The organism is Dongia sp., assembly GCF_041918875.1.
GTDB lineage: Bacteria > Pseudomonadota > Alphaproteobacteria > Dongiales > Dongiaceae > Dongia.
Window position 1 is genome coordinate 53,650 of sequence record NZ_JAYRUV010000010.1, and the last position, 55,872, is coordinate 109,521.

The 55,872-nt window shown below is 63.8% G+C and carries 55 protein-coding genes (2 of these 55 cut by a window edge); 13 read left to right on the top strand and 42 right to left on the bottom strand.

The window, feature by feature from the left end:
* From ACE3TY_RS12155 to ACE3TY_RS12165, 3 genes are all read right to left on the bottom strand, one after another.
* On the bottom strand, positions 1–300 hold the 5' portion of the coding sequence (locus tag ACE3TY_RS12155) for an NfeD family protein (protein ID WP_374653306.1). 153 nt of this gene lie to the left of the window's left edge; 300 of the gene's 453 nt are visible here — the first part of the coding sequence; the start codon lies at positions 298–300; the stop codon falls past the left edge of the window.
* Positions 301–316: 16 nt separating this feature from the next.
* Positions 317–1,270 (bottom strand): SPFH domain-containing protein, encoded by a 954-nt coding sequence (locus tag ACE3TY_RS12160; protein WP_374653307.1) that lies wholly within the window; start codon positions 1,268–1,270, stop codon positions 317–319.
* Positions 1,271–1,378: 108 nt separating this feature from the next.
* Complete coding sequence (locus ACE3TY_RS12165) at positions 1,379–2,467, bottom strand: DNA recombination protein RmuC (protein ID WP_374653308.1); 1,089 nt, start codon at positions 2,465–2,467, stop codon at positions 1,379–1,381.
* A 261-nt stretch (positions 2,468–2,728) separates the two neighbouring features.
* On the opposite strand from ACE3TY_RS12165, the gene def reads away from it, so the two are divergent.
* Genes def through truA form a run of 3 tightly spaced genes read left to right on the top strand, consistent with a single transcriptional unit; the run spans position 2,729 to position 4,914 of the window.
* The gene (gene def / locus ACE3TY_RS12170; RefSeq protein WP_374653309.1) at positions 2,729–3,256 is read left to right on the top strand and encodes a peptide deformylase; all 528 of its coding nucleotides are present in this window, start codon (positions 2,729–2,731) and stop codon (positions 3,254–3,256) included.
* Positions 3,257–3,268: 12 nt separating this feature from the next.
* Complete coding sequence (gene fmt / locus ACE3TY_RS12175) at positions 3,269–4,180, top strand: methionyl-tRNA formyltransferase (protein ID WP_374653310.1); 912 nt, start codon at positions 3,269–3,271, stop codon at positions 4,178–4,180.
* Positions 4,177–4,914, top strand: a complete 738-nt coding sequence (gene truA, locus ACE3TY_RS12180) for a tRNA pseudouridine(38-40) synthase TruA (protein ID WP_374653311.1) — start codon at positions 4,177–4,179, stop codon at positions 4,912–4,914. Before fmt ends, truA begins: the two co-directional genes overlap by 4 nt.
* Here truA and ACE3TY_RS12185 read toward each other — a convergent pair.
* Together ACE3TY_RS12185 and betI are read right to left on the bottom strand one after the other, a co-directional pair.
* Positions 4,911–5,201, bottom strand: coding sequence for a HigA family addiction module antitoxin (locus tag ACE3TY_RS12185; protein WP_374653312.1), 291 nt, complete (start codon positions 5,199–5,201; stop codon positions 4,911–4,913). The two genes, truA and ACE3TY_RS12185, sit on opposite strands and share 4 nt — an antisense overlap.
* A 196-nt stretch (positions 5,202–5,397) precedes the next feature.
* The gene (betI, locus tag ACE3TY_RS12190; protein ID WP_374653313.1) at positions 5,398–6,069 is read right to left on the bottom strand and encodes a transcriptional regulator BetI; all 672 of its coding nucleotides are present in this window, start codon (positions 6,067–6,069) and stop codon (positions 5,398–5,400) included.
* Between the two features lie 166 nt (positions 6,070–6,235).
* Here betI and ACE3TY_RS12195 point away from each other — a divergent pair, with 166 nt between their 5' ends.
* Entirely contained in the window at positions 6,236–7,363 is a 1,128-nt protein-coding gene (locus ACE3TY_RS12195; protein WP_374653314.1) for a trimethyllysine dioxygenase, read from the top strand.
* Here ACE3TY_RS12195 and ACE3TY_RS12200 read toward each other — a convergent pair.
* A complete protein-coding gene (locus tag ACE3TY_RS12200; RefSeq protein WP_374653315.1) occupies positions 7,360–7,899 on the bottom strand; it encodes an SH3 domain-containing protein in 540 nt (179 codons plus the stop codon). The genes ACE3TY_RS12195 and ACE3TY_RS12200 overlap by 4 nt on opposite strands.
* Positions 7,900–8,187: 288 nt before the next feature.
* Here ACE3TY_RS12200 and ACE3TY_RS12205 point away from each other — a divergent pair, with 288 nt between their 5' ends.
* Positions 8,188–9,171, top strand: a complete 984-nt coding sequence (locus ACE3TY_RS12205) for a 2-hydroxyacid dehydrogenase (protein ID WP_374653316.1) — start codon at positions 8,188–8,190, stop codon at positions 9,169–9,171.
* A 268-nt stretch (positions 9,172–9,439) separates the two neighbouring features.
* Complete coding sequence (locus ACE3TY_RS12210) at positions 9,440–10,927, top strand: CARDB domain-containing protein (protein ID WP_374653317.1); 1,488 nt, start codon at positions 9,440–9,442, stop codon at positions 10,925–10,927.
* Positions 10,928–10,989: 62 nt separating this feature from the next.
* Here ACE3TY_RS12210 and ACE3TY_RS12215 read toward each other — a convergent pair whose 3' ends face one another.
* The 9 genes from ACE3TY_RS12215 to ubiE form a co-directional block, all read right to left on the bottom strand.
* Entirely contained in the window at positions 10,990–11,751 is a 762-nt protein-coding gene (locus tag ACE3TY_RS12215; protein WP_374653318.1) for a ThiF family adenylyltransferase, read from the bottom strand.
* Between the two features lie 135 nt (positions 11,752–11,886).
* On the bottom strand, positions 11,887–12,843 hold the full coding sequence (gene cysK / locus ACE3TY_RS12220) for a cysteine synthase A (protein WP_374653319.1): 957 nt from the start codon (positions 12,841–12,843) through the stop codon (positions 11,887–11,889).
* A 55-nt stretch (positions 12,844–12,898) separates the two neighbouring features.
* Positions 12,899–13,354: an Rrf2 family transcriptional regulator gene (locus ACE3TY_RS12225; RefSeq protein ID WP_374653320.1), complete on the bottom strand. Its 456-nt coding sequence runs from the start codon at positions 13,352–13,354 to the stop codon at positions 12,899–12,901.
* A 35-nt stretch (positions 13,355–13,389) separates the two neighbouring features.
* Positions 13,390–13,869, bottom strand: coding sequence for a dUTP diphosphatase (gene dut, locus ACE3TY_RS12230; protein ID WP_374653321.1), 480 nt, complete (start codon positions 13,867–13,869; stop codon positions 13,390–13,392).
* The gene (gene coaBC, locus ACE3TY_RS12235) at positions 13,866–15,104 is read right to left on the bottom strand and encodes a bifunctional phosphopantothenoylcysteine decarboxylase/phosphopantothenate--cysteine ligase CoaBC (RefSeq protein ID WP_374653322.1); all 1,239 of its coding nucleotides are present in this window, start codon (positions 15,102–15,104) and stop codon (positions 13,866–13,868) included. Before coaBC ends, dut begins: the two co-directional genes overlap by 4 nt.
* 103 nt (positions 15,105–15,207) lie before the next feature.
* A complete protein-coding gene (locus ACE3TY_RS12240; protein ID WP_374653323.1) occupies positions 15,208–17,478 on the bottom strand; it encodes a cadherin domain-containing protein in 2,271 nt (756 codons plus the stop codon).
* Between the two features lie 172 nt (positions 17,479–17,650).
* Positions 17,651–18,142: a YqaA family protein gene (locus tag ACE3TY_RS12245; RefSeq protein ID WP_374653462.1), complete on the bottom strand. Its 492-nt coding sequence runs from the start codon at positions 18,140–18,142 to the stop codon at positions 17,651–17,653.
* Positions 18,097–19,650 (bottom strand): 2-polyprenylphenol 6-hydroxylase, encoded by a 1,554-nt coding sequence (gene ubiB / locus ACE3TY_RS12250; RefSeq protein ID WP_374653324.1) that lies wholly within the window; start codon positions 19,648–19,650, stop codon positions 18,097–18,099. The genes ACE3TY_RS12245 and ubiB overlap by 46 nt, the downstream gene beginning before the upstream one ends.
* Positions 19,651–20,430 carry a bifunctional demethylmenaquinone methyltransferase/2-methoxy-6-polyprenyl-1,4-benzoquinol methylase UbiE gene (gene ubiE / locus ACE3TY_RS12255; protein WP_374653325.1) on the bottom strand — a complete coding sequence of 260 codons (780 nt, stop codon included), beginning with the start codon at positions 20,428–20,430 and terminating at the stop codon, positions 19,651–19,653.
* A gap of 108 nt (positions 20,431–20,538) precedes the next feature.
* On the opposite strand from ubiE, the gene mutM reads away from it, so the two are divergent.
* A complete protein-coding gene (gene mutM / locus ACE3TY_RS12260) occupies positions 20,539–21,363 on the top strand; it encodes a bifunctional DNA-formamidopyrimidine glycosylase/DNA-(apurinic or apyrimidinic site) lyase (RefSeq protein WP_374653326.1) in 825 nt (274 codons plus the stop codon).
* 198 nt (positions 21,364–21,561) lie between these two features.
* Here the strand turns inward: mutM and ACE3TY_RS12265 are convergent, their stop codons facing one another.
* From ACE3TY_RS12265 to ACE3TY_RS12275, 3 genes are all read right to left on the bottom strand, one after another.
* Positions 21,562–22,548, bottom strand: coding sequence for a pyridoxamine 5'-phosphate oxidase family protein (locus tag ACE3TY_RS12265; RefSeq protein ID WP_374653327.1), 987 nt, complete (start codon positions 22,546–22,548; stop codon positions 21,562–21,564).
* A 61-nt stretch (positions 22,549–22,609) separates the two neighbouring features.
* Positions 22,610–23,221 carry a glutathione S-transferase family protein gene (locus tag ACE3TY_RS12270; RefSeq protein ID WP_374653328.1) on the bottom strand — a complete coding sequence of 204 codons (612 nt, stop codon included), beginning with the start codon at positions 23,219–23,221 and terminating at the stop codon, positions 22,610–22,612.
* Positions 23,222–23,256: 35 nt separating this feature from the next.
* Entirely contained in the window at positions 23,257–23,808 is a 552-nt protein-coding gene (locus tag ACE3TY_RS12275) for a carboxymuconolactone decarboxylase family protein (RefSeq protein WP_374653329.1), read from the bottom strand.
* A gap of 150 nt (positions 23,809–23,958) precedes the next feature.
* Here ACE3TY_RS12275 and ACE3TY_RS12280 point away from each other — a divergent pair, with 150 nt between their 5' ends.
* The 3 genes from ACE3TY_RS12280 (at position 23,959) to ACE3TY_RS12290 (ending at position 26,899) form a co-directional block, all read left to right on the top strand.
* Positions 23,959–24,852, top strand: coding sequence for a LysR family transcriptional regulator (locus ACE3TY_RS12280; protein ID WP_374653330.1), 894 nt, complete (start codon positions 23,959–23,961; stop codon positions 24,850–24,852).
* Between the two features lie 164 nt (positions 24,853–25,016).
* On the top strand, positions 25,017–25,862 hold the full coding sequence (locus tag ACE3TY_RS12285; protein WP_374653331.1) for a UDP-2,3-diacylglucosamine diphosphatase: 846 nt from the start codon (positions 25,017–25,019) through the stop codon (positions 25,860–25,862).
* A complete protein-coding gene (locus ACE3TY_RS12290; protein ID WP_374653332.1) occupies positions 25,859–26,899 on the top strand; it encodes a glycosyltransferase family 4 protein in 1,041 nt (346 codons plus the stop codon). The genes ACE3TY_RS12285 and ACE3TY_RS12290 overlap by 4 nt, the downstream gene beginning before the upstream one ends.
* A gap of 8 nt (positions 26,900–26,907) precedes the next feature.
* Here the strand turns inward: ACE3TY_RS12290 and ACE3TY_RS12295 are convergent, their stop codons facing one another.
* Positions 26,908–28,104, bottom strand: a complete 1,197-nt coding sequence (locus ACE3TY_RS12295; protein ID WP_374653333.1) for an acetate/propionate family kinase — start codon at positions 28,102–28,104, stop codon at positions 26,908–26,910.
* Between the two features lie 134 nt (positions 28,105–28,238).
* Here ACE3TY_RS12295 and ACE3TY_RS12300 point away from each other — a divergent pair, with 134 nt between their 5' ends.
* Positions 28,239–29,471 (top strand): CCA tRNA nucleotidyltransferase, encoded by a 1,233-nt coding sequence (locus ACE3TY_RS12300; protein WP_374653334.1) that lies wholly within the window; start codon positions 28,239–28,241, stop codon positions 29,469–29,471.
* Positions 29,472–29,530: 59 nt separating this feature from the next.
* Here the strand turns inward: ACE3TY_RS12300 and ACE3TY_RS12305 are convergent, their stop codons facing one another.
* From ACE3TY_RS12305 to ACE3TY_RS12330, 6 genes are all read right to left on the bottom strand, one after another.
* Entirely contained in the window at positions 29,531–30,331 is an 801-nt protein-coding gene (locus ACE3TY_RS12305; protein ID WP_374653335.1) for a hypothetical protein, read from the bottom strand.
* A gap of 151 nt (positions 30,332–30,482) precedes the next feature.
* Positions 30,483–31,445, bottom strand: coding sequence for a hypothetical protein (locus ACE3TY_RS12310; protein ID WP_374653336.1), 963 nt, complete (start codon positions 31,443–31,445; stop codon positions 30,483–30,485).
* Between the two features lie 326 nt (positions 31,446–31,771).
* Positions 31,772–32,314, bottom strand: a complete 543-nt coding sequence (locus tag ACE3TY_RS12315; protein ID WP_374653464.1) for a CarD family transcriptional regulator — start codon at positions 32,312–32,314, stop codon at positions 31,772–31,774.
* Positions 32,315–32,902: 588 nt separating this feature from the next.
* A complete protein-coding gene (gene fdxA, locus ACE3TY_RS12320; protein ID WP_374653337.1) occupies positions 32,903–33,238 on the bottom strand; it encodes a ferredoxin FdxA in 336 nt (111 codons plus the stop codon).
* Between the two features lie 108 nt (positions 33,239–33,346).
* Positions 33,347–33,742, bottom strand: coding sequence for an RNA-binding S4 domain-containing protein (locus ACE3TY_RS12325; RefSeq protein WP_374653338.1), 396 nt, complete (start codon positions 33,740–33,742; stop codon positions 33,347–33,349).
* The gene (locus tag ACE3TY_RS12330) at positions 33,739–36,327 is read right to left on the bottom strand and encodes a helicase-related protein (RefSeq protein WP_374653339.1); all 2,589 of its coding nucleotides are present in this window, start codon (positions 36,325–36,327) and stop codon (positions 33,739–33,741) included. Before ACE3TY_RS12330 ends, ACE3TY_RS12325 begins: the two co-directional genes overlap by 4 nt.
* A gap of 95 nt (positions 36,328–36,422) precedes the next feature.
* On the opposite strand from ACE3TY_RS12330, the gene map reads away from it, so the two are divergent.
* The gene (gene map / locus ACE3TY_RS12335; protein ID WP_374653466.1) at positions 36,423–37,238 is read left to right on the top strand and encodes a type I methionyl aminopeptidase; all 816 of its coding nucleotides are present in this window, start codon (positions 36,423–36,425) and stop codon (positions 37,236–37,238) included.
* A 161-nt stretch (positions 37,239–37,399) separates the two neighbouring features.
* Here map and ACE3TY_RS12340 read toward each other — a convergent pair whose 3' ends face one another.
* From ACE3TY_RS12340 to miaB, 9 genes are all read right to left on the bottom strand, one after another.
* Positions 37,400–38,305: a hypothetical protein gene (locus ACE3TY_RS12340; RefSeq protein ID WP_374653340.1), complete on the bottom strand. Its 906-nt coding sequence runs from the start codon at positions 38,303–38,305 to the stop codon at positions 37,400–37,402.
* A gap of 101 nt (positions 38,306–38,406) precedes the next feature.
* Positions 38,407–39,120 carry a tRNA (guanosine(46)-N(7))-methyltransferase TrmB gene (locus ACE3TY_RS12345; protein WP_374653341.1) on the bottom strand — a complete coding sequence of 238 codons (714 nt, stop codon included), beginning with the start codon at positions 39,118–39,120 and terminating at the stop codon, positions 38,407–38,409.
* Positions 39,121–39,143: 23 nt separating this feature from the next.
* Positions 39,144–40,313, bottom strand: a complete 1,170-nt coding sequence (gene metK / locus ACE3TY_RS12350) for a methionine adenosyltransferase (protein WP_374653342.1) — start codon at positions 40,311–40,313, stop codon at positions 39,144–39,146.
* Between the two features lie 222 nt (positions 40,314–40,535).
* Positions 40,536–40,970, bottom strand: coding sequence for a helix-turn-helix domain-containing protein (locus ACE3TY_RS12355; RefSeq protein WP_374653468.1), 435 nt, complete (start codon positions 40,968–40,970; stop codon positions 40,536–40,538).
* 323 nt (positions 40,971–41,293) lie between these two features.
* A complete protein-coding gene (gene lnt / locus ACE3TY_RS12360) occupies positions 41,294–42,841 on the bottom strand; it encodes an apolipoprotein N-acyltransferase (protein WP_374653343.1) in 1,548 nt (515 codons plus the stop codon).
* A gap of 6 nt (positions 42,842–42,847) precedes the next feature.
* Positions 42,848–43,783 (bottom strand): hemolysin family protein, encoded by a 936-nt coding sequence (locus tag ACE3TY_RS12365; protein ID WP_374653344.1) that lies wholly within the window; start codon positions 43,781–43,783, stop codon positions 42,848–42,850.
* Positions 43,784–43,801: 18 nt separating this feature from the next.
* Entirely contained in the window at positions 43,802–44,335 is a 534-nt protein-coding gene (gene ybeY, locus ACE3TY_RS12370; protein ID WP_374653345.1) for an rRNA maturation RNase YbeY, read from the bottom strand.
* The gene (locus ACE3TY_RS12375; RefSeq protein WP_374653346.1) at positions 44,332–45,336 is read right to left on the bottom strand and encodes a PhoH family protein; all 1,005 of its coding nucleotides are present in this window, start codon (positions 45,334–45,336) and stop codon (positions 44,332–44,334) included. The genes ybeY and ACE3TY_RS12375 overlap by 4 nt, the downstream gene beginning before the upstream one ends.
* Entirely contained in the window at positions 45,333–46,796 is a 1,464-nt protein-coding gene (miaB, locus tag ACE3TY_RS12380; protein WP_374653347.1) for a tRNA (N6-isopentenyl adenosine(37)-C2)-methylthiotransferase MiaB, read from the bottom strand. Before miaB ends, ACE3TY_RS12375 begins: the two co-directional genes overlap by 4 nt.
* A gap of 183 nt (positions 46,797–46,979) precedes the next feature.
* On the opposite strand from miaB, the gene ACE3TY_RS12385 reads away from it, so the two are divergent.
* Complete coding sequence (locus ACE3TY_RS12385) at positions 46,980–47,930, top strand: ornithine cyclodeaminase family protein (RefSeq protein WP_374653348.1); 951 nt, start codon at positions 46,980–46,982, stop codon at positions 47,928–47,930.
* A gap of 164 nt (positions 47,931–48,094) precedes the next feature.
* Here the strand turns inward: ACE3TY_RS12385 and ACE3TY_RS12390 are convergent, their stop codons facing one another.
* From ACE3TY_RS12390 to ACE3TY_RS12425, 8 genes are all read right to left on the bottom strand, one after another.
* Positions 48,095–48,562: an N-acetyltransferase family protein gene (locus ACE3TY_RS12390; RefSeq protein WP_374653349.1), complete on the bottom strand. Its 468-nt coding sequence runs from the start codon at positions 48,560–48,562 to the stop codon at positions 48,095–48,097.
* Between the two features lie 126 nt (positions 48,563–48,688).
* A complete protein-coding gene (htpG, locus tag ACE3TY_RS12395; RefSeq protein ID WP_374653350.1) occupies positions 48,689–50,557 on the bottom strand; it encodes a molecular chaperone HtpG in 1,869 nt (622 codons plus the stop codon).
* A 325-nt stretch (positions 50,558–50,882) separates the two neighbouring features.
* A complete protein-coding gene (gene pheT, locus ACE3TY_RS12400; protein ID WP_374653351.1) occupies positions 50,883–53,276 on the bottom strand; it encodes a phenylalanine--tRNA ligase subunit beta in 2,394 nt (797 codons plus the stop codon).
* A complete protein-coding gene (gene pheS / locus ACE3TY_RS12405; RefSeq protein ID WP_374653352.1) occupies positions 53,273–54,379 on the bottom strand; it encodes a phenylalanine--tRNA ligase subunit alpha in 1,107 nt (368 codons plus the stop codon). Before pheS ends, pheT begins: the two co-directional genes overlap by 4 nt.
* A gap of 101 nt (positions 54,380–54,480) precedes the next feature.
* On the bottom strand, positions 54,481–54,888 hold the full coding sequence (locus ACE3TY_RS12410; protein WP_374653353.1) for a hypothetical protein: 408 nt from the start codon (positions 54,886–54,888) through the stop codon (positions 54,481–54,483).
* Between the two features lie 12 nt (positions 54,889–54,900).
* Positions 54,901–55,260: a 50S ribosomal protein L20 gene (gene rplT / locus ACE3TY_RS12415; RefSeq protein WP_374653354.1), complete on the bottom strand. Its 360-nt coding sequence runs from the start codon at positions 55,258–55,260 to the stop codon at positions 54,901–54,903.
* A 26-nt stretch (positions 55,261–55,286) separates the two neighbouring features.
* Positions 55,287–55,490: a 50S ribosomal protein L35 gene (gene rpmI, locus ACE3TY_RS12420; protein WP_320500203.1), complete on the bottom strand. Its 204-nt coding sequence runs from the start codon at positions 55,488–55,490 to the stop codon at positions 55,287–55,289.
* A 155-nt stretch (positions 55,491–55,645) separates the two neighbouring features.
* Positions 55,646–55,872, bottom strand: the final stretch of a protein-coding gene (locus ACE3TY_RS12425; protein WP_374653355.1) for an RluA family pseudouridine synthase. It continues 490 nt past the right edge of the window; 227 of the gene's 717 nt are visible here — the last part of the coding sequence; its start codon lies off the right edge, out of view; the stop codon is at positions 55,646–55,648.

Consider the following 55,872-nt stretch of genomic DNA (forward strand, 5'->3'; position numbering starts at 1 on the left):
GCGCCCGAGCAATTGTTCGCCGCGGCGGTTGAGGGTCTTGTCGTCGCTGGCAATGACCAGTCGGTGGCGGAAACGATACCAGCCCAGCACCGAAACGGCCGACAGCAGGGCGAAGATCAGCACCTGGTTTTCCCAGGTGAGCGCCGGCGCCATCAATGCAACCACCGCCGTGATCAAGGCGGCACCGCCCAGCCAGATAAAGAAGAAGCCGGGCGTCAGGATTTCGATCCCCGCAAGAGCCGCGGCGAGGATCAGCCAATGCCAGAACTCCAGCTGAAAATTGAATTCGATCTCGTTCATGGCTGCCCCTCCCGCCTTACGGGCGCGGCAGGCTGGAGCGGCGCGTATCGTCGCGATCGCCCAGCGCTGATTTGGCCAGTTCCGCGATGCCGCCCAGGGCGCCGATCACGTTGCTGGCTTCGAGCGGCATCAGGATGACCTTCTGGTTGGGGGCGCCGGCAAGCTTCTCCAGGGCCTCGGTATAGCGCAGGCCAAGGAAATAGTTGACCGCCTGCACGCTGCCCTTGGCGATGGATTCCGAGACCACGGCGGTGGCCTTGGCTTCCGCTTCCGCGAGGCGCTCGCGGGCTTCGGCCGAGCGGAAGGCGGCTTCCTTTTCACCCTCGGCCTTGAGGATCGCCGATTGCTTTTCGCCCTCGGCCTTGAGGATTGCCGACTGGCGCAGGCCTTCGGCTTCCAGGATGGCGGCACGCTTGTCGCGTTCCGCCTTCATCTGCCGGCCCATGCTTTCGACCAGGTCCTTGGGTGGTGCGATGTCCTTGATTTCGATGCGCGTCACCTTGATGCCCCAGGGCTGGGTCGCATCGTCGACGACGTGAAGGAGCTGCGCGTTGATCTTGTCGCGCAGGGACAGGAGCTCGTCGAGATCCATGCCGCCCATCACCGTGCGGATGTTGGTCATGGTGAGATTGAGGATCGCGTTTTCGAGGTCGTTGACTTCGTAAGCGGCCTTGGCGGCATCCAGCACCTGGTAGAAGACGACGCCGTCGACGCTGACCATGGCATTGTCCTTGGTGATCACTTCCTGGGTCGGCACGTCGAGAACCGATTCCATCATGTTGATCTTGGCGCCGATGCGGTCGAAGAAGGGGATGATGAAATTGAGCCCGGGCCGCAAGGTCTGCGTATAGCGGCCGAAGCGCTCGACGGTCCATTCGCGGCCCTGCGGCACCGATTTGATGCCCATGAAAACCAGCAGGATGGCAACGGCCAGAAGGACGATGACGAAGATCGCGAACGTACTGAGCATAAGGCTTCCCCCAAAGCGATGACGTGACTGATTGTTACACAACCAGAAAGCTTTGGGAATGTAGGGGCGAATTGTGGCGATTCAAGGATGGCCTTGGCCCGCCTGCGGTCAGTCTTTCGCTCCAGGCGCCGGGGCCGGCGCGGGCAGGGCGACCGTTTCCGGTGCTTCCAGGCCGACGCTTTCGATGTCGTCGGCCTTTTTCAGCGCCTTGTCGGTCGAGATGCGGATCTGGCGCACATCCTCCACCGCCTGGTCGAAGTGCTGCTGCAGCTTGCCCACGCGCGTGTCCAGGCGGTCGAGATCCTTGGCCAGTTCGCTCACCTTGGCCTGGATGACATGGGCCTGCTCGCGCATGCGCACATCCTTCAAGACCGCGCGCATGGTGGTCAGCGTTGCCATCAGCGTGGTGGGCGAGACGATCCAGACGCGCACCCGCCCGGCCTCCTCGACCAGATTGGGGAAATTGGCGTGGATCTCGGCATAGACCGCTTCGGAAGGAACGAACATCAGCGCCGAATCCGCCGTCTCGCCGGGCACGATGTATTTTTCGGCGATCGCCTTCACATGGAGACGGATGGCCGTCGAAAACTCGCGCCGCGCCTGGACGAGTGCCGCATCGTCCGCCGCATCGCGGATGGCGCGGTAGGATTCCAGCGGGAACTTGGAATCGATGCCGATGGCGCCCGGCGGATTGGGGAGTTTCAGCAGGCAATCGACGCGCTTGCCGTCGCCAAGCTGTGCTTGGAACTCGTAATTCACCGGCGCCATCACCGTGCGGACGATGTCGGCCAGCTGCACCTCGCCGAAGGCGCCGCGCGCCTGCTTGTTGGAGAGGATATCCTGCAGGCTGACCATGCGGGTGGAAAGCTCGGCGATGTTCTTCTGCGCCGCGTCGATGACCGCAAGGCGTTCCTTCAATTCGCCCAAGGATTGCCCGGCCTCGGTCGCCGATAGCGCTAGGCGCTCATGCACCCTGTCGGAAAGCTGGTTGAGGCGCTGATCGAGCCGCTGGTCGATGGCCGCCTGGGCCGCCGCCTGGGCGCTCACCAGGGATTGCAGCTGCCCCGCCAGCTGGTCCAGGCGCGGGTCGGGCGCGGGGGCGGCGGCCGGCCGGTGCGCGCGCCAGACGAAGACCAGCACTGCCACCAGCAGCAGGGCAATGAGGGCAAGGAGTGCCAGCATCGGGCTCGAATTCATGGTGAAACCTTAAGTCCTGGCCCCCAATGGGGCGAATCGGGGCAGTCCGGCACCCCACCTCGCTTGACGATAGCCCGCGGAATCCATAGGTAAAGCGCGAAACCGAGAACCGGCGCAGGCCCCCTCACTCCAACCCCTCGCCCCGGAGGGGCGAGGGGCTTCCTCTTGGAGCTCGGTGGATCCCCTCGCCTCGCTTGCGGGGAGAGGGTTAGGGTGAGGGGCCGCCCTCGCTTGAGCTTCTGAACGATCAGTGGAATCACCATGGCCAAACTACCGATCATCGTCGCACCCGACCCGCGCCTGGCCAAGAAATCCGAGGCCGTCGCGGCAGTCGACGATGGGATCCGCCAATTGATGGACGACATGCTGGAGACGATGTATGCGGCCCCCGGCATCGGCCTTGCCGCTCCGCAGGTCGGCGCGCTGAAGCGTGTCATCGTGCTCGATATCGCGGGCGAGAATGAAGCGCCGGCACCCTTGCGCATGGCCAATCCAGAGATTGTCTGGGTCTCCGACGACGATGCCGAGTATAATGAGGGCTGCCTGTCCGTGCCGGACCACTACGCCGATGTGGTGCGGCCGGCCTCCTGTATCGTCAAATATCTCGACGAGAACAACGAGGTGCGCGAGATCACCGCGACGGGCCTGCTGGCCACCTGCGTGCAGCACGAGATCGACCATCTCGACGGTGTGCTGTTCATCGATCATCTCACCTCATTGAAGCGCAACATCATCCTGCGCAAATTGCTCAAAGCCAAGAAAGCGGGCGCCGGCGGCGTTCCGGCCTGACGAGCGCGTCCGATGCGGGTCATCTTCATGGGCACGCCGGATTTCGCGGCAGCGTCGCTGGCGGCGCTGATCGCGGCTGGGCATGAGGTTGCCGCCGTCTACAGCCAGCCGCCGCGACCGGCCGGGCGCGGGCAGGACCTCAGGAAATCACCGGTGCAGATACTGGCCGAACAGCATGGCCTTCCAGTGCGCACGCCGGTCTCGTTGAAATCGGCGGAGGCACAGGCCGCATTCGCCGCGATCGGTGCCGACATCGCCGTGGTTGCCGCCTATGGGTTGCTGCTCCCCAAGCCGGTGCTGGATGCGCCGCGCCTGGGCTGCCTCAACATCCATGCCTCCCTGCTGCCGCGCTGGCGGGGCGCCGCCCCCATCCAGCGCGCCATCCTCGCCGGCGACGAGAAGACGGGCATCACCATCATGCAGATGGATGAGGGGCTCGATACCGGCGCCATGCTGCGGCGGGAAGAACTTGCTATCGGCAAGGCGATGAATGCCGGCGCGCTGCACGATGCCTTGGCGGCAATGGGTGCCCACCTCATCGTCGAGATTCTCGCCGCACCCTTGCCGGCGGCTGTGCCGCAGCCGGCGGAGGGCATCACCTATGCCGCCAAGATCTCGCCTGCCGAGGCCGCGATCGACTGGTCGCGCGATGCCGCCGTCATTGAACGGCAGATCCGCGCCTTCGCCCCCGTGCCCGGCGCCTGGTGCCTGATGGCGGACGGCGCGCGCCTCAAGGTGCTGGCGGCCGAGATTGTGGCAAAGTCCGGTTCGCCGGGCGTCGCCCTCGACGACGCACTCACCGTCGCCTGCGGGCGGAACGCCTTGAGGCTCACCTTGCTGCAGAAGGCCGGCAAGAAAGCGATGGGGGCGGATGATTTCCTGCGCGGCCAGAAAGTGCCGGCGGGAACCGGCTTTGCCGCATGACGCGCTTCAGGCTCACCCTGGAATATGATGGCGGTCCCTTCGTCGGCTGGCAGCGCCAGGACAACGGTCCCTCCATCCAGCAGGCGCTGGAAGAAGCGGTCCTTGCCACGGTGCAGGAGGCATGCCTCGTCTACGGCGCGGGGCGCACCGATGCCGGCGTCCATGCGCTGGGCCAGGTGGCGCATGTCGATATCGGCAAGCCCATCGAACCCAATCGGCTGATGGCGGCGATCAACTTTCATGTGAAGCCGCAGCCCATCGCCGTGACATCGTGCGAGATCGCGGCCGACGATTTCCACGCGCGCTTTTCGGCGACGGGCCGGGCCTATCTCTACCGCATCGTCAACCGCCGCGCGCCGCTCACATTGGACCGCGGCCAGGCCTGGCTCCTGAGCGTGCCGCTCGATGCTGCGGCGATGCACAGGGCGGCGCAGCGCCTCGTCGGCCGCCACGATTTCACCAGCTTCCGGGCGACACTCTGCCAGGCGCAATCGCCGGTGAAGACGCTGGACCGGCTCGACGTCATGCGCCAGGGTGAAGAAATCCAGGTAATCGCCGAGGCACGTTCATTCCTGCATCATCAGGTGCGCAACATGGTGGGAACCCTGCGCCTGGTCGGCGAAGGCAAATGGTCGGCCGACGATGTGACGGCGGCGCTCGAAGCACGCGACCGGTCGGCGAGCGGTCCCACATCGCCGCCGGACGGGCTCTATCTGACGCGGGTGAGCTACTAGGCGGCGCGTGGGCGAACTTCCTGGCGAATCCGCGACCCCTCTTCGGCAGTTGCCTTTTTGAGATCGTAACGCGCCTGCAGATTGAGCCAGAATTCCGCTGTCGTGCCGAAATAGCGCGACAGCCGCAAAGCCGTGTCCGCCGAAACCGCGTGCCTGCCTTTGGCAATGGCCAGGATGCGATCGGCCGGCACATGCAGCGCAAGGCCCAAAGCGTCGGCGCTGATATTCAGCGGTCGCATGAATTCCTCGAGCAGGACTTCGCCTGGGTGAATGACGATGGGCTTCATGTCTGCCTCATTAATGGCAATCGACAATGCCGACATCGACCGGCTGCTTGTTCTGCCAACGAAAGACGATACGCCACTGATCGTTGATTCTGACGCTATGCCAGCCCGCCAGAGGACCTCACGTTTCCCTATCGCGAAACGATCCGATCATACGCCCGGAATAATACGCGTTACGTATTATGGAAAGATTTGGTAATCAGCCAGCCTTGGCGATTGCCGGGGTGGTGGCGTCCTCGCGCTTGGCGCCTGCCATGAACCAGCCGGCCTTCAGATTGTCGACCCAGTCATGGGCGATCTGGCAGGCTTCGACGGCGGTGAAGGTACTGGGATCGAGGCAATGTTCCAGCCACAGGCCGTCAAGGAGGGCGGTCAGAGCAAGGGCCGCGAGCCGCGCGTCGAGATCGAGCTTCTGTTCCTCGGCCATGCCGGCGATATGGCGCTGCAGCTGCTTGCGGTAATCGGCATAGACCCTGCCGTGGATGTCGTGGATTTCCGAATCCGTGCGGGTGAGGCTCCAGAAGGTGAGCCATACGCCGAGCAGGTCCGGATCCAGCATGGGCGGCGAAAAGCTCGAATCGACAAAGGCACGCAGCTTGGCTTCGGGATGGTCGGGGGCCGCGGCGAGGGCGGCGCGGAGCGCCTTTTCCACTTCCTTGCCAGTCCAGCGGTAAGTCTCGGCGATAAGGTCGTGCATGCCGGCAAAATGATGCCGCACCAGGCCTGGCGAGACGCCCGCCTCGGCCGCAACCACGCGGACAGTCGTCCCATCGAGACCGTGGCGTGCCAGACTGCGCGCGGTCGCCTCGATCAGCTGGCGTCGGCGGGATTCCGGTAAGTCTCTGGTAAATTTAGGTTCTTTTTCAGCCACGCGCGATGCCTCCGCTTCTTTCGCGAACCAATAGTAATATGATCTGGCTCCAAGACGGAACCAATTTTGGCCCCAAACGCAGATTTCTCTTGTGTGTTATACATACGTACAATAAGACTCCGGGCAAGCACATTTTGTCCAGCCAACTTCTGCCAGCGAGGCCACCATGACCCACCTCACCCACGCCGCTGCGACCAGCGAGGGCATCGACACCGCCTTCGCCAATGGCAGCACCCATCTCTTCACGCTGGCCTGGCTGCGCGACCATTGCTCCTGTGCCGCTTGCCGGCATCCCGAGACCCAGCAGCGCCTGCTCGATACTTTCGCCCTGCCGCGGGATATCAAGGTCGCGGTACTGGAGCTGGGGGCCGGCGGCAAGAAGCTGCAACTGGCCTGGGCCGACGGCCATCAGAGCATCTTCGGCGCCGAGGATCTGGCTGAAGCCTTGAAGCCGGTCGGCATTCTCGCCTCCGACGTCACGACCTGGGACGATGCGGAAATTTCGGCCGACTTCCCGCAAGTCCCCTATGACGCGCTGATGGCGGAGGATGCGGCGCTGGAATCCTATCTCGAGAAAATCGGGCGTTTCGGCTTCTGCTTCGTCGAGGGGACGCCGGCAACGCCCGAAGCCACCCAGGCCGTGGCCAGGCGCATCGCCTACATCCGCGAGACGATCTTCGGCGGCTATTGGGATTTTACCGCGAATATGGAGCATAAGGATACGGCCTACACGACCCTGGCCATCGGGCCGCATACCGACGGCACCTACAGTTTCGATGCGCCCGGCTACCAGATGTTCCATTGCCTGGCCTTCGACGGCGTGGGCGGCGAGAATGTCTTCGTCGACGGTTTCCGTATTGCCGAGATCATGCGCCGCGAAACGCCGGAGCTTTACCGCATCCTCACCCAAGTCGAAGTGCCGGGGCAATATATCGACCATGAGCGCGGCATCCATCTGATGGCCCGCCGCCCGGCCTTGCGCGAAGATTCGACCGGGCGCCTCGTCCAGGTCAGCTTCAACAATCTCGACCGCGCGCCCTTCGCGCTGGAACCTGCATTCATGGCCAAGTTCCAGCAGGCCTATGCGGCCTTCGCCAGGCTCGCGGGCGAACGTTCGCTGCAGTACCGCCGCCGCCTGGCGCCGGGCTCGGTCGTGCTGTTCGACAATTGGCGCCTGTTGCATGCGCGCGACGCCTATAGCGGCTATCGGCGCCTCGCCGGGGCCTATCTCAACAAGGAAGATGTCGAAAGCCGCCTGCGCGTGCTGCGGCTGAGGAAGGCCAGGGCAGCCTAATCCTCGATGGCTTCCGTGGCATAGACGCCCCAGAATTCGGTCTTCATCATCCAGCCCTTATGGCCCTGGACTTCCAGCCGGCACCAATCGCCACCACATTCCAGCACCTTGAGCACGACGCCGGGATCGACCAGGGCGACGGGTCTGGAGCCGGCTTCCGGCGATTCGCGCAAAGGCCGCTGGCTGTCGCGCACCAGCACGTGGCGCTTGCCCACGAGCAGGGTCGACTTCACCCAGCCGACAACGCCGTCATGGTCGCGGATGCGGCGCCAGATATCGAATTCCTCGATGATCTCGACCGGGAGCCCTGCCCGCTGATAGGTCCACAGGATCGGATAGGTCTCGCCGGGACCGGTGCGCATATTGACCTCGCCCGATTGCAGGCTGGCAAAGCGCGGCAAGGGCAGCTTGTCCTGGGCCAGCGCGGTGCCGAAGAACATGATTCCGGGATGGAGATCCAGCGGCGGCGGGCCGGGTATGGGACCTGTCCGGATCAAGGCCGGATTGGCGAAGGCGAGCAGCGCCAATGTCAGCAAAGCCAGCCGTGCCAGCCGCCTGCTGCGGGAAGAGTGGGTGGTGATTGTCCGATTCGGGCCCATATCCACGCGATAAAGGGGTGCAACGCCCCGGTCAAGCCATTGAAACCATAAGAGAGGGCGGCGGCGGCGTCTTTGCGTCAATTGCGGCCGCATTTAAGCCAGGAAACGGCCCGTTCCAGGCCGCGGCCGGGCTGCGTCGGCGCAACCCCTCGACAACAGCGGCAACCGCTTGCTACGACTTCACCAGAACGGGCGATCCGATCCGTGCCGGGAGAAGTGAGAGCAATGAGCAACAAGCCTTTGGTGGTGATAACGCGCAAGCTGCCCGACGCCATCGAGACGCGGATGATGGAACTGTTCAACGTGAAATTGAACCTCGACGACCATCCGCTCTCACAGGCCGAGCTGATCGAGGCGGTGAAGATCGCCGACGTCCTGGTTCCCACCGTCACCGACCGCATCGATTCCGGCGTCCTCTCGCAGGCCGGCGACAAGTTGCGCCTCATCGCCTCCTTCGGCACCGGCGTCGACCATATCGACCTTGCCACCGCCCGCCAGCGGGGTATCACCGTCACCAATACGCCGGGCGTCCTCACCGAAGACACGGCCGACATGACCATGGCCCTCATCCTGGCCGTCTCGCGCCGCGTGTCGGAAGGCGAACGCCTCATCCGGTCCGGCAAGTGGCAAGGCTGGGGTCCTATGAGCATGCTGGGCCACCGCATCTACGGCAAGCGCCTCGGCATTATCGGCATGGGCCGCATCGGCCAGGCGGTCGCGCGCCGCGCCAAGGGGTTCGGCCTTTCGGTCCATTACCACAACCGCCGCCGCGTGAGTGCCGCGGTCGAGCAGGCCCTGGAGGCGACCTACTGGGAAAGCCTCGACCAGATGCTCTCGCGCATGGACATCATTTCGGTCAATTGCCCGCACACGCCGGCCACCTATCACCTGCTGTCGGCACGGCGCCTCAAGCTGCTGCAGAAGCACGTCTATATCGTCAACACGGCGCGGGGCGAGATCGTCGACGAGAATGCACTCACCCGCATGCTCGACAAGAACGAGATCGCCGGCGCTGGCCTCGACGTGTTCGAACATGAGCCGGCCCTGAACCCGAAACTCATGAAACTCGACAATGTCGTGCTTCTCCCGCATATGGGCTCGGCCACCATCGAAGGTCGCGTCGATATGGGCGAAAAGGTCATCATCAACATCAAGACCTTCGCCGACGGCCACAAACCGCCGGACCGGGTGCTGGAAGCCCTGCTATAGGAAATGAGGCCCGCCGCGATCTTCGCCGCGGGCCGTTTCTTTCAGATGCCGGCGATGGTGAATCTTGATGTGACCAATCGGACAATGATCCTCACTCGGCGCGAGAGCAAGGAGCTGTGACCTGCGACACACTCCGGCGCTTCCGCCTGACGATCGCGTGACCGGGTCGAACGCCTGAGCGGCGCCTGACGACTGCCCTATGAACCCATCCGCTGGCCTTTACGGGAATCCTCCCAGCGCGGCGTGGCGGATCCATAGGAGGCAGGTCATGTTGAAGTATCGACTTCTCGCGCGTACCGCCACCGCGGCTCTCATGTTCTTCACGGCCGCCGCCGCCGCTTTGGCGGACATCTATACGCCGACATCGGAATCGCTGTCGGATCCGGAAATCGGTCCGGCCTTGAACGAGCAGGCGGCGGCACTGGGAACACAGAATGCAATCACAGTCATGCCGGACAAGAATGACTATGCCTTCGCCAAGCCAGCCAATCTGGCGTTACCGTTTCACCTCAGGGCCGAAGTTAGCAAGGACAAGTGGCGGATCAAGGATTCCTTCATCGTCATCGGCATCGCGCCGATCGATTCCGGGGGGCAGATCGGTTCCTGCTGCGGGGCGTTGAACGAATTCGAACCGGCCAACTTCGCAACCGAAGTCGATCATGGGCCTACGAAGAAGATAGATATGGATGGTTGGTGGACGGTGGCTGTGGGCGACAACAGCCTCGGCACCCGGGCGCGCAATGCGTGCCGAAACCTGCGCAAGGAACTTGCGCAGCAAGGGCTTAGTCACGACGAAATCTTCAGCCAGGATCGTCAGACGACCTTGCCGACCCCGTTCCGCTATGTGGCGCGCGTCGGGCACAAGAACGACAATCACGATATCATTGAGGCGGGCGCGGCCTCGCGCGAATGGAAGCAATCGCAGGAGACTTGGTACAATATCTCCGTCACCTGCCTGCATGAGGCGACCCGCGGCGTCGCCGGCGATCCGACCTCCGTCCCGACCGGCAGCGGCGACATCGCCATGGGCTTCCAGGTGAGCCAGGCGGCACTTGCCATCACACCCGACAAATATGAAGCGGTCTGCCCGGCCAAACTGCACCTCAACCCGACCATCGAAGCGACCGGCCAGGGTCTCGTGCACTATCGGTTTGTCAACGAACTCGGCCACCACTCGCAGGAGTTCCAGGTCAATTTCACCAAATCGGACGTGAAGTTCCTCGATCACGTCATCACCATCGATGATAAGGGCGAGCCAGCTGATCTTGGCTTCAAGGCACCCGCGGCGCAGGGCGGTGGCCTCGGCCTAGTGGCGTCCAACGATCCCAACCTCAAACAGGGTTATTTCCAGCTTGAGATTTTGTCGCCGCACAAGAAGGTCTCCAACATCGCCGACTATTCAGTTAAATGCGTGGCGGAAACCGTGGGTCAGGTGGCGGCGAAACCCGATCTGGCCGACCTCATCGTCGAAGACGTGCAGTCGGCGCCGAACTTGTTAAGCAAGGTTTTCGTCAAGGTCACCAATATCGGCACCGGCCCTTCGACGCCGACCAATCTGCGGGCGACCAGCCTCAAGGACGGACAGTCGATCGTGCGTGGCACGCTTGTGCCGGCTGTCGAACCCGGCACCTCGCAGGTTGTGCTGGCACAACTCGGCACGACCATCAGCTCGGCCCAGCAGATCGCCATCCAAGTCGACAGCCCGAACCGGATCAAGGAATCCGACGAGGGCAATAACGGGTTCCAGTACAAATAGACGCGCCATCGCGCCAGACGCCGCCCGGTCTTTCAGGATCGGGCGGCGGCTCTCTCTTGGCTTCAGGCGCCGCAGGTCCTGCAATCGGGATCGCGTTTGAACCTTACTTCGCGGAAGGTGGGGCCGAGGGCGTCGAACATCAGCAGCCGGCCGCTGAGGCCGTCGCCGATGCCGAGGATTTCCTTCAGTATTTCGGTTGCCTGCAGCGAGCCCATGACGCCAGCCACCGGTCCCAGGATTCCGGCCTGTTCGCAGCGGGGGATGAGGTCTTCGGGCGGCTGTTCGGGAAAGAGGCAGCGATAGCAGGGATGCGGGCTGCCCAGATAGGCCTTGAAGGTCGAAATCTGTGCCTCGAAGCGCAACAATGCCGCCGAAACGAGCGGTTTCTTCAGCCGGTAACACAGATCGTTCAAGAGATAGCGGGTAGCGAAGTTGTCGCTGCCGTCGGCAACGAGGTCGAAGCGCGCGATGATGCTTTCGGCATTCTCCGCATCGAGGCGCGCGGCGATGGGCTGGATGACGATGTCGGGATTGAGCGCCCGCAGGCGTTTCGTGGCGCTTTCGACCTTGGGCCGGTCGACCGCCGCATCGTCATGGATCACCTGGCGCTGCAGATTGGTGACGTCGACCGTGTCATTGTCGATGATTCCGATCGTGCCGATGCCGGCAGCGGCGAGATAGAGCAGCAGCGGGGCGCCCAATCCGCCGGCGCCGACCACCAGCACCTTGGACTGCAGCAGCTTCAACTGCCCCGCCTCGCCCACTTCGTCGAGGATGACGTTGCGGGCGTAACGCTCCAGCTCGCGGTCGGTGAGTTCGGTCATTGCGTCATTGATCCGGCATAAAACTGTCATCCTCCGCGAAGGCGGAGGATCCACGAGTTGCTTTCCTTAACTGCGGGCAAACTCGTGGATGGTCCGCCTGCGCGGACCATGACAATGAAACAATCAGAAATAACTCTACTCCAGCCCTTCGAACAAAGCCGTCGACAGGTAGCGCTCGGCCGAGGAGGGCAGGATGACCAGGATGCGCTTCCCGTCATGGCCCGGGCGCTGGCCGATCTCGATGCCGGCGGTGAGTGCGGCGCCCGAGGAAATGCCGACCGGCATGCCTTCGATCTTGGCCACCTTCCGCGCCATGGCGAAGGCGTTGGCATTGGAGATGCGCAACACCTCGTCGATGACACCGCGATTGAGGACTTCGGGAATGAAGCCCGCGCCGATGCCCTGGATCTTGTGGGGTCCCGGCTGGCCACCGGAAAGAACGGGACTGTCCTCCGGCTCGACGGCGACGATCTTCACGCCGGGGATTTCCTTCTTCAGGATTTCGCCCACGCCGGTGATGGTGCCGCCGGTGCCCACGCCCGAGACGAAGTAATCCAGCCTGCCGCCGCAATCGGCGATGATCTCCTGCGCCGTAGTCTGGCGGTGCACTTCCGGGTTGGCGGCGTTCTTGAACTGCTGCGGAATGACCGCCCCGGGCGTCGATGCGGCCAGTTCCTCGGCCCGTGCGATGGCGCCCGACATGCCGCGCGCGGCGGGCGTCAGCTCAAGCTCGGCACCCAGCAGGCGCAGCATCTTCCTGCGTTCCAGCGACATGCTTTCCGGCATGGTAAGGATCAGGCGATACCCCTTGGCGGCCGCGACGAAAGCCAGTGCGATACCGGTATTGCCGCTGGTCGGCTCGATGAGCGTGCCGCCCGGCTGCAACCTGCCGCCGGCTTCCAGCGCTTCGATCATGGCCAGGCCGATGCGGTCCTTCACCGAAGAAAGCGGGTTGAAGAATTCAAGCTTGGCCAGCAGCTCCGCCTTGATGCCTTCGGCGCGGGCGAGCTTGCCCAGGCGCACGATGGGCGTTGCGCCGATGGTGGCGAGGAAATTGTCATAGATCTTGCCGCGGAAGGTGGCTTTGCTCATGGGTTTCATCCTTGTCGGTAGTGCGGCCCTTGGCCGGGCTGGCTTGTTTTCAGATTCAGATACTGAAATCGAGGCGTTGCAGTGCGTCCGTCTGGATGCCGGCAGCCTGCGCCTTCTGGCACAGATCTTCCAGCGTGACGTCGTCGAGCTTGGCCAGCATTTCCTGCTGCAGCTCGCGCCAGACGGGGCGCACGATCTCCAGCGCCACGCGGGAGCCCGCCGCCGTCTGCACCGGGTCGGGCGAGCCTTCGAATTGTCGGACCGCCCGCACGATCTCGCCCAGATTGATGCGCCGGCGTTCGCGCGCCAGCAGATAGCCGCCTTTGGGGCCGCGGTGGCCGGCAAGGATGCCGCTCCTCACCAGATGCTGCAGTACCTGCTCCAGGTAGCGGCGCGGGATTCCCTGGCGGGCCGAAATGTCGCCCGACTGCACCGGCTGCGAGCCGCCGTAATAGGCGATGTCGAGCACGGCTTCGATGGCGAACAGGAGTCGTTTGGATGGATGTAACACGGAGCTTCCCCGCTCTGGTTTCTACGTCTGTTGTCTCAGGAACTCTTGGCGGCGATGATGCCCATATCGATCCCGGTCGAACCGAACCCGCCGCTGCCGCGCGCCGTTGCCGGCAATTCCGCGACTTCGTCCCAGGCCAGGCGCTCGACCCTGGCCAGGAGCAGTTGCGCGATGCGGTCGCCGCGCTGCAGCGTCACGGGCCTGTCCGACAGGTTGACCAGAATAACGCCAACCTCGCCGCGATAATCGGCATCGATCGTGCCGGGCGCATTGAGCACGGTAATACCCTGTTTCAGCGCCAGGCCCGAGCGCGGCCGCACCTGGGCCTCGTAACCCGCCGGAAGGGCGATGCTGAGCCCGGTTGGAATGAGCGCCCGGCCCAAGGGCTGCAGGGTCACCGGTTCGCCGACCGCCGCCAGCAGATCGAGGCCGGCCGCTTGCGTCGTGGCATAGGCCGGCAAAGGCAGGCCGGTGCCGTGGGGCAGGCGGGTAACGGCAACACGCACGTCGCTCATGATTTGGCACTCTTAAATGTTTCGGCTATGCGGGCGACCAGCCGTTCGGCCAGTTCCGTCTTGGAAAGGCGCGGCCATTCCTCGGTACCGTCGGCGGTGATCACATGCACTTTGTTGTCGGCGCCGCCGAAGGTTCCCGTCGGGGCTGAAACGTCATTGGCGAGAATCCAGTCGCACTGTTTCTTCCGCCGTTTCGCCGTCGCGTGTTCGATCACCTTCTCCGTCTCGGCGGCAAAGCCGACGACCAGGCGCGGCCGCTTCGGACCCGGGGCCGAGATCGTCGCCAGGATATCGGCATTGGTTGCAAGCTCGATGCGCGGCGGTTCGCCGCCCTCGCGCTTCTTCATTTTCTGCGTGGCTTCACTGGCCGGACGCCAGTCGCTCACCGCCGCGGCCGCGACGGCGATATCGGCCGGCAGGCTTTGCTGCACCTTGGCCAGCATCTCGGCAGCGCTTTCGATGCGATGGACCGTGCAGCCGGCCGGATCGGCCAGGGCAGTGGGACCGGTCACCAAGGTCGTTTCGGCACCCGCTGCGGCCAGGGCAGCGGCGATCGCATGGCCCTGTCTGCCCGACGAGCGGTTGCCGATGAAGCGTACCGGGTCGATCGCTTCGTAAGTGGGCCCCGACGTGACCAAAGCCTTCAGGCCCGAGAGCGGACCGGGCGAGAGCGGACCGGGCGAGAGCGGACCGGGCGAGAGCAGACGCAGGGCGGCATTCACGATGTCGATCGGTTCGGCGAGGCGCCCGTCGCCCACTTCGCCGCAGGCCAGGTCGCCGGCCCCCGGGCCGACGGTCGCGACACCGCGGGCGCGCAAGGCGGCGACATTCGCCTGCACGGCCGGATGGCGCCACATGACGAAGTTCATGGAAGGTGCGATCAGCACCGGCTTCTCGTTGGCGAGCAGGGCCGTGCTGGCCAGATCGTCGGCAAAGCCATTGGCCATCTTGGCGATAAGGTCGGCGGTGGCAGGGGCGACAAGAACCAGATCCGCCTCCCGCACCAGGCGGATATGGCCCATTTCGGCTTCGTCGGTCAGGGAGAAGAGTTCGCTATAGGCCTTGGAGCCGGCCAGCGCCGCCACCGACAGGGGTGTAACGAATTCGGCCCCGCTTCTGGTCAGGATGACGCGGAAACAGAGGCCGCGTTCGCGCCCGCGCCGGATGACATCGAGCGCCTTATAGGCGGCAATGCCACCCGCGATAATGAGGAGAACGTTTTTCCCGGCGCCCACGATCTGAATTCCCAGCCACCGCTCATTCCACAGTAAGACCTAGTATTTACTGTTTGCAGTGGAGAAATTCAAGATTGCCCGGCCGGTCCTGGGATTTGGGCCTTCAAAAGACGAAAACATCGTCTGCCGTCAGCTCGGCCGGCATATTGGCCAGGGTGGCGATCAATTGCGCATCGCCATGATCGCCGCCCGTGGCATCGTAGTAGAGATTACCATTGGCTTTGTTATAGACGATGCGGTCATCCGCCGCGCCAGCATCGTCCCAATATGCAAAGGCGCCGGAGGCCAGCTTGCCGGTGGCGAGCTGGTCGAACACGGCCTGGTCCAGGCGGATCGTATCGCCGGGCACCGTGAAGTCGGCGATCGTGTCGGCATTCTCCGCGCTCGGCGCCTGGTCGAAGACGAAGCTGTCATTGCCGGTCCCGCCGATGAGGACATCGCGGCCGGCGCCGCCATTGACGGAATCGTTGCCATCCTCGGCAGTCAGGTAGTCGTCGCCCGTGCCGCCGCTCAAACGGTCGGAATTGGCGCCGCCGTAAAGACGGTCGTTGCCGGCGCCGCCATCCAGCGTGTCGCATTGCTTGTCGCCATAGAGCTTGTCGTTGCCTGCCCCGCCGATGAGGATGTCGTTGCCGTCCCAGCCATGCAGCGTGTCGGCACCATTGCCGCCGGTCACGGTATTCGCAAGGCTGTTGCCAGCGCCGCTGAAATTGCCACTGCCGGTATAGGCGAGGTTTTCGACATTGCCGGTCAGCGCATAGCTCGACAGTGCCGATTTGACAGTATCCGTTCCGGCATTCGCCAACTCGGTCACGACATCGCCCTTATTGTTGACGATATAGGTGTCGTCGCCGGCGAAGCCGCGCAAGGCGTCGGCGCCGGCCGTGCCTGTCAGCGTGTCGTTTCCGGCCGTGCCGTTGCCGCCTTCGACCATGTCCTGCACCTGGATCGCGACGGTCTTGCTATAGCTCAACCCGCCCTGATCGGCGACGGTGACGGTCAGGTCGTGCTGTGTTGCCGTTTCGAAATCGAGCGCGGCGCCGGTGCGGACATGGACCTCATTGCCAATGATTTCGAAATAGTCGGCATGGGTGCCGGCCAGACTGTAGCTGAGCTGGTCGCCCATATTGGGATCGGTTGCGGTCAATGTCGCGACCAGTGTGCCGGCGGCGGCATTTTCCGCCACGATGCCGCCGCCCATCGCGATATCGGTCGGCGCGAGATTGGTGGGCGTCGCGATCTCCTCGATGATTGAGCCGTTGAGGAGCCAGATCAGGCTCTCACAGCCCGCCGGCAGCGGCGTATCGATCAGGGTCAGGGTGGCGCCGCCCTTCGACAGATCGAAGATCGTGTGCGGTATCAGGCCGTCGCTGAACTGGAAATTGTCGAGCGTGGCGCTGGCGCCGCTCCCAAGCCAGACATGCGCCGTGCCGCCATTGCCGCCGCTATAGGTGGGATTGAGGCTGAGGCTGTCCTCCAGCGTCACCGATGTGCTCCAGATGCGGAACGACCGGTTGTTTTCCTCGGCCACCGCGTTCACCAGCACCGTGTCGCTGGATTTGAGGTCGTAACCCGCATCGGTATTGCCGCGCGCGACCGTGTTCTCGAAACGGATATTGTGGACACCGCTTTCCGTGGTGAATCCGTCGCCATTCCAATAGCTGGTCGCCGACCCCGTGGCCTTGCTGTTCGAAACCTCGACATCGCGCAGCACGATGTCATGCGCCGTGCCTTCGATGAGGACGCCGGAAACATATGGGTCGCTGGTGGCGACATTGCCGTCCGCCGTCACATTCTCGACCAGTACATCGTGCGAATCGTATTTGAGGTGGATGGCGCCCTTCGAATAGCCGGTGATGTCGATGTCGCGCAGCGTCAGTCCGCTGACCGTGGCGCTCGCCGCCGTACCCGACACATTGTTTTCGACGAAGCGATAGACATTGTCGGCATCGACATGCTCGATCGTCAGGTTGGAGATATCCGCGCCGATGCGGAAGGCACCGTTGCCGACATTGCCGATGTCGAGATCCTGGAAGTGCAGATTGTTGGCGCCGCCCAGCAGGCGGAAAAGCTCCGACCCCTCGCTCTGGCCCACCGACCAATTCTCCGGTCGCGTGCCGCTGATATCGGCGTCCATGGGGTTGCCGGCGCTGTCGATACCGCGAATGGTCACCGGCGCATCGGCGCTGCCGCCCTTGGTGATCGAGATCTGCCCGGCCGGACGGTAGGTGCCCTGATCCGCAATCAGCAACACCTCGCCGCCGGGACCGGCCTGGCCGATGAAATTGGAAAGGCTTGAAAGCGTCCCCGCATTTTCGGGCGAGGATCCGTCCATGAGGCCGGAACCGGTGGGCGAAATATAACGAACAGCCATGGCGATATCCCTGCGGCGGGCAAGCTTGCGGCCCGGACTGGGCCGCATGGTGCACGGGCAAAAAATGCGCCGAGGGTCTTAACAAAATATAATCGGTGCGAAAATTCGGATTAAATATCAAAGCCTTATCGAAAAGCAGCGGCAAACTTGCGATGAATTTTAGTTAAGGCGTTCAGGCCGTGCTGGCAAGCGCTGCCCAGGCAAGGACGCCATAGCGGGCGGCTTTGCCGATAAGGACCAGGATGAGGAATGGCCAGAACCTGGCTTTGAGGACACCGGCGGCCAGCGTGATCGGATCGCCGATGATCGGCAGCCAGGACAGCAGCAGCAGCGGATAGCCGTATCTGGCGAAGAGCGCGCCGGCCTGTTCAAGGCGCCGGGTGCTCACCGGAAACCATTTCCGGTCCTGCCAATGCAGCAGGAAGCGTCCCAGCAACCAGTTGACAACGCCACCCAGCGTGTTGCCGGCGGTGGCGATGGCGAGCAGCAAGGGCCAGTCCTGGCGCGCGGCCAGGACCAGGCTCGTGAACACAATCTCGGAAAAGCCGGGCAGGATGGTCGCCGCGCCGAAGGCAGTGAAGAACAGGCTGAGATAGGTGGCAAGCCCGCCAGCCAAGGTCACCGGAACAGCAAGGCCGCGGTCAGCACGGCGATGATCAGCCACAGCCACCAGTTCGAGCCCTGGCGGTTGATGACGCGCAAGGCTTCGGGGTCGAGCTTCAATCCGCCGTCGGCGAGGTTGTTCACCAGCCGGTCGACGGTCTTCAGGACACCCGGCCCGCGTTCGATGACATCGAGGAAATCGGTGACACCCTGCTCGATGCGGGCGCGGGGGCCCCTGTTCTCGATCATCCATTCTTCGATGAGCGGACGGGCCAGCGTCCAGATGTTGAGCGTCGGATTGAGTTGCCGCGAGACGCCCTCGGCCATCAGCATGTTCTTCTGCAGCAGCAGCAATTGCGGCTGCACCTCCATGTCGAATGTCTCGGCGATGGCGAAAAGCTGGCCCAGCATGCGGGCAAAGCTGATCTCGTGCAGCGGCCGGCCCTGAATGGGCTCGCCGATCGAGCGCAAGGCGAGGGCGAACTCGTCGATCGATTGATGCTGCGGCAGGTAGCCCGCCTCGATATGCATCTTGGCCACGCGCATATAGTCGCGCTCCAGGAAGCCCAGCAGCATGTCGGCGAGATAAAAGCGCGTCTTCCGCTCAAGCCGGCCCATGATGCCGAAATCGACCACCTGGATGGCGCCATCATAGCCCACGGTCATGTTGCCGGGATGCTGGTCGCCGTGGAAATAGCCGTCGCGGAAGGCCTGGTTGAAGAAGATATTGGCGGCCTTGGTCAGCACGTCGTCGACATCGAGCCCGGCTTCGCGCATGGCGGCCCCGTCATCCATCGGGATGCCGGTCATGCGTTCCTGGGTCATCACGCGCTTGGCGGTGCGGGCCCAGTCGATTACCGGCACGCGGTAACTGGTATCGCCCTCGAAATTGTCGCGGAGTTCCGAAGCCGAGGCGGCCTCGAGGCGCAGATCCATTTCGATGCGCACGGTGGCGGCGAACGTGCGGACCACCTCGACCGGCTTGAGGCGGCGCAATTTGGGCTGCGTGCGTTCGATGATCTCGGCGATCCACAGCAGCAGGTCGATATCGGCCTGGAACGCATCCTCGATGCCGGGGCGCAGCACCTTCACCGCGACCGGCCGTCCGTCCGGCGCTTCGAGTTCCGGCGTGGTGATGGCGAAATGGACCTGGCTGATCGAGGCTGCCGAAACCGGCTCATCGTCGAAGCTGGCAAAGAGGTCGGAGAGCGGTGCCCCCAATTCGGATTCGATGCGCGACTTGGCGGCAAACGAACTGAACGCCGGCAACTGGTCCTGGAGCTTGGCGAGATCCGCCGCCACTTGTTCGCCGAGCAGATCCGAGCGGGTGGAGAGTACCTGGCCGAGCTTGATGAAAGCAGGGCCGAGTTCGGAAAGGGCCGCGGCCAGCCGTTCGCCGGGCCGCATGCCGCCGACCTCGCGCCCGAACATGATGCGGGCGAAGAACAGCAGCAACGGCGCGAGGCCGGCATTGGACAAGGCCGCCTCGAAGGGGGTGAGCGCCCCATGCCGCGCAAAGACGCGGGCGATGTCGAACAGGCGGTAGATCGAACGCAGGGTACGGATCATCTAGACGCGCCAGCCGGAATGGAGGGCAGCGATCCCGCCCGTGAGATTGCGGTAGGAGACCTGCTGGAATCCCGCGCTGGCCATCATGCCGGCCAGATTGTCCTGGGTCGGGAACTTGCGGATCGATTCCACCAGATACTGGTAGGAATCGCGATCCTTGGCGACGATTTCACCCAGCCAAGGCAGCAGTATGAAGGAATAGACGTCATAGAGCTTGGCCAGCGCCGGCAGGGCGACATGGCTGAATTCCAGGCACAGGAACCGGCCGCCCGGCCGCAACACCCGGTAGGCTTCCTCCAGCGCCCTTTGCTGGCGGCCGACATTCCGAAGACCGAAGGCGATCGTGTAGCTGTCGAACTTCATGTCCTCGAAAGGCAGATCCTCGGCATTGCCGCTCACCCAATCGAGGCCGGCAAGGATTCCCTTGTCGATCGCGCGGTCGCGGCCCACTTCCAGCATCGCCGGGGTGAGGTCGCAGATGGTGACATGGGCGGATGGCTGACGCTCCAGGATACGGAAGGCGATGTCGCCAGTGCCGCCGGCCACGTCCAGGCTGTTCCAATGGGGCCTGGGGTTCAGCCAGTCGAGCATGGCCGCCTTCCACAGGCGGTGGATGCCCCCGGACATCAGATCGTTCATCAAATCGTATTTGCCGGCGACCGAGGAAAAGACTCCCTGCACCAGATGGGCCTTCTCGCCAGCAGCCACGCGGCGGAAGCCGAACCAGGTACTGTCATTGTCCCCAATCTTGCCGGGGTCGTGCGAGGTCTCGATTGGCATCTAAATCTTTCCCGTTTGGCCGGGACTTTAACCGTTGCCGCGGATGGATGCCAGCCTTTGCGGATCAACGGCTTGACGGTTTCGCTGCGGCCCATTACCGCTAGGGGCATGCCTGAATTGCCCGAAGTCGAGACCGTCTGCCGGGGCCTGGCCCTGAAGCTCTTGGGCCGGCGTCTGGCCGCCGTCGAGCAGCGCCGGGCGGGCCTGCGCTTCCCCTTCCCGGAAGGGTTCGCGGCCCGCCTCACCGGGCGGCGGATCGAGAACATCCGCCGGCGGGCCAAATACATCGTCATCGACCTCGACGACGGCACGGTGCTGCTGGTGCATCTCGGCATGTCGGGTTCGATGGTAGTCAATGAGAAGCGCCCGGCGCTGCTCGACCGGCACGACCATGTCGTCTTCGACATCGACAACGGCACCTGTGTCCGCTTCAACGATGCGCGCCGCTTCGGCCTCATGGATCTGGTGGCGGCCGCGGATCTCGCCGATCACAAGCTCATTCGCGGATTGGGTCTGGAACCGCTCTCCGACGCGTTCAACGGCCTGGCTCTGGCCGCCATGCTGAAGGGCAAGAAGATCTCAGTGAAGCTCGCCATCATGGACCAGCGCCTGGTGGTTGGCGTCGGCAACATCTATGCCTCGGAAGCGCTCTTCCGCGCCGGCATCAGCCCCAAGCGCCGCGCCGGCACGATCACCGGCGAACGCGCCGCCAAGCTCGCCGCCGCCATCAAGAAGGTGCTCAAGGAGGCCATCAAGGCGGGCGGCTCCTCCTTGCGCGACTATGTCCAGGCCAATGGCGAACTCGGCTATTTCCAGCACCGCTGGAAAGTCTATGACCGCGAAGATGAAAAATGCCCCACCTGCGGCGGCCCGGTGAAGCGCATCACCCAAGGCGGCCGGTCGACGTTTTACTGTCCGAAGGATCAGCGGTAGCCTAGACTGGACCCGCCTGCCGCCGGATCAGAGATCGAGGACCAGCCCCGTGGTCCCTTCCGCCGGCACCGCAGAGCAGATGAGGGCTTCGTCCTCGCCGATTTCCGCACTAGGTGGCGTGTGATAGGTGACGGCACCTTCGACGATCCTGGCGCGGCATGAATGCGCGCATCCGAAATATTGAACCCACGCAGCCCGTCATAGACCGGCTGCATGAACGGCCCAGCCGCCGGTCATCAGCGAATTGGGCGAGGCGCCTTCCCTGTCATCCGTCCAGCGCAATGGCAATGCTGCCGGGCGATAGACGATGCGGGTGGGTGTCAAGCGCCAGAAGCGCTCGGCCCCCTGGAACGCCGCGATCTCCGGCCCTTGCAGCACGACCTCCGGCACGCCGGCGATCTGCAGTAGATCGCCCGTGCTGAAATCGACGAAGACCAGCCCCGCGCGCGGATTGACGCTGAAATTGCCGAGCGTGTTGAAAAACAGATTGCCGGCAAAATCCGGCACCGTGAGAACATCTGCCTCGCTGACATGCACAAAGCCCGGCTTGCCGCCGCGATGCGACACATCCACCTGCCGCGTGCCATCGGGGAGATCGACATAGGAGGCGACGAAGAACGTGTCCGCGCTACCTATCATCTCCTTCGCGCGCACACTCAATCGATCCGGATACTGCACGGTCTCGACCGGCTGGAACCGGTCGGCGGCGCGTGTGAACTCGAACTGCCGCAGCTGGATATATCGCGGGCAATTGCCGTAGCTCTGGTGGACAGCGAGGGTGAAGTCGCCCTCGGTTCGGCGTTGCACGGTGCCGTTCATCCGGTTGCGCCGCCGTGTATGCAGTTCGATTCCCAGCAGCCCGACGGCATCGCCGTCGTTGAGGCCCGCTTCCGCCGGATCGCCCGGATCGCGGGCAAGGCTGACGTCAAGGCGCCTTGGGTCCGGCGACCCCATGAAGCCCGGCTCATTCGCCCGCAACGTCGCCCACGCATCGCCCCGGTCATCGACCGATCCCAGCACGACAAAGGGCAACTGTGCGAAAAAATCGCGATGCTGATCGGGCATGTGGTCGCGGATGACCCGGCGTCCCACATCCGCCATGCGGTCGGCAACACCGGCGCTGCGCTGCAGGGCGACCTCGCCGTCATGCCAGGGCGATGGGATGGTAGTTTCGGTGAGGCTCATCTGTAGCCCTTTCAGGAGGGGCACGGGATGCCAAGTCTCGCATCCCGTGCCGGTACGACCCTTACGCCGCCAAACCAACAGGCGTTTTCTGGAATTCGACGAAGCCGGGCAAGGCCTCGATCCGCGCCAGCCAGTCCCGCACATGCGGATAGCCCGAGAGATCGACATTTCCCTCAGGCGCGCTGGCGATATAGCTGTAGAGCGCCACGTCGGCGACGGTCGGAACGGCCGCGACGATGAACGGATGGCCGCTCAATTCGGCGTTGATCTGCCTCAACACATTGTGCGCCCGGGCCAGAACTTCATCCGCGCGGAAGCCGGCGCCGAACACGGTGATGAGGCGTGCCGCCGCCGGGCCGTAGGCGATCTCGCCGGCGGCGACCGACAGCCATTTCTGCACCTTGGCGGCAGCCAGGGGCTCTTCTGGCAGCCAATCGCCGCGCCGCAGCTTCTTGGCGAGGTAGACCAGGATGGCAACCGAGTCGGTGACGATCGCGCCGGCATCGTCCAGCACCGGCACCTGGCCGAACGGATTGAGCTTCAGGAAATCCGGCGCCTTGTGAGCGCCCTTGGCAAGATCGACCAGGACCAGTTCATGTGGGATACCCAGCAGCGACAGGAACAGGCGCACGCGGTGTGAATGTCCCGACAGCGGATGATGATAGAGCTTCATGTTTGCGTCTCCTTGAGGAATGAGGAACGGAACGTTCAGGCCGCGTTGCGCAAACTGACGCGCGGGAAGTCGATCTCGGTCTTGAACACCTCGTTCACGTAATTGGTCCAGGTGTTGAGCGCGACATGCTGCACGATCTCGAGGAGCTGTCCGTCGTCATAGCCGGCGGCTTTGACCGTGGCGATGTCGGCTTCACTCACCTGGCCGCGCGAGCGGGCGACCAGGGCCGCGAAGCTGACGGCGGCGTCGGCCTTCACATCATTCGAGCGGCCGCTGCGGTTGGCGGTGATTTCCGCATCGTCGAGCTTGGCGAGGTTCTTGCCCGTATAGGTATGAGCCGAGAGACAGTACTGGCAGCCGTTGATTTCGGCCACGGCGAGCGCGATGCGCTCGCGGGTCTGCGGCGGCAAGGTGCCCTTGCCCAGCGTGTCGGCGAGGCCGAGATGGCCTTTGAGGGCAGTCGGGCTGTTGCTGATCAGCTTGAAGATGTTGGGCACCATGCCGAATTTCTTATTGATGCCCTCGAGCAGGGACTGCGCGGCTTCGGGGGCGTCGGCGATGGTGGCGGGGGTCGGAATGCGTGACATGGAAACCTCTCATTTGAGGATGAGGCAGAGGGAGGAAGTTCCCGGCGCGTCATCTGTCTCAAAGCTATGTCCTCCCGGAAAATTTGTGTAGAATGCCATTTTGAGAGTTACCCTCCTGAAAAATGGGAGGATAAAGACAGGAGAAGCGGCATGGATCGGCTGGAAGCGATGGCGCTCCTGGTGACGGTGAGCGAGGCCGGCAGCCTGTCCGCCGCGGCCCGGCAATTGAGAGCGCCACTTGCCACCGTCAGCCGCAAGGTGGCCGACCTCGAAGCGCATTTGAACGCGCGCCTGCTCACCCGCACCAACCGCAGGGTGCAGCTCACCGAAGCGGGCCGCGCCTACCTCGCCGACGCCAAGGAAATCCTGGGAAGGGTCGAGGAGGCCGAGCGGAAAGTGGCCGGCGAATATGTGACACCCAAGGGGGAGCTTACGGTGACGGCGCCGATCGTCTTCGGGCGCCTCCATATCCTGCCGGTGGTCACCGATTTCCTGCAGGTTTTCCCGGACATCACGTTGCGCCTGATCCTCGGCGACCGCCTCTCGAACCTCGTCGAAGACCATATCGATGCCGCCTTGCGCATCGGCAATCTGCCCGACAGCAACCTCGTGGCGACGCGCCTGGGGTCGACGCGGCGTTCAGTCTATGCCAGTCCAGACTATCTGAAGCGCCGTGGCACGCCGGCAAAGCTCAAGGATCTCATCCACCACGATTGCGTCAGCTTTGAAAACATCGCGCCGTCAAAGTTCTGGATCTTCCATGACGGCAAGCACGATCTGCCGGTCCCGGTCCGCACCAGGCTGAGCGTCACCACGGCGGAGGCGGCGATCGACGCCGCGATCGCCGGTACGGGCATCACCCGCGTGCTCTCCTACCAGGCCGCCACGGCCGTGGCCGCAGGGACCCTCGTCCCGGTCCTCGAAGATTTCGAACCGCCCGCCTGGCCGATCCATTTCGTCCATGTCGCACAGGGCGCCCTGCCGCTGAAAATGCGCGCCTTCCTCGATTTCGCCGCGCCGAGGCTGCGGGCAAAGCTGACGTAGCGGGTCCTGTCCATTCCCAGGTGACAGATTGGCGTCACTCCGGTGACGCCCCCATGAAATCATTCGCAAATCCGGCGCCGCGTGCCGCGCGTCATCATCCTGCAACGCGTCGGTCGTTATTGAGCGGCCAGTGCAACAGGTGAATCGAGTCGCGAGCGACATAGATGAACGCGATGTCCCAGATGCCGAGCGAAACAGCGCGCTACCGGGCGATCTTCATCTCCGACGTCCATTTGGGGACGCGCGGCTGCAAGGCGCAGTACCTGCTCGATTTCCTGCGCGCCAATGAATCCGACTACATCTACCTCATCGGGGACATCATCGATTGCTGGCGCCTGTCCAAGGGCTGGTTCTGGCCGCAGAGCCATAACGACGTGGTGCAGAAGCTCCTGCGCAAGGCCAGGAAGGGCACGCAGGTCATCTACGTTCCCGGCAATCACGACGAACCCTTGCGCGACTATGACGATCATGCCTTCGGCGATGTGATGGTGATGAACGAGGCGGTGCATGTCACCGCCCAGGGCAAGCGCCTGCTCATCATCCATGGCGACGCGTTCGACGGCATCGTGCGCTACGCGCCGTGGCTGGCCAAGCTCGGCGATTCCGCCTACACGCTGGCGCTGGCGCTCAATCACTGGTTCAACCGCGCCCGCGTCGCCTTCGGCTATCCCTACTGGTCGCTCTCCGCCTGGCTGAAATCGCGCGTCAAGGATGCGGTGAAGTTCATCGGCGATTTCGAGCACACGGTCGCGGCCGAGGCGCAGCGCCGCGGCTTCGACGGCGTCGTCTGCGGCCATATCCATCAGGCGGCCTTGAAGGAGATCGACGGCATTATCTACGCCAATGACGGCGACTGGGTCGAAAGCTGCACCGCCTTGGTCGAGCATCGCGACGGGCGGCTGGAGATCGTCGAGTGGGCGAGCCAGCGCCAGCTTTCCATGCTGGCACCGAAGAACGTCGCGGCGATGCCTCATTCGGCGGTGCCCAACCCGTCGGCGCCAAGCGCATGAGCGTCTCCCTCAACATCGCCATCGTGACCGATGCCTGGGCGCCGCAGACCAATGGCGTCGTGCGCACGATCGGCCGCACGATGGACGAACTCGTCGCCGCCGGCCACCGGCCCACGATCCTGTCGCCGCAATCCTTCCGCTCGTTGCCCTGTCCGACCTATCCGGAAATCCGCCTGTCGCTCTTCCCCTACCGGCGCCTGGCGGCACGGCTCGATGCGCTGGCACCCAATGCCATCCATATCGCCACCGAAGGGCCGCTGGGCCTTGCCGCACGGCGCTATTGCCTGAAGCGGGGCCTGCCTTTCACCACGGCCTACCATACGCGCTTCCCCGAATATATCGCGGCACGCTTCGGACTGCCGTTGCGCATAAGCTATGCGTGGCTGCGGCGCTTCCATGCCGCGGCGCAGGCCACCATGGTGGCAACCCCCTCGATCGAGGCCGACCTTCGCGCCCGCGGCTTCATGCATATCAAGCGCTGGTCGCGTGGCGTCGATACGCGTCTCTTCCGCCCGCGTCCGCGCGCCAATGCGCTGCCACCCTTTGCCGATCTGCCGCACCCCATCCATCTCTATGTCGGGCGCCTTGCCGTCGAAAAGAATATCGAGGCCTTTCTGCAGCTCGATCTGCCGGGCAGTCAGGTGGTGGTGGGCGACGGCCCGCTTCATGCCGACCTCAAGGCGCGCTTCCCCGGGGCGATTTTCCTCGGCCAGAAAGTGGGCGAGGATCTGGCCCAGCTCTACGCCGCGGCCGACGTCTTTGTTTTTCCCAGCCTCACCGACACGTTCGGCCTGGTGATCCTCGAAGCGTTGGCGTCCGGCGTGCCGGTCGCGGCCTTTCCGGTGGCGGGGCCGAAGGACATTCTGCAGGAAGGCGTTTCCGGGGCGCTCGACCGCGATCTGGGGCTTGCCATTGCCCGCGCTCTCAAGATCCCGCGCATGCAATGCCGGACGGAAGCTGAACGCTTCTCCTGGCGTGCCGCCACCGAGCAGTTCCTCTCCAATCTGGTGCTGGTGCCGGCCCGCTTGTTTACCTGAGGGCCCGCCTAGGCGATAGCCAGCAATCGCCTGGTATGCCGGGCGATCATCCATTCCTCGTCGGTCGGGATCATCAGCACCCGCGGCCCGGATGTGCCAGCGCCGAGGTCTGTCCTCCTGGCGCGGTTGGCGCCTTCATCTAGGCTGAGGCCCAGCCAGGCGGAACCGGCGACGATGCGCGCCCTGATATCGGCCCCGTTCTCGCCGATCCCGGCTGTGAAGACCAGGGCGTCGATGCCGCCCAGAACCGCCGCCAGCGCGCCGATCTCCTTGGTGATGCGGTAGACGAAATGGTCGAGGGCGAGGCGGGCCAGGCGGTCGTCGCTCGCTTCCAGCACGCGCACATCGTTGCTGATGCCGGAAAGGCCCTTGAGGCCGCATTGGTGATAGAGGAAACGCTCGATGGCGGCGGCATCCATCGCCTTCTCGCGCATCAGATAGAGCACGATTCCAGGATCGAGCGCACCGGGCCTTGTACCCATCGGAATACCGTCGAGCGCCGTGAAGCTCATCGTGCTGTCGATGCTGCGCCCGCCGCGAAGCGCGCAAAGCGAACAGCCATTGCCCAGATGCGCGACGATGACGCGGCCGGCCGCGATGGACGGCGCCACTTCCTGCAGCTTTTCGGCAATGAACTCGTATGAAATGCCATGAAAACCATAACGCCGGACTCCCTCGCGATAGAGTTCGTCGGGAATGGCGAAACGGTCGGCAAGCTCGCCATGGCCGCGATGGAAGGCGGTGTCGAAGCAGGCCACCTGCGGCAGGTCCGGCCGCCGCCGCCGCCAGGCCAGGATCGGCGCCAGATTCTTCGGCTGGTGCAGGGGGGCAAGGTGGGTGAGGGCGGTGATCCGCGCCAGCACCGCATCGTCGATGCGGACGGCACTGCTGAAATCCGGCCCGCCATGGACGACACGGTGGCCGATGGCGGCGATCGGTCCGCCGATGGCGTCGGTGGCCATCGCACCCGTCAACCAGTCGCCGACAATCGCCTCGCCCGCCTCCACACTGGGTACTGCCGCGATATCGAGCTCCCGTGTCGCCAGCACGGTATTGCCGCCATCCCTGATGACAAGGCGCGGCTGGCTGCCGATCCCTTCGAGGAGGCCGCTTACACGACGATCGAATCGGTCGCCATCGGTGGCAAAAGCCTGGAATTTGATGCTGGAGGAGCCGGCGTTGATGGCAAGGAGGATCTGCTGCATGGCGCGATCCTAGGCCGAAAGGGGCATCCGCTGGCAAGGGCCAGCGCGGCAGGGCCAAGCGGGCCAGGGGAGAGGGAGCGAACGATACCCCCGCCCCTATCGGCCGTTCCGCCGTTTCGGCTAGGATGCCGCTCATGCGAATCACCCCACCCCGCGACCTTGCCGACTGGCGCCGGAACTGGCCGCATGCCGGTGCTGCCGAAAAAGTGCTGATGGCACTTGAAGGAGCCGGCGGCGAGGGGCGCTTCGTTGGCGGCTGCGTGCGCGACGCGCTGCTCGGGCGCCGGATTCGCGATATCGACATCGCCACCAATCTCGACCCGCAGGCCGTGATCGCGGCTCTCGAAGCGGCGCATCTTCGCGCCGTGCCGACGGGGATCAAGCATGGCACCATCACCGCCGTGGCCGATCATGTCGGTTTCGAGGTGACGACCTTGCGCCACGATATCGAAACCTATGGCCGCCATGCCAAGGTCGCCTTCACCGACGATTGGCAGGCCGACGCTGCACGCCGCGATCTCAGCATGAACGCGCTGTTCTGCGATGCGGCCGGGACAATCCACGATTATTTCGGCGGGCTCGCCGATCTCGCCGCCGGGCGGGTACGCTTCGTCGGCGATGCGGCCCAGCGCATGGACGAGGACTATCTGCGAATCCTGCGCTTCTTCCGCTTCCATGCCGATTATGCGCAAGGCGATTTCGACGCAGCGGCGATCCTTGCCGCCACGCAACGGCGCCATGAGCTGAAGCGCCTCTCCGGTGAAAGGCTGCGGCAGGAAACGCTGAAGCTGCTGGTGGCGCGGCGCGGGATCGAGGTCTGGGGCGAGATGCTGATGCGCGATTTCGCCGCCGCCTATCTTCCCTGGGCGACGAGCCAGGACCGGCTGGTCAAGGTGGCGGCGCTGGAAACACGGCTCCACCTCAAGCCGGACCCGATCCGTCGCCTCGCGGCACTCGCCGTCACCGGCTGCGGGCCGGACATCGCCGAGACGCTGAAGCTCTCCAATGCCGAGCGGGACCGCCTGCTGGCAGCCAGCGGCATCCGCGCCAGCTTCGACATTGCCGACACACGGATTGTGCACCGGCAGATATATGTCCTGGGCAATGACCGGGCACGCGACCAGGTGCTGCTCGACTGGGAGCCCGGGCCTGGGGAAGGTGGCTGGCACGGCGCTTTCGAGATCGTGCAAAGCTGGCCGCGTCCCACATTTCCCCTGGCCGGCCGCGATCTTATCAAACTCGGCCTTGCCGCCGGCCCGGAGCTCGGCGCCAAACTCGCCGAGATCGAGCAATGGTGGATCGATGGAGATTTCACGGCCGATGCCGCTGCGTGCCTTGCCGAGGCGAAGAAGAAGATCGCGCGCTAGTCACAAACTCACTTGTCATGCCCCGGCCAAGCCGGGGCATGACAAGTCAGTAACTGCCCTCACGCCTCGACCAGATCCAGCAACTCTCCCTTGGGATCGAGCAATGCCGCCACGGCCTTGCCGCCATATCCGCAGCCGCCATCCAGCGTCATGGTGAAGGCGCTCATGGCCGGGCCGCCATGCTGGCGATCGTAGCCGCGGATCACCTTGAGGAACTGGCCGTAAGGATGATCCAGGGTGCCGAAGGCGCTGCCGCCCCACCACAGACTGTCGCCCTGGGCCGATAGCGGCCGTTCCGGGTCGATTCCGGCATGGACGAAGAGGAGACCAAGATCGTCCGTATAGGCGGCACGTCGGATGGCGGACATCAAGGCGGCGTGGCCCGGCCTCGCCTGCTGGGCGGCGCGCAGCGAATTGGTCCAGCGCGTGATGGCGAGAGCTCCCTCGCGGCAATGGATGATGCCCTCGGCCGGATCGCCGCCATAGGCCGTAATGGTGGGGCCCACGCCCTGCTGTAGCAGCCAGGGCAGCACCTCGCGCGGGTTGGGCGCGAACTGCAGCTGCAGCAGCTTCATCCACATCTCCTCCTGCTGGCCGCGGAGGTAGACGATATCTTCCGGGAACATGATCGGCCGCGCCAGGATCTGGCGGCGGAACGTGATTATCTCGTCGAGCGTGCCGGCGACATCGGGCCCGCGCCCCAGGAAGCCGCCCAGATAGACGATGCGGTCGCCGGGGTCGAATTGCTCGGCGATATAGGCGTGGAGTGCCCTGAGACGCGGCATGTCCCCATGTACCGGCGAGATCGCCCAGATACGGCTGGGCTTCTTCAGAATGGCGAATTTCTCTCGTTCCTGCATGGGCTCTGATCGACTGGGGCGACTCGGACGGCGAGCCGCGATCATAGCATGTGCGACAAAACGATGACGCCCCGGCCAGGGATGGCCGGGGCGCCGGACCGTCGAACCGTCGGACCGTCGAACCGTCGGGCCGTCGAACGGAGCCGGGTCTTCAGTCGATCGAGATGTAATTGATGTTCCAGCCGGCGTTCTGCAGATCCTGGATCGAGGCCCAGCCCTGGTTCTGGACGCCGTTGAGCTCGACCGTCGAATTCCCGAACGCGATCACGACATCGCCGTCGGCGCTGGTGTTGACGAACACGTTGGCCGATCCGTTGCCATAGGGGTTGTTCAGTTCCAGGGCGTCGGCAAGCGGGTCGAAATCGGTGATGATGTCATGGCCGTTCACGACATCGACCTGCCAGTGGAAGGTGTCGGCCCCCGCGCCGCCGGTCACCACATCGTCATAGTTGCCACCGCCGGCATGGATATGGTCGTTGCCGTTGCCGCCGTCGATGATGTTGGCGCCCGTGCCGCCGAACAGATAGTCGTCGCCTTCCTCGCCCAGTATGGTGTCGTTGCCGGCACCACCCCACAGATTGTCGTTGCCGGCGCCGCCTTTCATCAGGTTGGCGTCGTCATTGCCGTCGACATCGTCGTCGAAGAGCGAACCGATGAAATCCTCGATGCCGCTGACATCGTCATGGCCGCCGAAATTGCCGTCGCTCATGTCGATATAGACGCCGTGGGTCGAGGTCGAATAATCGACCGTGTCATGGCCGGCGCCGCCCACCATCTTGTCGTAGCCGGCACCGCCGACGAAATAATCGTTGCCGTCGCCGCCCAGCAGCGTGTCATTGCCATCGCCGCCGAACAGCTTGTCATTGCCGATACCGCCATCCAGCTTGTCGTTGCCGATGCCGCCATCGAGCAGATCGTTGCCGGCATAGCCGTTCAGCGTGTCGTTGCCGCCATTGCCGTAGATCGCGTTGGCGTGCGATTCCCCGTCGAGCACGTTGGAGCCGTCGCTGCCCTGGATGGTGCTGTAATATTGCTGGCGATAGATCTGGTACTGATAGAGCGAGCTATCCAGCGTGTTGAGATTCATCAGGCGTTTGGTCGGGTCTTCGAGCATGGCTTCCTCGGCATTGCGGGTTCCTGCGGGATCGCATTAACCGGTAGTCGAGGGCGCGGGGCAGTCGGTTCGCCCGGTTCGGCGCAGGTGTGAGCTGGCTCACCCGAAACACGTGCCGCCCGTCACAGGCGGCGGCATTGCGGGTGCAAAAGCCGGGAAATAGGAATGGAGCCTGAAAGGGCGGGGCTACCTGAAAGGGCGGGTCTGGGGGAGAAAAACCCCCGACGGATGGACCGGAAGGGGATCCGGGGACCATCCGTCGTTAGCGGTCATGCCGCTCGGGGAGCCTCTCTGAGGAGAGAGCTGGTGGGTGGAATATGGCCTTCTTAGGCCGCCTTCATCACCTGATGCAGACGTTCGGTCGCGGCCTGCTCGTCCATGCCTTCGATAGCGGCAAGCTCGCGCACCAGACGGTCGAGGGCGGCCTGGTAAATCTGCCGCTCGCTGTAGGACTGATCCGGCTGGTCGGCGTTGCGATGCAGGTCGCGCACCACTTCGGCGATCGAGACCGGGTCGCCGGAATTGATCTTGGCTTCATATTCCTGGGCGCGGCGCGACCACATGGCGCGCTTCACGCGTGAACGGCCCTTCAAGGTCTGCAGCGCGGTCTCCATGACCTTCTTGCTGCTGAGCTTGCGCAGGCCCGAATTCTTGGCCTTGGCGACGGGAACGCGCAGGGTCATGCGGTCCTTGTCGAACAGGATGATGATGACCTGGAGGGAGTGGCCGGAAATTTCCTGGCTCTCGATACCCATGACCTTGCCGACGCCATGGGTCGGGTAGACGACGAAGTCACCCTTCTTGAAGCCCAGATCCTTGTCCTTGGCGGCTACTGTCTTTTTCGCTTTCTCGACCACATTCAGCTCCATCACATCCGATCTTTCTTCACGTCGCAATCCGGTCTGCCGCATCCCAGGAACTCCCAGGGGCATCCTGGGGGCAAAAAGGGGTCGCTCGCCGTTCCCGTTCCGCGCGGAACGGGGTCGCACTCCAACACAACGGCCTCAAAGCCTGAGGGGTTGCTCCACAAAACGCCGCCCGCCGGATCCCCTTGATACCGTCCAACCAATTTCCGGTCGGCGGTCGACCCGATTGTTCCTGCGGGTCCTTCTGCCGGGACCCGGAACTGTCATAATTTCGATTCAAAGCCGCAACGAACCTTTCCCGGTTCCATACAGATTCCGAGTCTGGTTCGACGTTAACATTTAGGCTTGGACGGGCCAGAAAAGATTAATCTTTCCAATGGATTCCGCCCCAACGACCTTCCCGAGTTTTATAGCAAAAATCGGGCTCGAATTCAAGGAAAGGCAGTTATGCGCTGGGCGCAGTGACATTAACCACCGGGTGTAGCGCACTGTCCCAGGTGGACATCAAAATATGGATTCGCCAGCGCGACATAGCGTCGCGCAAGGAAAATAATCATAGAAACGTAATAAGAACTGCCGCTTTCGAGAGCGTCACGCCTTGCCGGGCGCCGGGTCGAAATGCTTTTCGAACTTATCCTCGACACCCTTCCAGGAATCGGCATCGGTGGGTGCCTCGCCCTTGCGGGTGATATTGGGCCATTCGGCGGCATATTGCCGGTTGACCTCCAGCCATTTGTCGGTGCCGGACTCGGAATCGGGCAGGATCGCGTCGGCCGGGCATTCCGGTTCGCAGACGCCGCAATCGATGCATTCGTCCGGGTGGATGACCAGCATGTTGGCGCCGACATAGAAACAATCGACCGGGCAGACTTCGACACAGTCCATGTATTTGCACTTGATGCATGCCTCGGTAACGACATAAGCCATGGCGACTGCTCCTGATGGCGGATTGGTATTTTCGCTTGCCGGGCTAGCTACCATAGCCCTCCAAGGGGCGCAACAGGGCCAGCCCGCGCAGATATTCCGTATGGTTATTCAGTCTTCGCCATCCTCGCCCATCAGCTGATCCAGCGCGCGCCGCTCGCGCTTGGTCGGGCGTCCGCTGCCGGAAGCGCGCTGCGGCGGTTCGCCGCCGGCCGGCGCGGCCGGCCGCGCAGCACGCGGCGGGGGCGGCGACAGGTCTTCATAGAGGGTCTGCGCTTCCGGCGCCGGTCCGCGCCTGGTGCCGGGCGCCAGCACTTTGATGACGCGAATATGCGGACCCAGCGGAAAGGTCAGCACGTCGCCCGCCTTCACCTGGGCATGCGCCTTGGCGACGAGCTGGCCGTTGAGGCGCAGCTTGCCGCTGGCGGCCAATACCGTCGCCAGGGAGCGGCTCTTGAGGAAGCGTGCGAACCACAGCCATTTATCGATGCGCTGTGTCCCGCTCATGTCGCATCCGCCTTGGATGCCGGCGGCGGGTGCCGGCGGCGGCGGCGCTTCTTAGGAGCCCGCGCCGGCGGCGGCAGATCCTTGGCGACCAGCCTTTCATGCAGCACCGAGAGCGCCGCGAAGGGCGAGCTCGGGTCCATCTTCGGCTCCGGACGCGGCGGCTTTGGCGCTTGCACCGGCTTGCCGCGCTTGGCGCGCGCGCGCATGCGCACGCCGCCAGGCAAGGCCGCCCGAATGCCGAGCTGCCGCATGGTCTGGCCCAGTTCCTCCGGGCTCATCTCGAACTTGGCGGCATTGGCCTCGTCGGTGGTGAGGGTCTTGGCCGCGGCCGCCTCGCGCAAGGCCAGCGCCAGGCGCTCCAACGCGCCGAAGGCATAGCTCTTTCCCGCGACGACACGCTTGCCGCCCGCCATCTGCCAGGCCTCCAGCCCGCCCGCATCGAGCAGCAGCGGATCGGGCTTGCCTTCCGCGTCCAATGCCAGGCGGTGCCACAGCGCGCCGAGCAGCCCCAGCAGGCGGCGCTGGCGCCTGTCGTCGAGCCGCGCCAGCCAGATCGTGACGGCGCCGATGCGGACACCCAGCGCCGCCAGCGCCTTGCGATCGGCCGGCGCCAGGGCGGACAGCTGGGCGCGCACGGCTTCCCGATTGAGGGCACCCAGGCCCTCGCCCAGCTGATAGACGAGACCCCGCGCCGCCGGCTCCAGCTTGGCTCCCTGCGCCACGAAAATCGGATGCAGCCGATGGCGCAGCAGCCGGTCGAGCCAATGGCGCAGGCGCTGCTCGATCGCCTGGCGCTGGCGTCCGTCGATGAGGTCGATCGGTTTCAGCTCCACCATCGGCCGCAAGGGCTGGTCGCCGCGGATGAGCCGTGCCAGCGGCGTCTCGCGCCAGGCGATGGCACCAGCGGGGGAAAGCTTGAAGTCGCCGTCGGGCGAGGCCACGAGGTCGCTCACCCGCGTGCGCAGGGCCGGCCCCAGCACGCGCCTGGCGGCGGCCAGCAAGGGCCGCGCTTCCTCGGCATTGGCGTCGACGGCGGGGAAGAAATCGAGCCCCTTGAGGATGCCGACCTCATGCCCTTCGACCGTAACGCTGCCATCCTCGCCGAAGACCGCGTCGAGCTTGCCGCCACCGACCATGCGGCGATGGAGGGCGGCATGGCGCCGGTCGACGAAGCGCTGCGTCAACGCTTCATGGAGCGCGTCAGAGAGCCGGTCCTCGATCTCCTGCGCGCGACCCTGCCAGTGCGGCGCGTCGGCGAGCCAATCGCTCCGCTGCGCGATATAGGACCAGGTGCGGATATGGGCGATGCGCTGCGTCAGATGATCGATATCGCCATCGATGCGGTCGAGGCGGCTCATCTGGTCGGCGATCCAGTCGGTGGGAATGCGTCCCGGTGCCAGGCCCCGCCCGCCGGCGAGGTGCCGGAAGATCTGCGCGAGGAGCCGCAGATGCGCATCCGTCATCAGCTTGCGGAAATCCGGCACCTGGCAGACTTCCCACAGCAAGGCGACGCGGCCCTTGGGCAAGGTGAGAGTGCGGATCTCGTCGTCGCGCGCGAGCGCCGCCAGCGATTGATGGTCGATCGCTTCCTGCTGGCGCACCAGGCCCGGATGCGGCGGCCGCGCGTCGAGGCTTTTGAGCAAGGTATCGACGCTGCGGAAGTCGAGTTCGGCATTGCGCCACATCAGGAAATGGATGGGATCGACACGGTGGTTCTCGACCGCCTCGATGAGGTCCGGGTCCATCGGCCCCACCTCGGCCGTTGTGCCGAAGGTGCCGTCGGTCATATGCCGCCCGGCGCGCCCCGCGATCTGCCCGATCTCGGCGCGGCTCAAGGCACGCAGGGACCGGCCGTCGAACTTCTTCAAGGCGGCAAAGGCGACATGGCCCACATTCATGTTGAGCCCCATGCCGATGGCGTCGGTCGCCACCAGGTAATCGACCTCGCCCGCCTGGTAAAGATCGACCTGGGCATTGCGCGTGCGGGGGGAAAGCGCCCCCATCACGATGGCGGTCCCACCCCTTTGCCGGCGGATGAGATCGGCAATGGCGTAAACATCGGCGGCCGAGAAGGCAACGATGGCCGAACGCGGCGGCAGGCGCGTGATCTTCTTCGAGCCCGCGTATGAGAGCGTCGAAAAGCGCGGGCGGTTGACGATCTCGATCCCCGGCGCCAGCAGCTTGACCCAGGGTGTCGCCGCATCCGATCCCATGAACATGGTCTCGTCCATGCCCCGCGCCCGGATCAGCCGGTCGGTGAAGATGTGTCCGCGCTCGGTGTCGGCGGCAAGCTGGATCTCATCGACCGCGACGAAGGCCACCGGCCGGTCCAGCGGCATGGATTCGACGGTGCAGAAGAAGTACCGGGCACCCCGCGGCACGATTTTTTCCTCGCCGGTCACCAGGGCGCAGGCCTCGACGCCGACCGACTTCACCGCCTTGTCATAATTCTCCCGCGCCAGCAGCCGCAGCGGAAAGCCGATCATCCCCGACCGGTGGCCCAGCAGCCGTTCCATGGCCATATAGGTCTTGCCGGTATTCGTGGGCCCGAGGACTGCCGTCAGGCGTTGGGTGTGGGCACTCATGATGATGCAAGAATTGGCGCGGGCGGCAGGCAATTGCAAGGGTCGCGAGGGGCTTCATTGACCTCCGCCTCGTTCGGTCTTAAAGAAACCTCATGATGAAGCTTTCCGCCCAGCGCGACATGAACAACCGTCCGATCCCCATCCACGATGCGGAAGGTTTCGAAGGCATGCGCCGGGCCGGGCGCCTCGCCGCCGAGACGCTCGATTTCATCGGCGACCATGTCCGTCCCGGCATCAGCACCCTGGCGCTCGACAAATTGTGCGACACCTTCATGCGCGACCATGGCGGTATTCCGGCCACCGTCGGCTATAAGGGTTATCAGCACGCCAGCTGCATCTCGGTCAACCATGTGGTGACCCACGGCATTCCGTCGGAAAAGAAGATCCTTGCCGACGGCGACATTCTCAATATCGATGTGACACCCCTGGTCGATGGTTGGCATGGCGACACCAGCCGGATGTTCATTGCCGGGACTGCCAGCGTGAAGGCGCGGCGCCTGTGCGACGTCACCTACCAGTCCCTCATGGCCGGGATCGCCATGGTGAAGCCCGGCAACACGCTGGGCGATGTCGGCCACGCCATCGAAACGCTCGCGCATAAGAACCGCTTCTCTGTGGTCGAGGATTTCTGCGGCCATGGTGTCGGCCGCGTCTTCCACGACGCGCCGCAGGTCCTCCATTACGGCAAGCCCGGCACCGGCGTGGTGCTGGAACCCGGCATGATCTTCACCATCGAACCCATGCTCAATGCCGGCAAGGCCGATGTGAAGATCCTCGGCGACGGCTGGACGACGGTGACGCGCGACCAGTCCCTCTCGGCGCAGTTCGAGCATTCTGTCGGCGTCACTGAGACAGGTGTAGAGATTTTCACACCCTCGCCCAAGGGGATTGAGTGGAAGATGGCGGCGTAACCCGTCACTTGGCACCCCCACCCCACCCTCCCCCTGAAGGGAGAGGGCTTTTGCGCTGAACTCGCACCGACACCTCGCTCTACTCCCTCTCCCTTCAGGGGGAGGGTGGGGTGGGGGCATCACTGAAGATTCTTTCCGCGTGAAGCCTAAGCCGGACCTCTTCAGCACCGGCCATATGGCTTCAAGAAGGCGATGATCTTTTCCGCTTCCTGTTCCGCGGGCCGCAACTGCCAGGGCCCCAGTTTTTCTTTGATGCGCGCCAAGGTCGCTTCGGCACGCGGCATCTCTTCCTCCGGAAGATGTTCCATCGCGACGCGCGTCCAAACATAGGCGTCGTACTTGGCTTGGGGGGCGCCATATCCGAGTTCGGCAAGTTCGGCATAACGTAGCTGGGCCTCGGCTATTCCACGATCGGCAGCCAAGAAGTAGAAACCCGCCGCCTCAGCGAGATCCTGTCTCCCGTATTTGGGGTCGTCGTGCAGCCGTGCGTAGCCGAAGTAGCCAAGCGGATATTGCAGTTCTTCGCCAGCAAACTCGTAAAGCTCGCATGCCTCATCGACATTCTGCTGGATGCCTTTGCCATCGGCGAGCAGGCCAGCCAGGCGATAATACGCCGTTGCATGCTTCTTTTGGGTCGCTAGGCGGAACCATTTCACGGCCTCGGCGAAGTTTCCCTCCAACTCGTTCCACAGGCCGTAATTGAATAAGCCGGAATAGTCGCCAGCCTCCGCTGCTTGACGAAAACAGCCGGCACCCTTCATTTTATCGTAAGTAGTCGGACAGCGTTCCTCAAGGTAGAACGTGCCTAGTGTATTGAGCGCGTCCATGTTTCCGGCCTCCAAGGATTGCTGGAGAAGTTGCAATCCATGTTGCGGATCGGCGGGGTAGTGGTGGCCGTACAGATACAAGCTGCCCAAATGCGCGAGAGCTTTGGCGTGGTTCTGTGCTGCGGCTTTCTCCAGCCAGTAGCAACCCCGGGCTAAGTCCGGCTCAGTGCCAAAGCCATAGAGCAGATTTCGCCCAAGACGGAATTGCTTGTCGGCGTCTGTTGACTCGTCGCTTATCACCGCGCATCCTCATCGAGTATTAATCGTAAAGAGAGTATATGGGCAAAACAAGAACGCATGCAACAGTGGAAGAGGTTCCGGCAAATGACGGCTTCGCAGCCCTAAACCCGCCTGAACCTGAAGTAATGCGGCACGCGGCCCTGGGCGATGGCTTTTTGCTCGTAGCGCGAGGGCGGCCAGTCGGCGGGACGGACGCGCCAGTCGCTTGAGCGTTCGGCCAGCCATTTGAACGCGGGGTGGCGTGTGGTGTGGGCAAGCGCCCAGCCGATATAGACCGGGTCGTCGCTGCCGATGCGGAACTCGCCGCCGGGCTTCAGCAGGCTGGCGACGATGTCGAGGTTGGCTTGGTTGACGAAGCGGCGGTTCGCATGGCGGGCCTTGTGCCAGGGGTCGGGGAAGAGCAGGAAGATCCGCTCGAAGCTCTGCGGCTTCAACACCGGCAGCAGGTCGCGCACGTCCTCGGGATAGATGCGCACATTCTCAAGCTTCGCCGCATCGATATGTGAGAGCGCCGAGGCGATGCCGTTGAGGAAGATCTCACAGCCGATGAGGCCGACATCGCGGTTGGCTGCGGCTTGTGCCGCCAGATGCTCGCCGCCGCCGAAGCCGATCTCCAGCCAGTGCGCGCGCATCGGCGTCGGGTAAAACGCCGCCGGGTCGATCTCCTTGCCGGGCGTCACCGTGACGGCGATCCGGGGCAGCAGCGATTCCATCAGCCGCTTGCGGCTTTCGCGCAAGGGCCGGCCCTGGCGGCGGCCATAAAAGTTTCGCCGCGGCCCGGTTTCTCCCGGGGCCGCGGCGCGTCTGTCGGTCATCGACTGTTCGCTTTCGGGTCCGCTCAGGCCATCGCCGCCTGCAGGCTGGCGACGAGGTCGAGCTTCTCCCAGGAGAAGCCGCCATCGGCCTCCGGCTCGCGGCCGAAATGCCCATAGGACGAGGTGCGCGTATAGATCGGCTTATTGAGGCCCAGATGCTTGCGGATGCCGCGAGGGCTGAGGTCCATCACCTCGCCGATCGCCTTCACCAGCTTCTCTTCATCCACCGTGCCGGTGCCGTAGGTGTTCACATAGACCGACAGCGGCTTGGAAACGCCGATCGCATAGGCCACCTGGATGACGCACTTTTCCGCATAGCCGGCGGCGACCACATTCTTGGCCAGATACCGCGCCGCATAGGCGGCCGAGCGGTCGACCTTGGTCGGGTCCTTGCCGCTGAAGGCGCCGCCGCCATGGGGCGAGGCACCGCCGTATGTATCGACGATGATCTTGCGCCCCGTGAGGCCCGCATCGCCATCCGGACCGCCGATGACGAACTTGCCGGTCGGATTGACGTAGAATTCCTCTTCCTTCGGCATCCAGCCCTTGGGCAGGACCTGCTCCACATAGGGACGCACGAGGTCGCGTACCTGTTTCTGCTCCAGGCCCGCATCGTGCTGGGTCGAAACGACGACCGAGGTCGCCTTCACCGGCCGGCCGTTTTCGTAAAGCAGCGTCACTTGGCTCTTGGCATCGGGGCCGAAGCCCTTGACCTTGCCGCTGTGGCGATCGTCGGCCATCAACTTCAAGATCTGATGCGAATATTGCAGCGGCGCCGGCATCAATACGGGCGTCTCCTTGCAGGCATAGCCGAACATGATGCCCTGGTCGCCGGCACCCTCGTCCTTGTTGCCGGCGGCATCGACGCCCTGGGCGATATCGGCCGATTGCGAATGCACATAGCAATCGATGCTGGCGGTCTTCCAATGGAAGCCGTCCTGCTCGTAGCCGATTTCCTTGATGGCGCGGCGGGCGGTCTCGATCAGCTTGTCGTGGGTGATCGAAGCTGGGCCGCGCACTTCGCCGGCCAGCACGACCTTGTTGGTGGTGGCCAGGGTCTCGCAGGCGACGCGGGCTTCCGGCTGGGCCGCCAGATAGAGATCGACGATACTGTCGGAGATGCGGTCGCAGACCTTGTCCGGATGGCCTTCGGACACGCTTTCGCTGGTGAAAAGATAGCTGGATTTCGACACTGGCAGGATTCCCGCAAAGATAAAGGTTCGACAAGTTCACGTGCGCAGCAGGTGGGGCGTTCGAGGGGTCGGCTCCTTAAGAGCCGCCCCTGAGTCGGACAGCAAAAATCCCGGCCGCGATGCGGCCGGGATCATGGTTGACCGGGATTCGGTGGTCAAGCGGGTTTTAGTTGCCCCGCGCCGCGCAAAATCCACGCAAAACCGGCCGATTCCGGGCCGATTTCAGTCTTCGTCGACCAGCGAGCTCTTGGCGAGCGACTTGGTCAGCTCGAAGATGCGCTTCCGGACCGAGGCCTGGGGGATCTTGTAATAGGCCCGGACCAGTTCCAGCGTCTCGCGCTTGGCCATCGGATCGGGTTCGTAATCGACCGGGGCCGGGGTGGCCACACCCATCAGTTTAGATGGGCTCTTCTCCTGCACCGAATTGGGCATGTCTTCGAAGAAATAGGAAATCGGCACATCGAGGACACGCCCCAGATCGAACAGGCGGCTGGAGCCGACGCGGTTGGCGCCGCGCTCATACTTCTGCACCTGTTGGAAGGTGAGGCCGATCGCCTCGCCAAGCTTCTCCTGGCTCATGCCGAGCAAGGTCCGGCGCAGGCGGATGCGCTGGCCGACATGCACGTCGATCGGATTGGGGAAGCCCTTGCTGGCCATGCGGCCGGACGATTTGCGTCCCTTGGTGTTATTCCCCTGCTTGGTCGATTTTGCCATTTTTCTCACTCTCCTCGTGATCCAGCGGCCTTGCGATCGTCTGGCGCGATCGTCATCCAGGCAGCCTCAGCTCGTTTCCCGCACCGCGCTCCGCATCCGGCCGAATGTCGGTTGTTTCGGCCGATTTTCCCAGCAGTTCACGCTGTTCACCATCATGCTGACGCGTTTGTCTTGTCATACCGGTGAAGTCGGGTCAATCGCTTCATCCACTCCTGTGTACAGGGTCACAGAAAGGCCTCAACCCTGGGATGAACAACTGAACCATCTTACGCAGATCGGCGCCGCCGGACCATAGGAATGAGTGCAACAAGTACGAGCAGACCTGGGACAGCAATTCCATATTCTGCAAAAATCGTCACAGGCAGCGCGCGCGGCAGGTCGGCATCGATGACAGCGATATCACCCAGGCGCGATTGTGTCTCGATGCGTCCATAGGCGTCGACGACACCCGAGATTCCGGTGTTGGCGGCACGTATCAGAGGAATGCCTTCCTCCACAGCGCGATACCTGGCGGACGCGAAATGCTGATGCGGCCCCGCCGAATTGCCGAACCAGCCGTCATTGGTGACATTGACCAGCCATCCGGGCCGATGCGCTTCATCGACGATGGCGCCCGGAAATATGATCTCGTAGCAGATCGACGGCCCAATATCGGGTGCCCCCGGTACCGCCAAGGTAGTGGGGCCCGGGGCGGCGGAGAAATCCATCGACCCAGGTGTCAGCTTGCTGATGAACGGAAAGAGCGAACGCATCGGCACATACTCCCCCAGGGGTACCAGATGCGCCTTGTCGGCCGTGCCGCGGATCTCGCCGTCCGGACCCAGCACGACCAGCGAATTCCAGATCTCGGCGAGTTCTCCCTGCGCCGGCGCGCCGCGGACCGTCCCCGCCAGCAATGCGCCTTTCGGTGGAGTGACGGCTGCGATCATCTGTCGCAGCGCCGGGTCCCGGTCCAGCAGGAAGGGAATGGACGACTCGGGCCAGATCACATGCGTGACCTTGTCCAAGCCAGGGGTGTCGCGCGTCAGCTGCATATGCTTTTCGAAATGCCGGGCGGAGAAACCGCCCTGCAATTTCTCCGCCTGGCTGACATTCGCCTGCACGATGCGCAGCCTGATGCCGGCCACATGTTCGCCCGTGTCGCCGGAAAGGCGCCAGGCGCCGCCGGCCCAGAGCAGCCCCAGAACCGCCAGGGCAGCAGCACAGGCGATGCGCCCTGGCCGCCTGTCATCGGCCGCAAGGCTTGCCGGCAAGGTGAGAATCGCCACGGTGAAGAGGCCCAGGCCCCAGCTGCCCCAGACTGAAGCCGATTGCATCATGGCCGGGCTCCAGTCCCAGACATAGGCGGCGAGGTTCCAGGCATAGCCGGTCAGAACATGGCTCCGGAGCCATTCGGCGATGACCCACAGGCCGGCAAAGGCCAGGATGCCTGCGGGCGACAGGTCGCCCTTGCGCCAGACGGCGGCGCCGGCCAGCGCCGGATAGAGCGCCAGAAACGCAGCCAGGCCCGAGATGACCGGCGGCATCATCCAGCCGAAGCGGCCGATGTCGAGCAGGAACGAATTGGCGATCCAGTAATTCCCAGCCGCGAAATGGCCGAAGCCCCAAGCCCAGGCGACGTTGAAAGCCATCCGCCGCGTGGGTGCCGCCTGGATCAGCCAGTAAAGCCCGACGAGCGACAGCGCCATGACCGGCGTGAATTTCACCGGTGCGAAAGCCAGCGCCGACACCGCGCCGAGAATCGCGGCGAAGCCGCGCCGCTTCCAGCCCTCAAGCGCGCCGACCCAGGCGTTGAGCCGCGCCATCGTCTGCATGGTGGATTAGTCCTTTATGGCCTTCGCGGCCGGTTCCGGCGCTTTTTCGAGGTTCGGTATGTTGCGCACGCGCAGGCGCTTGATGCGCCGCGGATCGGCATCCAGCACTTCGAAGGTGATGCCGGAGGAATGCGTCACCAGCTCGCCGCGCAACGGCACGCGGTCGGTCAGCGACATGACCAGGCCGCCCAGCGTATCGATGTCGGCCTCGCGTTCCTCGTCGGTGAGGACGGGGCCCACTTTCTCCTCGAAGGCCTCGATCGTCGTGCGTGCATCGGCCAGCAGGGTGCCGTCGGGGCGCAGCACCAGATGCGGCCCCTTCACCACATCATGCTCGTCCTCGATCTCGCCGATGATCTCCTCGACCAGATCCTCGATGGTGACCAGCCCATCGATGCCGCCATACTCGTCGACCACCAGCGCCATATGCGCGCGGCCGTGGCGCATCTGCAGCAGCAGGTCGAGGACCGGGATCGAGGGCGAAATGAACATCGGCTCGCGCAGGATCTTCTTCAGCTGGAACTTCTCCGGATCGGGGAAGAAGGTCAGCACGTCCTTGGCATGGACGATACCGACGATATCGTCGAGATCCTCGCGGTAGATGGGCAGGCGCGAATGACCGAACTCGCGCACCATCTGGATGAGGCCCTTGAGGTCGATATCCTCGGGTGCCGCCTTGATGTCGGCGCGCGGCACCATGACGTCATAGGCGGTAAGATCGCCGAGCTTCAGTACGTTGAGCAGCAGCGAGGATTCGTTGGAATCGAGCGGCGGCTCGCCATCGTCGCCGGCTTCCGATTCCTCGATCAGTTCTTCGATCGCGTCCCGGAGGGCGTTCTCGCCCCCGGTCTTGCGCCGGAAAAAGCGCATCAGCCCCTTGAAACCCAGGCGCGGTTTGCCCGAATCCTCGGCCGCGCCGCTTCTAGATGGTAGGTCGCTCATTTCACTTCCAAACTCTCTTTATCGATAGGGATCGGGCCAGCCCAAACCGGCCAGGATTTCCCGTTCCAGCTTCTCCATCGCGTGGGCCGCGCGGTCCTTTTCGTGATCGAAGCCCAGCAAATGTAGCACACCGTGCACGACCAGGTGGCAAAAGTGCTGCGCCAGCGTCTTGCGCTGGTCCCTGGCTTCCACCTTGATAATTCCCAGCGCCAGCACGATATCGCCCAGCGCCCAGGGATAGCTTGCCGGAACGCCCTTGGGCGGCAGTCCGGCATCGAGTGCCGCGAAGGACAGGACGTTGGTCGGCCTGTCCTTGCCCCGGTAGTCGCGGTTGAGATGGCGCACGCCCCTGTCGTTATCAAGGGTGATGCCCAGCTCGACCTTGCCTGCCTCGGCCAAACGTTTGCGCGGCAAGGATTTCGCCGCGAGCGCTGCCTTGATGGCCGCACGCGCGGCACGCCGCGCGATCCTGGCCGCGTCGGGCAGCGCCTTGTCCCAGCCTTTGTCCGCGATCTCGATGCCGATTTTCAGCGATGGGCCGGTCTTCGTCACCCTTTTCCGGCCGCTTTCTTGTCGCGCGCATCATAGGCGCCGACGATCTTGGCCACCAGCGGATGGCGCACGACATCGACTTCCGAGAAGCGCGCGACACCCAGCCCCTGGATACCCTCGACCGCCTCCAGTGCGTCCTTGAGGCCCGATTTGGTGCCGCTCGGCAGATCGATCTGGCTGAGATCGCCGGTGATCGCCATGCGCGAGCCCTGGCCGAGACGTGTCAGGAACATCTTCATCTGCATCGGCGTGGTGTTCTGCGCCTCGTCGAGGATGACGAAGGAATGCGCCAGCGTGCGCCCGCGCATGAAGGCGAGCGGCGCCACCTCGATTTCGCCCGACGTCATGCGCTTGACCACCTGGTCGCCCGGCAGCATGTCGTTGAGCGCGTCGTAAAGCGGGCGCAGATAGGGATCGACCTTTTCGCGCATATCGCCTGGCAGGAAGCCCAGTTTTTCGCCCGCCTCGACCGCGGGACGCGAAAGGATGATGCGATCGACCGCACCCTTGGTCAGCATGGCAACCGCCACCGCCACGGCGAGATAGGTCTTGCCCGTACCCGCCGGCCCCAGGCCGAAGACAAGCTCATGCTCGTGCAGCATGCGCATGTATTTGGCCTGCATCGCCGAGCGCGGCGTGATGTGGCGCCGCGCCGTGCGGATGGCAAGGCCTTCCTTGCTGTTCCCTTCAAAGAGGTTGGGCTCCAGCCCGTCATCGTCCTGCGACAGACGCAATGCCGCATCGACTTCGCCCTGATCGACCTCCAGCCCGCGTTTCAGGCGTTGATAGAGTCCGGTCACCACCTGTCTGGCGGTAGCGACGGCCTCGTCGGGGCCGGATATGGCCAGCTGGTTGCCGCGCGGCACCATGGACACGCCCAGCGCCTGCTCGATGCGCGCCAGATGCTGGTCGTGTTGGCCGAAAAGCTGCGGCAGCAGCCTGTTATCTTCGAATTGCAGGTGAATGGGTGTCGCGATCGGGGCGAGGGGGGTTGCACTCACGCGATGGCTCTCTCCGGTTGGACCGATGCGACGGGGCCCGTCGCCAGCACGCCGCCCAGGGTGTAATGCCCCAGGCCGGCGATCTCGACATCGACGATCTCGCCGATGAGATGTTCCGGCGCATCGACATGCACCGCCTGCAGATAAGGCGATTTGCCGACCAGCTGGCCGGGGTCGCGCCCGCGTTTTTCGAGGAGCACCGGCACCGTCCGGCCCAGTGTCGCGCGGTTGAAGTCGACCAGTTGCCTTTCCAGCAGCGCCTGCGCCTCGTGAAGGCGCGCATCCATCACGTCTTCCGGCACGCGGGTCTCAAGATTGGCGGCCGGCGTTCCCGGCCGCGCGCTGTATTTGAACGAGAAGCTCTGCGCGAAGCCGATCTCCTCGATGAGGCGCATCGTGGCGCGGAAATCCTCATCCCTCTCGCCGGGGAAACCGATGATGAAATCGGAGGAAAGCGCGATGTCGGGCCGCCGCCCGCGTAGCTTGTCGACGATGCGCCGGAAATGGTCGGCCGTGTGCTGCCGGTTCATCTCGGAAAGGATCCGGTCGGAACCCGATTGCACCGGCAGATGCAGGAACGGCATCAGCTGCGGCAGCGCCCCATGCGCGGCGATGAGGTCGTCATCCATGTCCCGGGGATGCGATGTCGTATACCGGATGCGCGCGATCTGCGGCACCTTCTCCGCCAGGTGATGGCAGAGCCGCGCCAGATTCCAGCTCGACCCGTCCGGCCCGTCGCCGTGATAGGCGTTGACGTTCTGCCCGAGCAGCGTCACCTCGCGCGCACCCGCCGCGGCAAGCTTCAGCGCTTCCGTCACGATGCGCTCCACGGGCCGCGAGAATTCGGCGCCGCGCGTATAGGGCACCACGCAGAAGGTGCAGAACTTGTCGCAGCCTTCCTGGATGGCGAGGAAGGCGGAGACGCCCTGCGGCGCCATCGCTTCCGGCAGATGGTCGAATTTCGATTCGGCCGGGAAATCGGTGTCGAGCACGCCGGCCCCGCGATGCTTCAGGACCCCCTGCCCGAGAAACCCCTGCCCGCGCCGCTGATCCCGTGCCCGCGTCGCCCGCGCCACCATCTCCGGCAGGCGATGATAGGTCTGCGGCCCCAGCACGATATCGATCTCCGGCATGCGGCGCATGATCTCGGCGCCCTCCGCCTGTGCGACACAGCCGGCCACCGCGATGATCATGTCGGCACCGTCGGCCTGTCGGCGCGCCTGGTCCTGGCGCAGGCGCCCCAGTTCGCTGAACGTCTTTTCCGACGCCTTCTCGCGGATATGGCAGGTGTTGAGGATGACCATGTCCGCATCCGCGGGATTGTCGGTCGGGCCATAGCCCAAGGGCGCCAGGACATCCGCCATGCGGGCGGAGTCGTAGACGTTCATCTGGCAGCCATAGGTTCTGATGAAGAGCTTCTTAGCCAAGGCGGATTCCGGTCCTCGTTTCTCTTGGACCATGGCGCGCAATCGGCATTGCTACATTCAACGCGGCTCGATTCATGAAATCGAGGATACCACGGCCCGCGGCCGTGGGTGTATCCAATTCCAGGGCTTTGCGCAAATGTCATCATCCTATTGAAATAAAAATGAAATATGGAACGATTGCGACTGGCGCTTGGGCTGGTTAATGTGCCGGCCATCATGACAGAGCAAATCCCCTATCTCAGCCCCGAAACCATCGACGCCAGGCTCGACTATAAGAGCCTCGTGGCGAGCCTCCGCGAAGCCTTTGCCGGCGATTGGACGGTCCCCGTCCGCCATCACCATGGCATCCCCATTCCGGGCGAGGCGGACCAGACCCTGCTCCTGATGCCCGCCTGGGACGCCGGGAAATCCGTCGGCATCAAGATCGTCACCATCACGCCGGGGAATGGCGGGCGCGATCTCCCGGCCGTGCAGGGCATCTATCTGCTGCTCGACGGCCTCACCGGCGCGCCCAAGGCGCTGATGGACGGCAAATGCCTGACTGTCCGCCGCACGGCGGCGGCTTCGGCACTTGCCGCAAGCTACGCCGCCCGCAAGGACGCCGCGACCCATCTGATGGTCGGCGCCGGCGCTCTCGCGCGGCCGCTGATAGAGGCGCACCGCGCCGTCCGGCCCATCAAGAAGAGCCTGCTCTGGGCCCGCGACTTCGAGAAGGCCGCCGCCGCCGTGCGCGCCATGGCCAGCGCCGGCATCGAGGTCGAGCCCGTGCGCGACCTCGAAGCCGCGGTGAAGCGCGCCGATATCGTCAGCACAGGCACTTTGTCGCGCGATCCGCTGGTGAAGGGCGAATGGCTGAAACCCGGCCAGCATCTCGACCTGGTCGGCGCCTTCCTCCCCGACATGCGCGAAAGCGACGACGAGGCCGTGCGCCGCGCCACCGTCTTCGTCGATACTCGCGACGGGGCGCTCAAGGAAGCCGGCGACATCGTCCAGGCGATCAAGTCCGGGGTGCTGACACCGGACCGGATCGCCGCCGACCTCTTCGACCTCGCCCGTGGGCTACACCAGGGCCGCGCACGAGAAGACGAGATCACGCTCTTCAAATCGGTAGGCACCGCGATCGAGGATCTGGCGGCGGCAAGATTGCTGATGGACCGGGTCGGTTAAGGCTCCCTCACCCCAACCCCTCTCCCGCGAGGCGAGGGGAGAGGGGCCTGGCGCGTGACGTTCAATAATCATCGATTCTGAAGATTGTGCCAAGCGGCACCTCATTCCCTCTCCCCTTGCGGGAGAGGGTCAGGGTGAGGGGGCAGGCGACGACTCTCGCTCAGCTACTTCCCGGTCAACCCCAACTTCATCCCCTCATGGCTCGCCTTGAAGCCGAGGGACTCATAAAAACGCAAGGTATCCGTGCGCGTCTTGTCCATGGCGAGTTGCACCATCTCGCAGCCCTTGGCGCGGCATTCCGCGATCGCCCAATCAAACATCTTGTGGCCCAAACCCTCGCCGCGCCTTGTCGATTTGATGCGCACACCCTCGATCTGCCCGCGCCACATGCCCAGCCGTGCAATCCCTGGAATAAAGGACAGCTGCAGGCAGCCCACTATCTCGCCTTCATCCTCGACCACGGCGAGATACTGGTTCTCGTCGCGCGCCACGGCTTCGAACGCCGCCACATATTTCGCATTGAGCGGCCGCGACCCGTCCTCGCGCTTGGCGCCGATATAGTCGTCGACCAGCATGTCGACGATGGCCTCGAGATCGGCGCGCCTCGCGCGGCGGAAGGTGGGGTTGGTCATGGTGCAAAGGACCCAATTGTAGATTGTCATGGCCCGCGAAGGCGGGCCATCCACGAGTTTGTCAGCAATTGATGAACGCAACTCGTGGATCCCCCGGCCAAGCCGGGGGATGACAAGTATACCTTCTCAAATCGCCTTCGCCAGCAGCGCGTTCAAGCGCTTCACGAAAGCGGCCGGGTCGGCGGGCGGCTCGCCGTCCTGGATCCTGGCCTGATCGAGCAGCAGCCAGGCGGCTTCCGCAAGCTCCGTCCAATTGCCGTCCTTGCTCGCTTGCTTGGTCATCGCGTCAATGAGCGGATGGCGGCCGTTGATTTCAAGGACGCGCGGCAGGCTTGCTTCCAGTCGCTTGTGCTGCCTGAGCAGCCGCTCCAGATGCATGTCCATATCGCCCGAATCCGCCACCAGGCAGCAGGCGCTGTCGGTCAGCCGTTCGGAAAGGCGCACATCCTTCACATTGTCCTTCAGGGTCACCTTGAGGAACGAAATGAGCGCATCGACATTCTCCGCGACCGGCTTCTTTTCTTCCTGTCTTTCGCCTTCCGGCGCCTTGACCGTATCGAGATCGGCACCCGAACGCGTCACCGAGCGGAACTCAGCCTCGCCGAACTTCTCGACCGCCGGAATCCAGAATTCGTCGATGGGGTCGGTCAGCAGCAAGACCTCGATACCCTTGGCCTTGAAGCCTTCGAGCTGGGCCGAACGCGCCACCATGTCGAGACTGTCGCCGGTGATGTAATAGATTGCCTTCTGCCCCTCCTTCATGCGGGCCACGTAATCGGCCAGGCTCGCCCAGCCGTCGGAACCCGTGGTACGGAAGCGGGCCAGCTTCAGTATCTCGTCGCGCGCGGTCACGTCCTCGTAGAGACCTTCCTTCAGCACGGCGCCGAAATTGTCCCAAAAGGTTTCGTAGGCCGACTTGTCATCGTCGTTCGATTTCTTGGTGAGGTCGGAGAGGATTCGCTTCACCAGGGCGGCGCGGATCTTGGCGATCACGGGACTGGCCTGCAGCATCTCGCGGCTGATGTTGAGCTGCAGATCCTCGGAATCGACCAAGCCCTTCACGAAGCGGAGCCAGCCGGGCAGGATCTCATCCGACTGGTCGGTGATGAAGATGCGCTTGGCATAAAGCTTCAGCGATTGCTTGCGCTCCGGATTGAAGAGGTCGAACGGCCGCTGCGAGGGGATGAACAGCAGCGCCGTGTAATCGATCTTGCCCTCGGCCTTGAAATGGATCGTCGTCCAGGGCTCGTCGAAGGCATGGGCGATATGGCGATAGAAATCGCGATACTGCTCAGGCGTCACATCAGATTTCAGCTTGGTCCAGAGTGCGGCCTGCTGATTGACGTGTTTCTCCTCGGCGCCGTCGACCAGATGAATCGGCAGCGCCACATGTTCCGAATGCTTGGCGATGACATGCTCGATGCGCGCCGCCTCCAGCCATTCGGTCTCGCCTTTCTTGAGGTGGAGCACGATCTCCGTCCCGCGCGTCGCCTTCTGTGCCGTCTCGACGGTGAACTCGCCGGTCCCGTCTGAAACCCAGCGCCAAGCCTGCGTCTCGCCTGCTTTGCGCGACAGCACTTCGACCTTGTCCGCCACCATGAAGGCCGAATAGAAGCCGACGCCGAACTGCCCGATGAGGTTGACCTTCTGCTCCTGCGTCTTCGCCTCCGCCAATTCCTCCGCGAACTTCGCGGAACCCGACCGGGCAATGGTGCCCAGATGGCTGATGAGGTCGTCCTTGTTCATGCCGATACCGTTATCGGTGATGGTCAGGGTTCTGGCCTTTTTGTCGGTGGTAAGTGAAACGGCAAGCTCACCGCCGCCCTCCAGCAGCTCCGGCTGGGTCAGGGCCAGGTAGCGCAGCTTGTCGCAGGCATCCGACGCGTTGGAAATGAGCTCGCGCAAGAAGACCGATTTGTCGCTGTAAAGCGAATGCGCAACGATATGCAGCAGCCGCGACACTTCGGCCTGAAAACCATGGCGTTCCTGCGTCATGACCGGTGAATTCTCCTGGGTTTTGCAAGTGGACCAACAAGCCGCTCATATGCGGCGGAAGCGGGGCGGAATCAAGAGGGCGGATGCACAACCTGGGGCAGCCCCCCTCCCGACCTCCCCCCTAAAGGTGGGAGGGCTTTGGGTCGCGGCCAATCGATCCACCTCGCTCTAAACTCCTCCCACCTTCAGGGGGGAGGTCGGGAGGGGGGCTGCAAGCGGTGATTGCTCGCCAATGTTTTTCCGTCAAGCCCGGGCATGACGAAATTGGAAAGGCAAAGGCATCGGAGGGCGATGCATGCGGCAATGCACTGCCCCCGGGGAGCCTTTATTTCCTGAGTTCCCCACCCGTCGCCTTGTTCACCGCCGCCACGATCTTGGCTGACGCCGCTTCGATCTCCGCATCGGTCAGGGTCTTTTCACGGGGCTGCAGGACGACTGACAAAGCGACCGACTTCTTGCCCTCGGGCAAGCTGCCGCCGGCGAAGATGTCGAACAGCTTCACCTCAGTCACCAGCGCCTTGTCGGCGCCTTTCGCCGCTTTCACCAGTTTCTCGGCTGCGGCACCCGCATCGACGATGAAGGCGAAGTCGCGCTCAAGCGGCTGGAAGGCGGATGGATTGAGCAGCGGCCGCGCGGTTCCCTTGCCGCGTGGTGTTGGCAGGCGTTCGAGGAAGACCTCGAAGCCCACCGCCGGACCTTTCACGTCCAGTTCCCGCAGCACCTTGGGATGCAGCGCGCCGAACTGGCCGAGAATGGTGGGGCCCAAGCGCAGCACGGCCGACTGGCCGGGATGGTAATGGGCCGGTGCCGCTGCCTCGATCTGCAGATTCTCGACCGGGACACCGAAGGCGGACAGCAAGGCGAAGGCATCCGCCTTGGCATCGAACGCATCGAGCGGCCGCTGCTTCACCTGCCAATGGCGCGGTGTCGAGCCCACACGGATGCCGGTCGCCGCCAGAATCTGGTCCTTGGCTGTTTCGCCGAGATAGGTGGGGCCAATCTCGAAGATCGCCAGATCACTATACCCCCGCGCGGCGTTTCGCGCCGAAGCCATCAGCAGATTGCCGAGGATGCTGGGACGCATCACGTCGAGATCGGCGCTGATCGGATTGGCGAGCGGCACCAAGGCATTGTTGCCGGCGAACATGGCGGCGACGTTGCGCGGCATGAAGCTGAAGGTCACGGTCTCGTTCAAGCCGCGCACGGCCAGCAGGCGCTTGGCTTGCTGCGCGCGCTTCTGGGCGAGGCTCACGGCGACATGGGGGAGCGCGCCCATGCGCGGCATCGAGGTTGCCGGGATATGGTCGAAGCCATGCACGCGCATGACCTCCTCGACGATATCCGCCTCGCCCTCGACATCGGCGCGGAAGGACGGCACGGTGACCGACCAGCTGTCGAAATCCTTCTCGGATACCTTGAAGCCCAGATCGATGAGGATCTGCTTCTGCCGGTCGGTCGCCACCTCGACACCGCCCAGGCCCAGAACACGCGACGGGCGGAAGGCGATCTCGCGGAGCGCCGTCGGGATCGTGCCGGCCGAGGTCACTTCGGAGACCTCGCCGCCGCAAAGCTCCAGGATCAGGCGCGTCGCCACGTCGATACCCCAGATTTCCGATTGCGGGTCGAGGCCGCGCTCGTTGCGATAGCGCGCATCCGAAAGGATGCCGAGCTTGCGGCCGGTCTTCGCCGTGGTGATCGGGTCGAAGAGCGCTGCCTCCAGGAAGACGTTCGTCGTCGTCTCGGAACAGCCCGAAACGGCACCGCCCATGATGCCGCCGATGGCTTCGGGCCCCTGATCGTCGGCGATGACGATCATGCCGGGCTCAAGTGTGTAGGTCTTGCCGTCCAGCGCCTCAATGGTCTCGCCTTGCCTGGCCGAGCGCATCGTGACATTGCCCTTCACCTTGTCGGCGTCGAACACGTGGAGCGGCCGGCAGAGATCGAAGGTGACGAAATTGGTGATGTCGACCAAGGCGGAGATGGGCCTGAGGCCGATCGAGGTCAGCCGGTCCTGCAGCCATTGGGGCGAAGGGCCGTTCTTGACGCCCTTGAAATAGCGCCCGGCGGTGTAGAGCACGCCAGCCTTGGCGCTCTCGTCGATCGACCATTGGATTGGGCTCCGGTACGTGCCCGGAATATGCTTCTCGGCAATGGGGTTGAGTTTGCCCAATCCGGCGGAAGCAAGATCGCGCGCCACACCGAAGACGCCGAGGCAATCGGCGCGGTCCGGCGTGATCTTGATCTCGATCACCGGGTCATTCAGGCCCCGATAGTCGACGAAGCTTTGGCCCACCGGGGCGTCTTCGGGCAGCTCGATGATGCCGTCATGATCCTGGCCCAGACCCAGTTCGCGGGCCGAACACAGCATGCCGTTCGATTCCTCGCCGCGAATCTTGCCGGCCTTGAGGTCCAGGCCCGTACCCGGCACATGGGTGCCCACGGGAGCAAACACGCCTTTCATGCCGGTGCGCGCATTGGGGGCACCGCAGACGACCTGCAGGATGCCCTTGCCCGTATCGACCTTGCACACCCGCAGGCGGTCGGCATTGGGGTGCTGCACGGCCTCGACCACATAGCCGACGACGAAGGGTTTCAGCGTCTCCGCCTTATCCTCGACGCCTTCGACCTCGAGGCCGAGATCGGTCAGTTTCTTGGTGATGGCGGCAAGGTCCGCATCGGTCTCGAGATGCGTCTTCAGCCAGGAGAGTGTGAATTTCATCGCGTCAATCCTCCCACCATGGTGGGGATATCGAGGGGCACGAAGCCGTAATGCCTGAGCCAGCGCAGATCGGATTCGTAGAAGGTGCGCAAATCGGGGATGCCGTATTTCAGCATGGCGATGCGCTCGATCCCCATGCCGAAGGCAAAGCCCTGATATTTGCTGGGGTCGATGCCGCAATTCTTCAGCACATTGGGGTGCACCATGCCGGAGCCCAGAATCTCCAGCCAGTTCCTGGCATTCCCGTCCTTGTCGCCGCCGAGCTTCAGCTCGCCCCCTGACCGGTCGCAGCCGATATCGACTTCCGCCGAGGGCTCGGTGAAGGGGAAATAGCTGGGGCGGAAGCGGACCGGCAGATTGTCGATGCCGAAGAAGGCGCGCACGAAATCCTGCAGGCAGCCCTTGAGGTGCCCCATATTGGTATGGGTGTCGATGACCAGCCCTTCGACCTGATGGAACATCGGCGAATGCGTCATGTCGCTATCGACGCGGTAGGTGCGGCCCGGGCAGATGACGCGGATGGGCAGATCGCCCTTCAGCATGGTGCGGATCTGCACCGGCGAGGTGTGCGTGCGGAGCACCATCTGGCTGCCATCGTCGCGTTGCGGCAGATAGAAGGTGTCCTGCATCTGGCGCGCCGGATGATCGGCCGGGATGTTGAGCGCGGTGAAATTGTGGAAATCGTCCTCGATATCCGGCCCTTCCGCCACGGAGAAACCCATCTCGCCGAAAATGGCGACGATCTCGTCGATGGTCTGCGTAATGGGGTGGATGCGGCCTTCATATTCGGGCCGCGCGGGGAGGGTGAGGTCCAGCGTCTCGCGCGCGAGCCTGGCATTGAGGGCCGCGTTGGCAAGGCCCGATTTCCTGGCGTCGATGGCGCCGGCCACTTCATCGCGCAGCACGTTGAGCCTGGCGCCGAAATCCTTGCGCTGCTCGGGCGCCAGCGTGCCCAGCACCTTCATCAGGGCCGAAATCTCGCCCTTCTTGCCCAGCGCATCGACGCGCACCTGTTCCAGCGCCTCGACGCTGCCGGTGCTTGCCACCGCCTCCAGCCACTTCTTCTGCAGGCCATTCAAATCCTGGCCGGTATCATTCGACATGATGCATCGATCCCCGTGATCGTATCCCACAAACAAAAAAGGAGGCTCGGATGACCCGGCCCCCAGCTATCGTCCCAAAGTCTTGGCGCGATTGCGGCCGGTCAGTCCAGTTGCAGCAAAAACAAGGTCAGGGCACCACCCAGCAGGCTTTGCGGCTTGCCGTCGATATAGGCCTGCTCGAAAGCGATCTTGCGGGTTTCGCGGTTGTTGATGAATTCCAGCGCGATTTTATGGGTGGCACCGGACTGCCCGACACGCTGGATATCGGCGGTGACCAGGACGATCGCGTCGTTATTGTAGCGCTCGGCCTTGGCACCCTTCCACGAGACGGAACCGCGGGCACCGGCGATCTCGCGCGCCACCGCATCGTTGCTTTTGTCGGGCAGGATGCTGTCGGCCGCCTGCACGCTCGCCACATCGTCCTTATAGGAATCGCAGGCCGTCACCGCCGGCAATGCCAGGGCGACGGCCACGATCAGATAAAGCTGTTTGAGGCGAAGTGCCGGCATGGGCCTTTGGCCTTACTTCGCCAGAGCCTCTTGCGCCTGCTTCACCAGTGCCGCAAAAGCGGCCGGTTCGCGAATGGCGAGGTCGGAGAGGACCTTGCGGTCAACCTCGATCCCGGCCTTCTTCACGCCGTTGATGAACTGCGAATAGGTGAGGCCGTGCTCGCGCACGCCGGCATTGATGCGCTGGATCCAGAGGCCCCGGAAATCGCGCTTCTTGGCGCGGCGGTCGCGGTAGGCGTATTGCAGGCCCTTTTCGACCTTCTCGAGCGCGATGCGGTAGTTCGTCGATGAACGCCCGACATAGCCCTTGGCCATCTCGAGCACTTTCTTGTGGCGGGCGTGGGACGTGACGCCCCGCTTGGTACGTGCCATTTCTCAGTTCTCCGTCAAAAAGCGTCTTAGAGACCGTTGGGAATGAAGAATTTGATGACCTTCTTGGCATCAACATCGGCCATCACCTCGCCGCGGCGGGCCTGGCGCTTCATCTTGGTCGGCTTGCTGATAAGGCGGTGACGCTTCTGGGACGGCTTGAACTTCACCAAACCAGAGGCAGTGAGCTTGAAGCGCTTCTTGGCGCTGCTCTTCGTCTTCATCTTGGGCATTTCAGTATCCTATTGAAATGTAAGTGCATTCGGCTGCGTTTGGGCATGCCCTATGGTTCGCCTTGGACGCATTCTCAGGCCGTGCGGGCGGGTTATATAGGGTGGCCCTTGGGATGACAAGTCCCCGGGGACTCCCTGTAACCGGCAAAAGCGGCTTAGCCGGTTACGTAGCCGCAGGCCTTCAAGGCCGGAATCATATGCGGCGGCGGCGGCGCCTCGACCCGGATCGGGTCCTTTTTCGGGTATAAAGGGACGATAAGGGAGCGGGAATGTAGGTGCAGTTTCGCCCCCGGCTTTGGCGATCCGGGCGGCAGGTACTGCGGCTCTCCCAATATAGGGCAGCCCAGATGCGCCAGATGCACCCGGATCTGATGGGTCCGCC

What these genes read in the sequence shown, in the direction of transcription:
- ACE3TY_RS12160 (WP_374653307.1), bottom strand. Translation starts at nt 1,270, where the DNA reads ATGCTCAGTACGTTCGCGATCTTCGTCATCGTCCTTCTGGCCGTTGCC.
- ACE3TY_RS12165 (WP_374653308.1), bottom strand. Translation starts at nt 2,467, where the DNA reads ATGAATTCGAGCCCGATGCTGGCACTCCTTGCCCTCATTGCCCTGCTG.
- def (WP_374653309.1), top strand. Translation starts at nt 2,729, where the DNA reads ATGGCCAAACTACCGATCATCGTCGCACCCGACCCGCGCCTGGCCAAG.
- fmt (WP_374653310.1), top strand. Translation starts at nt 3,269, where the DNA reads ATGCGGGTCATCTTCATGGGCACGCCGGATTTCGCGGCAGCGTCGCTG.
- truA (WP_374653311.1), top strand. Translation starts at nt 4,177, where the DNA reads ATGACGCGCTTCAGGCTCACCCTGGAATATGATGGCGGTCCCTTCGTC.
- ACE3TY_RS12185 (WP_374653312.1), bottom strand. Translation starts at nt 5,201, where the DNA reads ATGAAGCCCATCGTCATTCACCCAGGCGAAGTCCTGCTCGAGGAATTC.
- ACE3TY_RS12195 (WP_374653314.1), top strand. Translation starts at nt 6,236, where the DNA reads ATGACCCACCTCACCCACGCCGCTGCGACCAGCGAGGGCATCGACACC.
- ACE3TY_RS12205 (WP_374653316.1), top strand. Translation starts at nt 8,188, where the DNA reads ATGAGCAACAAGCCTTTGGTGGTGATAACGCGCAAGCTGCCCGACGCC.
- ACE3TY_RS12210 (WP_374653317.1), top strand. Translation starts at nt 9,440, where the DNA reads ATGTTGAAGTATCGACTTCTCGCGCGTACCGCCACCGCGGCTCTCATG.
- ACE3TY_RS12215 (WP_374653318.1), bottom strand. Translation starts at nt 11,751, where the DNA reads ATGACCGAACTCACCGACCGCGAGCTGGAGCGTTACGCCCGCAACGTC.
- cysK (WP_374653319.1), bottom strand. Translation starts at nt 12,843, where the DNA reads ATGAGCAAAGCCACCTTCCGCGGCAAGATCTATGACAATTTCCTCGCC.
- dut (WP_374653321.1), bottom strand. Translation starts at nt 13,869, where the DNA reads ATGAGCGACGTGCGTGTTGCCGTTACCCGCCTGCCCCACGGCACCGGC.
- ACE3TY_RS12240 (WP_374653323.1), bottom strand. Translation starts at nt 17,478, where the DNA reads ATGGCTGTTCGTTATATTTCGCCCACCGGTTCCGGCCTCATGGACGGA.
- ubiB (WP_374653324.1), bottom strand. Translation starts at nt 19,650, where the DNA reads ATGATCCGTACCCTGCGTTCGATCTACCGCCTGTTCGACATCGCCCGC.
- ubiE (WP_374653325.1), bottom strand. Translation starts at nt 20,430, where the DNA reads ATGCCAATCGAGACCTCGCACGACCCCGGCAAGATTGGGGACAATGAC.
- mutM (WP_374653326.1), top strand. Translation starts at nt 20,539, where the DNA reads ATGCCTGAATTGCCCGAAGTCGAGACCGTCTGCCGGGGCCTGGCCCTG.
- ACE3TY_RS12265 (WP_374653327.1), bottom strand. Translation starts at nt 22,548, where the DNA reads ATGAGCCTCACCGAAACTACCATCCCATCGCCCTGGCATGACGGCGAG.
- ACE3TY_RS12270 (WP_374653328.1), bottom strand. Translation starts at nt 23,221, where the DNA reads ATGAAGCTCTATCATCATCCGCTGTCGGGACATTCACACCGCGTGCGC.
- ACE3TY_RS12275 (WP_374653329.1), bottom strand. Translation starts at nt 23,808, where the DNA reads ATGTCACGCATTCCGACCCCCGCCACCATCGCCGACGCCCCCGAAGCC.
- ACE3TY_RS12280 (WP_374653330.1), top strand. Translation starts at nt 23,959, where the DNA reads ATGGATCGGCTGGAAGCGATGGCGCTCCTGGTGACGGTGAGCGAGGCC.
- ACE3TY_RS12285 (WP_374653331.1), top strand. Translation starts at nt 25,017, where the DNA reads ATGAACGCGATGTCCCAGATGCCGAGCGAAACAGCGCGCTACCGGGCG.
- ACE3TY_RS12290 (WP_374653332.1), top strand. Translation starts at nt 25,859, where the DNA reads ATGAGCGTCTCCCTCAACATCGCCATCGTGACCGATGCCTGGGCGCCG.
- ACE3TY_RS12295 (WP_374653333.1), bottom strand. Translation starts at nt 28,104, where the DNA reads ATGCAGCAGATCCTCCTTGCCATCAACGCCGGCTCCTCCAGCATCAAA.
- ACE3TY_RS12300 (WP_374653334.1), top strand. Translation starts at nt 28,239, where the DNA reads ATGCGAATCACCCCACCCCGCGACCTTGCCGACTGGCGCCGGAACTGG.
- ACE3TY_RS12305 (WP_374653335.1), bottom strand. Translation starts at nt 30,331, where the DNA reads ATGCAGGAACGAGAGAAATTCGCCATTCTGAAGAAGCCCAGCCGTATC.
- ACE3TY_RS12310 (WP_374653336.1), bottom strand. Translation starts at nt 31,445, where the DNA reads ATGCTCGAAGACCCGACCAAACGCCTGATGAATCTCAACACGCTGGAT.
- ACE3TY_RS12315 (WP_374653464.1), bottom strand. Translation starts at nt 32,314, where the DNA reads ATGGAGCTGAATGTGGTCGAGAAAGCGAAAAAGACAGTAGCCGCCAAG.
- fdxA (WP_374653337.1), bottom strand. Translation starts at nt 33,238, where the DNA reads ATGGCTTATGTCGTTACCGAGGCATGCATCAAGTGCAAATACATGGAC.
- ACE3TY_RS12325 (WP_374653338.1), bottom strand. Translation starts at nt 33,742, where the DNA reads ATGAGCGGGACACAGCGCATCGATAAATGGCTGTGGTTCGCACGCTTC.
- ACE3TY_RS12330 (WP_374653339.1), bottom strand. Translation starts at nt 36,327, where the DNA reads ATGAGTGCCCACACCCAACGCCTGACGGCAGTCCTCGGGCCCACGAAT.
- map (WP_374653466.1), top strand. Translation starts at nt 36,423, where the DNA reads ATGAAGCTTTCCGCCCAGCGCGACATGAACAACCGTCCGATCCCCATC.
- ACE3TY_RS12345 (WP_374653341.1), bottom strand. Translation starts at nt 39,120, where the DNA reads ATGACCGACAGACGCGCCGCGGCCCCGGGAGAAACCGGGCCGCGGCGA.
- ACE3TY_RS12355 (WP_374653468.1), bottom strand. Translation starts at nt 40,970, where the DNA reads ATGGCCAGCAAGGGCTTCCCCAATCCGATCGACGTGCATGTCGGCCAG.
- lnt (WP_374653343.1), bottom strand. Translation starts at nt 42,841, where the DNA reads ATGCAGACGATGGCGCGGCTCAACGCCTGGGTCGGCGCGCTTGAGGGC.
- ACE3TY_RS12365 (WP_374653344.1), bottom strand. Translation starts at nt 43,783, where the DNA reads ATGAGCGACCTACCATCTAGAAGCGGCGCGGCCGAGGATTCGGGCAAA.
- miaB (WP_374653347.1), bottom strand. Translation starts at nt 46,796, where the DNA reads ATGGTCCAAGAGAAACGAGGACCGGAATCCGCCTTGGCTAAGAAGCTC.
- ACE3TY_RS12385 (WP_374653348.1), top strand. Translation starts at nt 46,980, where the DNA reads ATGACAGAGCAAATCCCCTATCTCAGCCCCGAAACCATCGACGCCAGG.
- ACE3TY_RS12390 (WP_374653349.1), bottom strand. Translation starts at nt 48,562, where the DNA reads ATGACCAACCCCACCTTCCGCCGCGCGAGGCGCGCCGATCTCGAGGCC.
- htpG (WP_374653350.1), bottom strand. Translation starts at nt 50,557, where the DNA reads ATGACGCAGGAACGCCATGGTTTTCAGGCCGAAGTGTCGCGGCTGCTG.
- pheT (WP_374653351.1), bottom strand. Translation starts at nt 53,276, where the DNA reads ATGAAATTCACACTCTCCTGGCTGAAGACGCATCTCGAGACCGATGCG.
- pheS (WP_374653352.1), bottom strand. Translation starts at nt 54,379, where the DNA reads ATGTCGAATGATACCGGCCAGGATTTGAATGGCCTGCAGAAGAAGTGG.
- ACE3TY_RS12410 (WP_374653353.1), bottom strand. Translation starts at nt 54,888, where the DNA reads ATGCCGGCACTTCGCCTCAAACAGCTTTATCTGATCGTGGCCGTCGCC.
- rplT (WP_374653354.1), bottom strand. Translation starts at nt 55,260, where the DNA reads ATGGCACGTACCAAGCGGGGCGTCACGTCCCACGCCCGCCACAAGAAA.
- rpmI (WP_320500203.1), bottom strand. Translation starts at nt 55,490, where the DNA reads ATGCCCAAGATGAAGACGAAGAGCAGCGCCAAGAAGCGCTTCAAGCTC.